Below are 57,671 nucleotides of genomic sequence, written 5' to 3'. Positions count from 1 at the left end.
CTCGAGGAAGCCAAGGACCTGGGCATCGTCCTCCGCGCCGGCGCGCTGCCGGCCCCGGTACGGACCATCGAGGAACGATCGGTGGGTCCTTCGCTCGGCAGCGATTCGATCCAGAAGGGCCTGATGGCGGGCCTCATCGGCAGCATCCTGGTGGTGGTCTTCATGGTGTTCTACTACCGGCTCTCCGGGATGATCGCGATCCTCGCCATGCTGCTCAACATGTTCTACGTCGTCGCCGCGCTCTCCGGTTTCGGCGCCTCGTTGACCCTGCCGGGCATCGCCGGCCTGGTTCTCACCATCGGAATGTCGGTCGACGCCAACGTGCTGATCTTCGAGCGCATCCGTGAGGAGCTGCGCAACCAGAAGAGCGTGCGCCAGTCGGTCAATCTCGGCTACGACCGCGCCTTCCGGACGATCATGGACTCCAACCTCACCACCTTGATCTGCGCGCTGTTCCTCTTCCAGTTCGGCACGGGCCCCATCAAGGGCTTCGCGGTGACGTTGAGCATCGGCCTCATCGCGAACGTGTTCACGGCGGTGCTCTTCACCCGCCTGATCTACGACTACTGGCTCAACCGCGGCAAGCCCGAGCGCTTGAGCATCTGAGGGCCTCTCGATGATCCAGCTGCTGGTCGGCACCAAGTTCCCGTTCATGCGGTACCGCCGGGTGGCTTACGTCATGTCGGCGGTGCTGATCCTGGCGACCGTCGTCTGGCTCGTGAGCCGCGGGGGCCCCCGATACAGCGTCGACTTCACCGGCGGGACGATGCTTCAGATTCGCACCAGCACCGTGCTCGCGGCCGACCAGGTGCGCGCCGCACTCGAAGAGGCGGGCCTCCGGGGCGTCGAGCTCCAGCAGACCGGCGACCAGCACGACGAGTACATGCTGCGGGTCAAGGCGGAGCAGAACAGCGAGGATCTGTTCTCCACGGTGCGCCAGGCCATCACCCGGCGCGCGCCGGGGGTCAACGTGGAGCTGCGGCGCAGCGAGCTGGTCGGGCCCAAGGTCGGCAGCGAGCTCCGCGAGAAGGCGATCTGGGCCATCCTCGGCAGCCTGGCCGGGATCCTGATCTACGTCGGTGTGCGGTACGAGTTCAAGTTCGCCCTGGGCGCCGTCGTCGCGCTCTTCCACGACGTGTTCGCGACCCTGGGCTTCCTGTGCTTCACGAACCGGGAAGTCAGCCTCACGGTGATCGCCGCCCTGCTGACCATTGCCGGGTTCTCGATCAACGACAAGGTCGTGGTCTTCGACCGGATCCGGGAGCGATCCAAGGCGCTTCGCAAGGAGAAGCACTCGATCGCCATGGACATCGCGGTCAACGAGACGCTCTCGCGCACCGTGATCACCAACACCACGGTCTTCCTCAGCGCGGTGGCCCTGCTGGTCTGGGGTGGCGATGTGCTGCAGGATTTCTCCTTCGCCACGCTCATAGGGATCCTGATCGGGACTTACTCCTCGGTCTACCTTGCGAGCGCGCTGGCGTTGGACATCTGGATCTGGCTGGATCGGCGGAAGGGCATTCAGGCCGAATGACGGAGAAGTCCATGAAGGGTCCTCGCCTTTGTCTGCGCTCTCTCTCGGGCTTCGCCCTGTTGGGCCTGCTGACCTCGAGCGCGCTGCTGTTGGCCTCCTGTGAGAAGAAGTCGATGGTGGTTCCGGGCGATGGCGTCGTAGGGATTCCATCGGAATCCCAGCTCATCGTCTGGCGCGACACACCCAACGAGGTTTGGACGTTCTTGGATCAAGAGGCGGGCGGCCCGAGCTGGTCCTCCCCTGGGACTGGCGAGGTCTTCCAGGACACCTACCTCAGTGAAGAGCTCGTCTATGCTGCGGGTCCGGGGGCGACGCGAGGTTTCATCTTCGACTTCACGCCCGCAAGCGAGTTCGAGATCCTCAGGAAGAATGGCGGCAGCTTCCTTCCCATTTTCGATTACCTGTTGCCACCGGCGAGGCGATACCTGGGATTCAACACCGACGTCTTCGAGTTCTCGGACCGCTCACCTGGATCCTCGCCCGAATACATCGGGCGCGGCACGGCTTCGGGAACCGTGGTCAGCGGCGCTCCAAAGACGAACATCGGGACTGGCGGGTCGGATCCGCTCCCGTCCGGCATCACGCTCACCTCGGTGAACGGGCTCGACCCGCGCGTCCCCCCACCGGTCGACTCCATCTTCAGACTGGCATGGAGCGAGGTGCCGAACGCCGCCGGTTACTGGGTGCACGTCTACCAGTTCGCCGGGCAGGACTCTGCGGATCTGGTGGCGACCGGACTCCCCTCGCCGACCTACCTTGGCGTGACCCAGGATCAGCTCATCGTCTTCGTTCCCGCGGATCCGTCGGCCGACCTCACGATCGTCAGGACGAAGTACCCCCTCCTCACGGGCCTGCTCTATCAGGCTCGAATCACGGCCGTGGACGACTCGGGTCGTCTGATCGCGCGTAGTCACAAGAACCTGGCGGATCTCATGGCCGACTTGACGACGCCCGCCGACTGGCTGGCGAACTTCGAGGACTACAGCCTCTTCCGGAAGGAAGGGAGCTACTCGATCTCTCCGCGCGGGGCGCTCGGTTTCCAATTCTGGGGGCGAGTGGGCACCGGCCTGGTCCCACTGCAGATCACTCGAACCGGAGACCGGGAGCTGACCATCCTTTAAGGGGTGCCCATCCCGCCCCGCCGACCCCCAGTGCGCCAGATCGCTCCGGCCGTTTCCCTCGCGACGCTATTCCTCCTGGTCGCGACGCTTGCGTCCCTGGCCCAGGTGGCGCCGCGCGGTCCAGCCCTGGGCCCCGGCCAGCCCTCCCCGCCCGGCGCTCGCGCGTTCAGCATCGCGCGCCTCAAGTACGGCGGAGGCGGCGACTGGTATGAGGATCGGACCTCGATGGTGAACCTCATGCGCGGAGTCGGCGCCCGAACCTCGATCCCGGTCGGCGGGGAGCGCGAGGCGGTCGTGGAGCCGGCAAGCGCCGCCCTGTTCCAGTACCCCTTCCTGTTCGCGTGCGGTCACGGGAACATGAAGTTCACGCCGACCGAAGTGACGAACATGCGCCGATACCTGACGACCGGGGGATTTTGGTGGGTGGACGACGACTTCGGGATCGATCCTTCGTTCCGTCGCGAGATTCGCCGCATCTTTCCCGAGAGTCCGCTCATCGAGATCCCGTATTCGCATCCTATTTTTCACGGCCTTTACGAATTCCCGAGCGGGTTGCCGAAGATTCATGAGCACGCGGGTGGTCCCGCCAAGGCGTACGGCATTGTTCACCAAGGAAGGCTGGTTGTATTCTATTCGCACGACACGGACCTCGGTGACGGTCTCGAGGATGAAGACGTTCATCACGATCCGCCCGAAAAACGCGAGCAGGCGCTGCGCATGGGTCTCAACATCGTCCACTATGCGCTGACGCACTGACCCCGTCCCCCACGGGCCGCCAGCGGCAAAACCTCATGACACGACGCGCGCCCGAATCCGATCTTCGACACCCGCTGGAGCGCCAGCACCAACAGCACCGTCGCGCCTGGATGTGGCGCTGCGCGCTGCGCGGCGCCGAGCGATGCGCCGTGCTCGTGGCGCTTGCTCTCTTCATCGGCGTCGCGATCACTCCGGGCGTCGCCACCGCGTGGCTGAGGCTTTCGCTGCTGGCCACGGCCGCGGTCATGGCGCTGCTCGCCGCGGGCGCGCGGTACGCGCGCAACGTGCTCTCGATGCCGGCGTACCTCGAGCAGGTCGAGTCTCGATTCCCCAACTTGAGGTCCCTGCTCCGCAACGCCGTGGATTTCGAGGGCGCCGAGCTGCGCGACGTCTCTCCCGAGCTGGCGGGAGCGCTGCGGCAGGAGACGCTGCGGCAGCTCGAGGGCACGGACCTCGTCACGCTGCAGCCGAAGATCGCTCCTCGTCGTCCGGCCGTGGTGATGGCGGCCTGTCTTGCCGCGATGGTTCTCGTGGGTTCGCTGTGGCCCGCGCGCACGCAGCGCTCCTGGGCCACGCTCTGGAACCCGGAGGCCGCCGCGCCGCCGGTGCGGCTCGTCGTCGAGCCGGGATCGGTCACCGTCACGCCGGGCGCATCGCTGGCGGTGCGCGCGCGTGTGTGGGGCAGTGAGCGTGCGCCGCGCCTCGAGCGCGCTCCTGGTGACCCGGTCGAGGCGGCGTCCGAAGGGCGGGACGAAGCCGGCGCGCGGATCTGGCGCTTCGACCTGGCCCAGCTGACCAGCGCTTCGGAGTACTGGGTGAAGGTGGCGGCCACGAAGAGCCCTCGCTACCGCATCGGCCTCTCCGGCGCACTGTCTCCGGTGAGCTTCGAGATCGAGTATCGCGCGCCTTCGTACGCGCGGCTTCCGGTGCAGCGCGGGACTTCCTCGCGCGGAGACCTGTCGGCGCTGCGCGGCAGCCGCGCCACGCTGGTCGTGACCTTCGACCGTGACCTCGAGACGCTGGAGGCGAAGGACGGCGCGTCGACGCGCCGCTGGGAATCGCTCTCTCCTCGGCGCTGGCGCGGCGTGGTCCCCATCGATCGCGACGGGGATTACGAGCTCATCGCCGCCGCGCAGTCGGACGAGAGCGACGAGGCCGCGCCCCGCGAGGGACGCTTCCGCTACCGGGTCACCGCGCTGGCCGATGCGCCGCCCGTGCTGATGGTGCGGACTCCCGAGGGCGACGTCGACCTGCCGACCGGTCAGCAGGTGCCGCTGCAGGTGCTGGCGCAGGACGATCTCGGACTCACCGAGCTCAAGCTCCAGTATCGGATGGCTCCCGAGAATCCTTGGACCGATCTCCCTCTCGCCAACTTTCCGGCCCACCCGCGGGATGCGCGCGTGGACACGCGCTGGGACGCTTCGGGACTGGCCCTGCTTCCCGGGCAGAGCGCCGCGTTCCGGCTCGTCCTGTTCGACGACAACGCGGTCACCGGACGCGGACGGGCGGTGAGCCCGGAGTTCCAGCTTCGCTTCCCTTCGGTCGCCGACCTCTACCAGAACGTCGAGCAGCAGCAGAGCGGCGCGCAGAACACTCTGGAGCGGGTCGCCGAACAGGCGCGCGAGCTGCAGAAGTCGCTCGACAAGCTGTCGCGCCAGCAGCAGCCCCAGGAGTCGGCGCCAGGTCAGAACTTCGAGCGCAGTGAAGAGCTGCGCGGCGCCCTCCAGCGCCAGCAGGAGATCGGACGTCAGATCGATCAGGCCGCCCAGCAGCTGCAGCAGAGCATCGATGAGGCCGCCGAGCGGAATGCCTTCGATCAGGAGCTGATGCGCAAGCTGAATCAGGTGCAGCAGCTCATGGAGCAGATCCAGTCGCCCGAGTTCAAGGAAGCGCTGAAGAAGATGCAGCAGGCGATGGAGAACCTCGATCGGCGCGCGCTCGAGCGGCAGATGCCGCAATGGAGAACCGAAAACAAGGAGCTGGTCGAGAACCTCGAGCGCACGCTCGAGCTGCTCAAGAAACTGCGCGAGGAAGAGAAGCTGCAGGAGCTGGCCAAGCGCGCCGAGGATCTCAAGGCCCAGCAGGACGCGCTCAACCAGGAGCACGAGCAGTCGGGCAAGGAGCAGAGCGACGCCAAGGAGCGCAAGGACCTGTCCGATCGGCAGCAGCGCGCGGCGGAGGAGAGCAAGCAGCTCGGCCAGGAGACCCAGGAGCAGGCGGCCAAGTCCGAGGATGCGCAGCAGAAGCAGGAAATGGAGACCGCGGCGCAGGAGCTGTCCCAGGAAGCGGCGAAGGCCCAGGAGCAGGCGTCCCAGTCCTCCGAGAAAGGTCAGTCGTCCAAGGCGCAGCAGTCCGGCAAGCAGGCGAGCGACGCGCTCCAGCGCGCGGCCGAGCGCATGCAGAGCATGGCGCAGCAGTCCCAGTCCGAGCAGGACCAGGTGGATCTGGCTGCCGTGCGTCGCGCGGCGCAGGACCTGGTGTCGCTGCAGCGCGAGAGCGAGGGGAATCTGGGCTCCAACGCCCCGCCCCGCGCCATGGCTGACCGCCAGACCGATCTCTCCGAAGGCACCGCTCGAGTCGCCGACTCGCTGTACCAGCTGTCGCGGCAGACCCCCTTCATCTCACCGCAGCTCTCGGAGGCGCTGGGCCGGGCGATCAACGGCCTCAACGAATCGGGTCGCGAGCTGTCGGCCGGGAACCGCGCGCGTGGCGAGGAGGCCGGCCGCAACGCGGCGCGCTCGCTCAACCAGGCGATCCTCTCCCTGCGCGAGGCCGAAGGGGCGATGTGCGACCAGCCGGGCTCCGGCAAGAGCGGCACGCGGCCGAACCCGCAAAAGATCGGCAACATCTCCGAGATGCAGAGCCAGCTCAATCAGCAGACACGAAGCCTGGCCAAGCAGCTCTCCGAGCAGATGCGACTCTCGGCCGGCGATCGCGAGCAGATGGACCGCCTGGCGCGCGAGCAGGAGCGGATTCGTCACGAGCTCGAGCAGATCCGCGCGGAGGAGGAGTCCAAGCGCGAGCTGCTCGGCCGCCTCCAGCAGACCGAGCGCGAGATGAAGGAAGTCGAGGAAGCGCTGAGGCAGGGAGCGGCCGACGGCTCGCTGGAGGAGAAGCAGCAGAAGATCCTCTCCCGGCTGCTCGACGCCCAGCGCTCGGTGAACCGCCGTGACTTCGATCCGCAGCGCGAGTCGCGACCGGGACAGGACGTCGCCGGCCAGAGCCCTGCCGAGATTCCGGCCGAGCTGCTGCGCCAGTCCGATCGCTTCCGTCAGGACCTGCTCAAGTCCGAGCTGGATCGGTATCCCGCTCAGTACCGCAGCTTCGTCGAGGCCTACTTGCGATCGCTGAACGGAAGCCGCCGTTGAGCCGAAGACTCGGCGCTGCGACCGGCCTCGTGCTGGTCCTCGCCGCGTTCGCGGGACCGGCTCTGGCTCAAGGTAGTCCGCCACAGAGGCGCTTCTTCGAGCATCGCGTCCCGTTGGCTGGGCCGCGACTTCCCGAGCGCGAGATTCCCTCACTGCCGCTCGACGTCCGCGCGCAGGTCGAGCGCGGGCGCGCCCAGGCCGAGGCCGGTCGCCTGGATGCGGCGAAGGACACGCTCAACCGGGCACTCGCCCGGGCGCCGCACCATCCCGAAGTGCTGATCGAGATGGCCAGCGTCCTCCAGGCCCGGGGCGCGTGGCGCCAGCTGGAGCAACTGGCGCGCTCCGAGCGGAGCGCCGCGCGCGACTCGCTGCTGCTGGGCGAGGATCTGACCCTCGCCTGCCAGCGGCTCGGAAAGCCACGGGAAGCGGCGCAGACAGCGCTCGAAGCCTGGGTGGCCTCGCCGATCTACGGCATGTGGGCGAGAACGAAGCTCGACAGCCTGGTGACCGCCGATCCCAAGGGCGTGCGCGAGGTGACGCAGCGGGTGGCCGCGAGCTTCCCGATGCGCACCGACCTCGTGCGCGGGGCGGCCGCGGTCACCTGGAGCAGTGGCGACGCGCCGGGCGCGATGCGTCTGCTGAAGAGCGCCGACGAGACCTACAAGGGCGCCCCGCTTCGCTGGAGCTTCGCCGAGGAGCTGCTGGCGACCGGAGCGGCGCGGGACTCCTCGGGGGCGATCGAGGTGCTGATCGATCTGTCCGGCGATCGCGGTCGCGATCTTCCGTATCGGCTGGTGGCCGCCCGCCGCGCCTGGGAGATCTACGAGCGCCGCGCCGCGGCACGCGAGGGCGCGCCGCGCATCGCTCGGGCGCTGCAGGACATCCCGGTCGGCAAATGGGGGAGCCCGCTGGCCATCGAAGTGATCCGGGGTCTGCGCGAGGCCGGCGCGACCGAGGACGCCCGCCGGCTGCTGCAGGCGCTCGGCGAGCAGAAGGCCGGTCTGCCGGAGATCGCCGTCGAGCACGCGCTCAACGATCTGCGCGACGGCCCGCCCGAACGCGCGCTCGAGCCGCTCAAGGGCCTCGCCGGAAGCTCCTCGACCGCGACGTTTCACTATGCGGAGGCGCTCTTCTTCGCCGGGCAGCCCGATTCCGCGCTGGCGTGGTACGAGCGAGCCAGCAAGGACGCGTCCGGACCGTTCACCGGCGCCGCGCTCGAGCGCATCTACACGATCGAGGAGGCGCGCCCCAAGGAGGCGCTGCCGGCCTTCGGGCGCCTCGCCTACGAGCAGTGGCGGAACGATACGCGGCGGGCGATGGGCATGGCCGATTCGCTCTACCGGACCCTGCCGCGGGCGTCGTTGTGGGCCCAATCGGCCATCACGCTCGCCGCCCTGCGCGAGAAGAGCGGAGATGGCAAGGGCGCCCTCGAGCCTCTGCTGGCCCTGGCCGAGGGGCTGCCCAACGATCGGCTGGCGCCGCTCGCCCGGCAGCGTGCCGGCGATGTGTACCGGAATGCGTATCATGATGACGCCAAGGCGCTCGCCCAGTACGAAGAGTGCCTGGCGAGATACCCCAAGGCATGGAACGCGCCCGAGGTGCGGCGCCGGGTCGAAGCGCTCAAGCGGGATCGGCGCTTCTGAGAGAACGATGATCGTCAAGCTCTGGAGATGGAGGTGGGTTCCGGTCGGGCGAGGCGCCGGACAGGCGTTGCTGGCGCTTCCGATCGCCGTGCTCACGCTCGTGGCCGCGGCGCTGGCGCTCGGCTTCACCCTGCTGCTCATGCGGGGCGCGAGAACGCGCGAGATGCGCGGCGCTTCGCCGCCCACGCCGGTCGAGCCACCGCGGCAGCCGGGAGAGCGTCGCTCCTACGCCGAGCTGATCGAGATGATCCCGGTCGTCTTCCTGCTCGGTCTTGGCCTGGTGGCGGCGAACCCTGCTCCCGTCGCGGCCAAGCTCCTGGTGGCGATGGACGATCGGCAGACCGACCATCTCAAGGCGTACGGTCTCGCCTACTGGGCGCTGACCAAAGGGCAACGAGCGGAGTGGCTCCTCAACTATCGCGGCGGCTCCTTCCTGCTCGACGACGGAGAAGCCACGGAGCGCGAGGCGAACATTCGCGGCGTGTCCTTCGAGCGTGTCAGCGGAAGTCAGGAAGCGTCGATCCGCGCCCAGATCGCCGACGAGAACATGGAGGTCGTGGCGCTCGAGAAGGCGCCGAAGGTCGCCGTCTACATTCCTCTCAACACGCCGCCCTGGGACGACGCGGTGACGCTCGCGCTCGAATACGCGGACATTCCCTACACCAAGCTGTGGGACGAGGAGGTGCTCAAAGGGGACCTGGCGAAGTACGACTGGTTGCACCTCCACCACGAGGACTTCACCGCGCAGCACGGAAAGTTCTACGCCGCCTACCACAACTTCCCCTGGTACCAGGAGGAGGAAGCGGTCCAGATGGGGATGGCGCGCAAGCTCGGCTACGCCAAGGTCACTCAGCTCAAGACCGCGGTGGCGATCACGATCAAGGATTACATCTCGCGCGGCGGCTTCATGTTCGGCATGTGCTCGGCCACCGATACCTACGACATCGCGCTGGCGGCCAACGGCGCCGACATCGCGGACATCGTGTACGACGGCGATCCTCCGGATCCCCTGGCCCAGAAGAAGCTGGACTTCAGCCGCACGCTGGCGTTCAAGGACTTCCGGCTCGAGACCGATCCGATGATCTATCGCTTCTCCGACATCGACATGACCCAGGAAGCGTCCCTGCGCGGACCCAACACCTGGTTCACGCTGTTCGACTTCTCGGCCAAGAACGACCCGGTGCCCACCATGCTGGTCCAGAACCACATGAACGCGGTCGCCGAATTCCTGGGCCAGACGACCGGATTCCGCCGCTCCCGCATGAAGAGTGGCGTGGTCTCCCTGGGTGAGGTCGAGGGGACCGAGGAGATCAAGTACCTGCACGGGCAGTTCGGCCGCGGGACCTTCACCTTCCTGGGCGGCCACGATCCCGAGGACTACCAGCACATGGTCGGCGATCCCGCCACCGACCTCAGCAAGTTCCGGCACTCGCCCGGCTACCGACTCATCCTCAACAACGTCCTGTTCCCCGCCGCCGAGAAGAAGAAGCAGCGCACATAGACGCTGCGAGCGTCGGACCCTCGCGGTTCGCCACATCCCCCCTGCAGCGCGCACGGGCCTTTTTCCCCATCCGTGCGCGGTTTCACGCGTGCTGCACGGCGCGCGGCGCTAACCCCATGGAATCGCGCGGGGCCCGCGGATTGCTCCTTGCTCCCTTGGCCGTATTCCCCGAACGCCCAACGGAGGTGCAGTCCCGTGCTTCGTGGAGCTTCGCTTCTCGTCCTGATCGGGCTGCTCACGGACGTGCACCCTTCCGTCGCCGCGTGGACGCCGCTCACTTCGCTTCCTGAAGCGAGCTTCGGCGCGGGCGCCGCGAGCCAAGGCGGGCGTCTCTATCTGGTCGGTGGTTTCAACGGCCAGATCTCCTCCAGCGTCGTGGCCTGGGACGGCACCACCTGGGGATCGTTGCCTTCGCTCTCCGAGCCGCGCATGACGGCCGGCGTCGCCGCGACCCAGTCCTTCGTCTTCGCCTTTGGCGGTCTCGACGTGAACGGCGTGCCCTCGGCGACGGCCGAGCGCTTCGACGCGGCGGCCGGCTCATGGTCCGGCGTCGCCGCGATGCCGATGGCGCGCGCCTCCGGCGCCGCCTTCGCCGTGGGTGATGAACTCTACGTGGCCGGCGGCCAGGGCGAGGACGGACATCCGCTCGCGCCCTGCTTCCGCTTCGATCCCGGCGCCAACGCGTGGAGCCCGGTGGCCGCGCTTCCCACGCCGCGCACCGGCGTCGCCGGAGCGGTGCTGGGAGGCAGGCTGTGGGTGATCGGTGGGTACGACGGAATGCCCTCGAGCCTGGTCGAGCGCTTCGATCCGGCGAGTGGATCGTGGAGTGCGGGACCTGCACTGCCGGAGCCTCTGTGGTTCCCGGCGGCCGGCGTGCTGGATGGACGCGTGTGGGTCGTGGGCGGCATGGACGGCTCGTTCATGCGCAGCGACCGTGTCTACAGCGCGGGATCGGACGGCGTGTGGCGCTCCGAGGACGTGCTTCCGGCCGCGGTCGCGGTCGCATCGGTGGGCTCGCTCGCCAACTGTCTCGTCGTCGCCGGAGGCATGGACGCGTCGGGCATGCCGAGCTCGTCGGCGTTCTCCCAGTGTGTCGTTGCGCCTCCGCCGCCTCCTCCGCCGTCTGGCGACAGTCTGACCGTGACGATCACGCTCAACCCCGCCGCGCTCAACGCCAGCAGCAACGGGCAGTGGATCTCGGCGCACATCGTGCCGAACGGGTTCCCGGGGACCGACATTCAGCTGGAGTCACTGAGACTCGACGGGATCGCGCCCGACCTCAGTGGGCCGATCTCGATCTCCGAGACCGAGGTCGACGTCAAGTTTCCGCGCGCGGCGTTCGCCAACCGACCGGCCGGCCTCTACGACCTGAGACTGACCGGCGTCCGCGCGGACGGCCAGCCGTTCAGCGGCTCGACGTCATTGAACGTGCAAGGCTCCAGCCTGGCGAACAAGAGCCGCAAGCTCAAGCCCCTGGCGAGCGGCGTGGAAGTCTCGCTCGATCAGAGCGAGCCGGTCCGCATCGACGTGATCGACCTCCAGGGTCGCGTCGTCGCACGGCTGTACCAGGGGATGATGACCGCCGGCGCGTCCCGCCACGAGTGGCCTCGCGCCGGGCAGTCGGTTCCGCGCGGAACCTACTTCGTGCGTCTGGCGAGGCCCGCGGGGATGGAAGTGGTGCGCATCGCGGTGATTCGCTGATCCCACCGGGATGACGGGGCGGGCGGCCCGATGGGCCGCCCGTCGTCGTTTGCGCGATTACCTCGGCGTCTCCGGAGCGCTCTGCTGCTGCTCGCGGCGCTTCTGGGCGTCGCGCCTCAGCTGGTCGCGGTTGGTCACCACGAACTCCACTCGGCGATTCCGCGTCATGTTGGCTTCGCTGGTGTTGGGGACCAGCGGCCGGCTCTCTCCGTATCCCTTGGGCGTGAACCGTGCGCGGCCGACGTCCGGATACTTCTGGACGAGATAGTCCAGCACCGACCGGGCGCGGGCTTCGGAGAGGCGCTGATTTTCCCGGTCCGCCCCGCGGTTGTCGGTGTGGGCGCCAATCTCGATCTTGAGCTCGGGCCAGCGTCTGAGGACCTGGCCCACGACGTCGAGCACGCCGAAGCTCGCGGAGAGCAGCTCCGCTTTGCCGGTGGCGAAGCTCACGTTCTGGAGACGGATCATGCCGGTGTCGAACAGCTCCTTTTCCTTCTCGAGCACTTCGGTCGGGCAACCCTGCGCGTTCACCTTCATCCCCGTCGCCGTCTCGGGGCACTGGTCGAGACCGTCGAACACGCCGTCCGAGTCGGCGTCCCTCGGGCAGCCCTTCTCGTCCACGATCGCGCCCTTGGGCGTGTCGGGACACTGATCGGTCGGCGTCTTGACGCCATCGGCGTCGGTGTCGTTGGGACAGCCCTTCTCGTCGACGGACGTTCCCTGCGGCGTGTCCGGACACGTATCCACGCCGTCGCACACGCCGTCGCCGTCCGCGTCCGTCGGGCAGCCCTTGGCGTCGACCTTGCAGCCCGGGGGCGTGTTCACGCACTGGTCGAGGCCATCCGCGACACTGTCGCGGTCGGCGTCGATCGAACAGCCCTGCGCGTTCACCTTGGCCCCGATCGGCGTTCCCGGACAGGCGTCGAGCCACTCGCGCACAGAGTCGAGGTCGGTGTCCTTCTCCTTGCCGCCGAACAACCAGTGAAGACCCGCGGTCACCACGAAGTCGTTGTCGGACTCCTTGGCGTCACGCTGGCGGAAGAACGAGTCGCGGATCTGAATCCGAAGGTAGCTGCGCTGGTTGCGGAGGTTGATGAGCGCGCCCGCCCCGAGACTCGGAGTGCCGCGCGTGAGATCGTCCGGAGGCGTGCCGGTGGTCGAGCTCTTCAAGGCCGCGAGCCCGTAGATGAGGTACGGGACGACGCGGCTGTCACCGGGCCGGACGTTGATCCGCACGTCGAGCCCGAGGGAGGTGAAATCATGGCTCGGCTCGGGAAAGGTGTCGGCCTCGGACGGCGCCATGTAGGCCTGACCTTCGAGCACCAGCCATGGCAGCATTCGCATGCCCACCGAGCCGCCGAACGCCAGGCCGCTCTTCACGTGGGCCCGGGCGTCGGGGGCCGACCAGCCGAGCTGCCCCGACACTTCGATGGGCCGGCCGGTGATTTGGGCGAATGCCGGTGACGCGAACAGGACGGCGGCGACAACGACCAGGCGCACGCTGAAGCGCGACATGCGGCAGGAACCCTCCAAAGATCACGTGAGGCCCGGTCGCCGCGCGTGGAGTGGAGCGAGAGGCGGTCTCGCGCGGGAAAAAAGGCCGGTAAGTGCTACCATCGCTGCCCGCTGAGGTCAACGGAACAAAGCCCGCGGGATTCGCGGAGGAAACGGCATGTCGCCTGAGGAACGCCGGCAGCTCATTGCTCGCTACGCAGACGGCTACCCGGAGGTGGCGAGCGCTCTCGAGGGGTTCCCGGACGACGGTCTGTCGGCTCGGCCGCTCCCGGGGAAGTGGAGCGCGCGCGAGATCGTCCATCACCTGGCCGACAGCGAATCGATCTCGGCCCAGCGCCTGCGCAAGCTTCTGACCGAGGACAAGCCGATCATCCACGGCTACGATCAGGAGCGCTACGCCACCTTGCTGCGCTACAACGAGCGGGACATGGCGCCGGCGCTCGAGGCGTTCCGCGCCGCGCGGACCACCACGGCCCAGATCCTCTCCTCCATGTCGAGCGCGGACTGGGAGCGGGAAGGGTGGCACACCGAGTCGGGGCGCTATACCGCCGAGACCTGGCTCAGGATCTACGCCGCCCACGCTCACGACCACGCCGCCCAGATCCGGCGCCTGCGCGACCAATTGACTCGCTGAGGCTCCGTTTGGAGTGGCGTTGCCGGGACCGGGTCTTCGATGTCGCGGACCGCGCCCTGGTGATGGGCGTGCTCAACGTCACGCCCGATTCGTTCTCCGACGGTGGCCGGTTCCTCGACGCCTCCGCCGCGATCGCGCACGGCCGCTCGCTGCTCGAGCAGGGCGCCGACCTGCTCGATGTCGGCGCGGAGAGCACTCGTCCCGGGGCTTCGCCCGTGCCCGCCGACGAGCAGTGGCGCCGTCTGGAGCCGGTGCTGACCGCACTCGTCCGCGAGCCTGCGGCCGTGCTCTCCGTGGACACCGGCGCGGCCTCCGTGGCTCGCCGGGCGCTCGAAAGCGGGGTCCAGGTGGTCAACGACGTGAGCGCACTCGGAGACCCGGACATGGCCGCGGTCGTGGCGGGAGCCGGGGCCGGCCTGGTGCTCATGCACATGCGCGGCACTCCCGCCGACATGCAGCGCGAGCCGCGCTACGAGGACGTCTCGCGCGAAGTGGCGTGGTGGCTCTCGGAGCGCCTGGCCCGGGCCCGCAGCGCCGGCATTCGAGAAAGCTCCGTGGCGCTCGATCCCGGCATCGGCTTCGGCAAGACGCTCGAGCACAACCTCGAGCTGCTCGCCCGGCTCGACGAGCTGGCGGCGCTCGGCCGGCCGATCGTGATCGGCGTCTCACGCAAGAGCTTCCTGATGAAGCTGACCGATCGACCCGTCGATCGGAGGCTCGAAGGCGGATTGGCGGCGTCGGCGATCGCGGTCTTCCAGGGCGCCGCGATCCTGAGAAGCCACGACGTCGAATCCACCCGCGATGCGGCTCGTGTCGCGGCCGCGCTGCGAGGCGCGCGCCGCGCCGCTCGGCGTTCGTGATCGCCGACCATGGGTGTTCCACTCGGCTTCGCGCGACGAAAACGGCGACGATCGTAGGAGCCGCGTGAGTCCTCTGCTAGACTCGCTTCGACTCTTGCTCGGCGGCCCAGGACCATGACGCCTGTCCACGACCTCTGGCTTCTCGACGTCCTCGACATCCTGCTCGTGGCGGTGCTGTTCTATCGCCTCCTCATCCTGGTCAAGGGCACGCGCTCGGCCCAGATGTACGTCGGGCTCCTGGTGATCGTCCTGATCGGGGTCGCGGCGCGTGAGTTCGACCTGATCGCGGTCAAATGGATCGCGGACAGCCTCAAGACCGTCTGGCTCATCGCCTTCGTGATCATCTTCCAGCCCGAGCTGCGTCACGCCCTGGCGCAGTTCGGCCGCACCCGGTACTTCCGCTCGTTTCTGCGCGGCGAGAGCTATGGAGTCCTGGGAGAAGTCGTGCGCGGAGTCGAGACCCTGGCCCAGCGGAGGCATGGCGGACTGATCGCCCTGGAGCGCAACGTCGGCCTTCGCAACTTCGTGGACACCGGCACGCGGCTCGATGCCAAGGTGAGCGGCGAGCTGCTGGTGACCCTGTTCAGTCCTGGATCGCCGCTCCACGACGGAGCGGTGATTGTGCGCGAGGAGACGGTGATCGCGGCTTCGTGCATCCTGCCACTCTCTTCGAACCCGCGAGTCGTGGGCACGCTCGGCACCCGGCACCGGGCGGCGCTCGGACTCTCGGAGGAGACCGACGCGGCAGTGATCGTGGTCAGCGAGGAAACCGGCGCGATCTCGATCGCCTTCCGTGGCCAGCTGCAGAGCGACCTGGACGAAGGCGAGCTTCGCAGTGAACTGGTTCGTATCTTTCGGGTGCGAGTCCCTGACGACGCTCCGGCCGACCGCGGCGACCGGGTGCGTGACGATGGCGATGCCGCGCAGCGCGTGGGGTGAGAACGATGCGCATGCTATGGACGGTGGCGCTTCCGATGCTGCTCGCAGGCTGCTCGAACCAGACCGAGACGACGGCGACGACCGCGGACCACCAGGACATCGTGGCCATGGCCCGCGATGCGGGGTATCCGATGGAGCATCTCGGCGCGGGGACCATCCAGCTCACGGCGGGCACCTATCACGACTCGGCCGCCGGGCTCGACGTGCGTCTGATCGCCTCCGCCACCGGAGACCTGGATGGAGACGAGCGTGAGGATGCCGCCGTCGTCCTGGCCAGCACTACGGGCGGCACCGGAACCTTCATCGATCTCTACGCGCTGCTCGACAAGGAGGATCATGCGCTGACCCGTGGACCCGCCTCGCTCGGCGACCGGGTCAAGGTGGATTCGCTCCGGGTCTCCAACCGGGCGGTCCATCTGCACCTGCTGACCCACGCGCCCGACGATCCTCTGTGTTGTCCCACGCAACACGAAGTAGAGACTTTCGTGCTGCACGCCGACACGCTGATGCGCCGTCCGGCGGAGCAGCCCTAGGGTTCCTTGACAGAGTTCCAGCCCCTCCCTACTTTCCTTCGCCCATCTCGATTCGGGGTTCGGCGGCGTAGCTCAGCTGGTAGAGCAGGAGAATCATAATCTCTGTGTCCGGGGTTCGAGTCCCTGCGCCGCCACCACCCACCCAGCACCGGCGGTCGAGACGCATCGAGCCGGTTCTGCGCCGCGCCTTTCGCGGCGCGCGCGCCTCGGGACAAGGGCTTCGAGTCCTGGTCGCGGTGAGCGGCGGAGCCGACTCGGTAGCACTCCTCCTGGGTCTCCACCGCCTGGCCTCCGAGCTCCAGGTCGAGCTGTGCGCCGCGCACCTTCATCACGGGCTGCGCGGCCTCGACGCGGACGCCGACGAGGCCTTCGTCCGCGCCCTTTGCCTCCGGCTCGGCGTGCCGCTCGAGAGCGCGCGCTGGAATACCCGGGAGCGCATGCGTCGCCTTGGCTGGTCCGGCCAGGACGGTCTGCGGCGGTTGCGGCGTCGCTTCCTCCTTCAGGCGGCGCGGCGCGCCGGAGCGGATCTCATCGCCACCGCGCACACGGCCGACGATCAAATGGAAACGCTGCTGATGCGTCTCGTGCGCGGCACCGGCCTTTCGGGGCTCGGAGCCATGAGCACGAGGCGCGGACGCTGGCTGCGGCCGCTGCTCGAGGCGCCTCGCGCCGACATCGAAGCGGACCTTCGGGCCGCCGGCGAGTCGTGGCGAGAGGACGCGAGCAACCAGGACTCGGCCTACGAGCGAAACCGCATCCGGCATCGCGTCGTGCCCGCATGGATCCGCCAGCGCTCGCAGCGCGGTCCATCGGCCCGTCGGATCGCGACCACGCTCCGCGAGGTGCGCGCCGTCACCCGATGGCTCGAGGAGCACGCGAAGCGAGCGCTGGCGGACTCTGCAATCGATTCGGCCGGTCCCGGGATGGTCTTCGATCGCACCCGGCTGGCTGCGCTCCCCGACTTTCTCTTGAGGCTCGCGCTGAGGCGTGCCTGGGCTTCCACGCGACCGAGGCAGGGACTGACTCGGCCTCTCCTGAACGAATGCTTGACGTTGGTGCGCTCTTCCGCCCCAGGGAGGGTGAATCTCCCGGGGGGTTGGTCGGCCTGGGGGCGTCGGGAGAGGATCGGCATCCTGCCCTCCACAAGGGGCATCGAAGAGACTGCCCACCCGATCAGGACTCCCGTCGAACTTCGTGTCCCGGGGCGGAACCGGCTTGCCGGGTTCGAGTTACATGCCTCCTGGGTAGCGGGTCGCGAGGCTCGGCGGCGACTCGCCGGTCGGTCCGGCGGCGAGGCCTTCGCGGCGACTCACATCAAAGGAACACTGGAGCTTAGACTTGGCCGGACCGATGAACTGTTCATCCCCTTTGGCCGCCATCGTGCTCGCCGTCTCGGCGATTTCCTCAAGCATTCGGGAATTCCTCTCCCCCACCGCGGGGATCGGATGGTCCTGGCGGACCGGCAGGGTATTCTCTGGGTGGTAGGGCTGCGGCGCTCAGCGAGAGCGCCGATCGAGTCCAGTACGAGAAAGGCGCTTTGGGTCAGGGCGAAGACATGATCGAAAGCTTGGCCAGATCCTCCGCGGGCACCCGCGTCCTCTACTCTGCCGCCCAGATCAGGGACAGGGTCCGGGACCTCGGCCTGGCGCTCGCGCGCGACTACGAGGGCAAGAACCCGGTCCTGGTGGGCGTGCTCAAGGGCGCCTGGATGTTCCACGCCGATCTGGTGCGGGCCACGCCGATCGAGCTCGAAGTCGACTTTCTTTCCGTGTCGTCCTACGGTGGCGATCGCACCTCGAGCGGCCAGGTGCAGCTTCTGGCCGATCTCAAGGGAGACATCCGGGGACGCCACGTCGTTTTGTGCGAAGCGGTGGTGGATTCGGGGCGCAGCGTCTCCATGCTGCTGGGACAGCTCGGCGCCCGGAAGCCTTCGAGCCTGCGGGTGGCCACGCTGCTGGACAAGCGGCCGTGCCGCGAGATCGAAGTGCCGCTCGATTACATTGGATGGAAAGCGGGAGCCGCGTTCCTGGTCGGTTACGGCCTGGACGCCGCCGAACGCTACCGAAATCTCCCCTACGTGGGCGTGCTGGAGGAGGCACCAGACTCGTGAAGCTATTCCGTCAGGAACCCGGCCAGGATCCCGGCCGCCGCACCGGTCCTCGTGTCCCGCTGCCGCGCCGATCCAATCCCACGCCGCCCGTCCGGCCGTTCCGGCAGCTGGCGTTTTGGGTGTTCGTGGGACTGCTGGCGCTGGTGGCGTATCGCATGTATCAGGGCAGCTTCATGTCCACGCCGCGCATCGAGATCTCTTACACCCGCTTCATCAGCGAAGTGGAGCGCGGCAACATCGGCACTCTGCAGATCGTCGAGAACGTCGTGACGGGCGATCTCAAGAGCGAGATGCCGGTACGAAATAGCCAGCCCGAGCCGCGTTTCAAGTCCTTCCGCACCAACATCCTGGGCGACGGCTCCGACCTGCCCGACCGGGTGTGGCGGACCAACCCGGGCATCGAGATCGAAGTGCGTTCGGCTGGATTCAATTGGCTGTCCTTCATCTTCACGTCCCTGCCGTTCCTGCTGCTCCTGCCTTTCTGGCTGGTCATCATGCGCCAGATGCAGAGCGGCGGCAGCGCCGCGCTCAAGTTCGGCAAGACCAAGGCAAAGGTGCTGGTCGAGAGCACGCCGAAGGTCACCTTCAAGGATGTCGCCGGCTGCGACGAGGCCAAGCAGGAGCTGCAGGAGATCATCGAGTTCCTCAAGGAGCCGCAGAAGTTCCAGCGTCTCGGCGGGCGAATCCCGAAGGGCGCCCTCCTGCTCGGACCTCCGGGATCCGGAAAGACCCTGCTCGCCAAGGCCGTCGCGGGTGAAGCGGGCGTGCCGTTCTTCTCGATGAGCGGCTCGGACTTCGTGGAGTTGTTCGTGGGCGTGGGCGCGAGCCGCGTGCGCGATCTGTTCGAGCAGGGCAAGCGCAACGCGCCCTGCATCGTGTTCATCGACGAGATCGACGCGGTCGGTCGCCATCGCGGCGCCGGCCTGGGCGGTGGACACGACGAGCGAGAGCAGACGCTGAATCAGCTGCTGGTGGAGATGGACGGCTTCGACTCCAACGAGGGCGTCATCATCGTGGCCGCGACCAACCGGCCCGACGTGCTCGATCCCGCGCTGCTGCGTCCCGGCCGCTTCGACCGGCAGATCGTGGTGGACTGGCCCGACGTGCGAGGCCGCGAAGGCATCCTGCGGGTCCACGCACGGAACATCCCGGTGGCCGAGAACGTCGACCTGGCGCTGATCGCCCGCGCGACCCCGGGCATGGCGGGCGCAGACCTGGCCAACATGGTGAACGAGGCGGCGCTGCTGGCCGCGCGACGCAACCGCAAGAAGGTCACCATGCAGGACTTCCAGGAAGCCAAGGACAAGGTGATGCTGGGCATGGAGCGCAAGAGCCTGGTGATGACCGAGGACGAGCGGCGCAACACCGCCTATCACGAAGCGGGGCACGCGCTCGTGGCGTGGCTCATGCCGGGGACCGATCCGGTGGACAAGGTGACGATCATCCCGCGCGGCCGCGCGCTCGGCATCACGTCCTACCTGCCTTCGGAGGAGCGGCACTCACGCACCCGGGATGATCTGATCCGAGCCATCACGATGATGATGGGCGGGCGGGCGGCCGAGCAGCTGGTCTTCAGCCATCTCACGACCGGCGCGGCGAACGATCTCGAGCGTGCCACGGGACTCGCGCGGCGCATGGTGTGCGAGCTTGGCATGAGCGACAAGCTGGGTCCGCTCACCTTCGGCAAGAAGGAAGAGATGGTCTTCCTCGGCAAGGAGATCGCCACCCACAAGGACTACAGCGAGCAGACCGCCATCGCCATCGATGAGGAAGTCCGCTCCATCGCCGAGCGTTGCTACGAGCAAGCGCACCAGTTGCTCAAGGACAACCTCGACAAGCTCCACCTGCTGGCGCGGACGCTGCTCGAGCGCGAGGTGGTGGACGGCGATGAGATGAACCGTCTGCTGCGCGGTGAAACCCTCCCGCCGCTCAAGCCCGCAGACCTGGCGGGCGAGCCGGCGGCCGCGGTGGCTTCGGAAGCCGAACCCGACAAGAAAGGCCACCCGATCGACGCGTTCACGCCCCCGCCGCAACCGCGGCCCGCGGGCGCCTAAGTCAGCGCAGGATCACCAGCTTCAGGGGGTTGGTGGTCCTGCCGCTCGCATCCTTCACGGCAGCGAAGTAGATGCCGTTGGGTAGTGTGCTGCCGCGCGCACCGAAGTCGAGTCGAATGGTATCGCGACCGGAGCCGCCCGCCTTGGCTTCGTGCGAAGCCACCACCCGGCCTTGGATGTCGAACACGCGAATCTCGAGCACGCCGGCTTCGGCCCCGGCAAGCTCCAACTCATCCGCCTGGGGCGAAGTCCCCGTCGGACGTGCGAGGGTCAACGCACGACCAGCTTTCGGCGGCCAGAACGCATCTTCGCTCTCCCAGCGATAACGCGCGTCCACGCTCTCCCTTCGGATTCTGTAGCGAAGCACCCCCGCAGGCGGCGAGGCATCGTTCCAACTCATCGCCAAAGTCAGCCCAGCCTGTACGCGAGCCACCTGTTCAAAGGGGCCATCGTTGCGCGCGCGCAGCACCGCCCACCAGGTTTCCGGCGCCGGCTCGGATAGCGTCCATGTCACCGTGCGGGCCGGGCCCACCCCGGCAACTGTCGGCGGACTGGTCGTAGCTTTCACATATGTGTGCGTCCAGCGGTTCATCACGGTTCCCCGAACTCGCCATGATGCCCACACATCGCCGTTGAGATCCTTGCTGATGTATGGGTTCAGAAAGATTCCGTCCGAACCGGGGATCTCTTCGCCCGGGCTCCAGCCCGTCTCGGTCGGAAAAGCTATGCACCCCACATCGCGGAAGGTGGTGCCGAAGCCGAGGTCGATCCACGCGAGGACAGGTCGCTCGCTGCCATCGTGAGTGAGATCGTTCCACGCCGGGATGAAGGTCTGACCAGGGGGATGAATGGCCTGAATGCTGTCTCCACGCGACCATTGCCCATTCCTGTACTCGGACATGTGCACCCAGCGACGGTCCGACCACATCAGCCACAATCCTCCGGAGCGCCGGAAGGCGAAGCGCGGATGCCCAGGACCGAACGGCTTGGAGTCCAGAACCCCCTGCTTCACCCAATCACTCCCTTCCGTGACTGCCCATGCGAGCCCGGATTGACCCGCGTAGGCCACGATGGCCGATTCGTCGGATAGGGGGGCCATCGTGCAATGGTCCTCGTCCTCTCCGATTCCCGGCAGCTCGTGCCACACCCCGAAGGTGTCGGAATAGACGGTGCGGATAACGAACCTCGTATCGGGCGGGAAGCTGATCGAACGCTGCTGGCTTCTCACCACCCATCTCCTGCGGCTCGATGCCGCTCCCGAACGCTGGGTGTCCTGGCTAAGAGTGAGCATCGCCGTATCCGGAAGGCTAAATCCATGGTCGCTGTATGCGGCCATCATCATGTACCGGAGCCCCGAGGGGCCGCGAGGCGAAAGCCAGACCATGTGGCGCTGAGATGTGATGGAAAGTGCTTCCTCGGGCACGAAGAAGCTCGGGATATCGCTGTTGAACTTGTGCACCCACTGGCTGTCTTGCCAGGCGAAGATGTTCCACGTGGACGCCGGGGTGCCGACGTACTGCGTCTGGATGATGAAGAACGGCAAGCCCTGCGCGTTCGTCTTCATCCGAGCTGAGCCAAAAAACGAGACAGACGGATAGGGGTCCAGCAACCCTGTCGTCAGCGCCCATGCCCTGCCAGGTGGGAGAGCCGCTGCTCGGCCGCCGAGGAGCGAACACAGCGCTGCGGCGACGAACGACCCGAGCCAGATCTTTCTAAGGGGTGGGGAGGCGGCGAGCATGCGGGAGCCTCAGAGTCAGTCTTAATGAATTTGCTTGCGATTCCCCCCCCCTCGGCAAGCGAAACTTTCCGCGGGCATCCAGGCGCCCGTGAAACGCCAAACGCTGGCGCATGCCGGGGCCGCTCAAGCCTCTCGCTCGTCATCCTTCCGCATCGCCGCGCCGTCGTCACCCCCATGACCGGCGTGCCTTGGGGCCGCGCCCCACCGAACGTCCGGAGCTCGAGGTGCGCCCATGCGCGTCGCTCGTCTCCTCGTCGCTCTTCCTCTCCTTTGCGGTTTTCTTCTGGCTCCCTTGTGTGCGTACTCCGGGGGTATCGGCGTTTCAAGGCGTGCGGCTCGAAGTCTTCGATCTGGGCGGGCGCCGTATCGCCAAACTCGCGGATCGCGAATACCCGGCGGGGTACCACACCGTCGAGTGGGACCGGACGACGATCGGGGGCCGACCGCCGGCCCCCGGGGTCTATGTCTATCGAATCATTGCCGGGTCGTTCCGCGACCAGAAGAAGATGATCCTTCTCCCCTAGCTGTCAGGATGCCGCAAACCCAATAGCTCACAAAAACTTGTCTCGGCGCCTCGGAACTTTTCCGGGGCGCCGAGCGTCTAATGGAGTGCCACGTAGAGAGGCGTGGCGAGCAACCTCCAACCAGTCATCCACTGGTGATTCCGAGACGCGTCTGCGGGGGGGCAGCCCCGCAAACGGCAAGCATCGCCCGGTCCCAAAGCCGGGCGATCTTGTTTTGAGTCGCGATCGGGTTCCATGAGCACGATGGCCGGCCACGGTCTCCGGCACGTTCATCGGCTGGTGGCGATCACCGTCGTCGGCGTCGCGCTGAGGTTGACCACTCGCCATGCGCCACCCGGCGGGAACCTGCCCATTCCATCTTGTCAGCGGACAATGTGTCAGGTCGGAGTCGGCTTCGACCTTGGCAGCCAGGATCTCGACGCCGCCTAAGTCGTTGCGGATGGCCGCGCCAATCCAGACCCCGCTCCTGGCCGAAGCTTTGCGAGTCCCGAAGTGGACTAGCAATTCCGGAGACAGGATGAATCGTCCACGGGTCTTACTCGCCAATCTCGCGACCCTGCTCGCGCTGGCCGTGCCGCTGGAGCAGACGCGTTGTGTGTGGATGGGGCTCGAGCCGCGGGCAGCGCGATCCATTCCGGCAAGCCACGCGTGCTGCGTTCCAGGGACACCCGAGCAGCATGTGCCGGCCGGATGCTATCCCGATTGCAGTTGCCTGCGGTTGCCTTCGGCTCCCGTGCCGGCCAAGGTCAGTTTGCTTCACACCCCGTCGCACTGTCCGGCCACGGTCGTTGCATCCATGACCGTCATCCCACTCTCAAGCCGCCAAACGCTGCCCAGGGCCCTCGACCTCGGGAGTCCTCCACTCCCGATCGATCTCGGCGCGCACGGTCTCCGCGCGCCGCCTCTCTCCGCGTAGCCCAACCTCGAATGTGGCTGAACCGGCGCGGTTCAGCCGCCCGTCTTGGGCTTTGTCCAAACCCGAAGAGCACCTTGCCGGCAGGTATTCGTCGTTGCGGTGCGTCGCTCGATCCGGGAGCGCGCATGGGAGGGGACCATGAAACTCGACACCGGACGTTTCGCGATCGCGGTCGGCACGATATGGGCCGCCGCGGGCTTGATCTGCGGTTTGGTCTACAAGATTGCTCCGGAATCGTACGCGAGGACAGCCAACTTCCTGCTCCACTCGGACATGTACCGTGCGACGCGGGTGTTCGGCTGGGGCGAACTCGCACTGGCAACGGCGGCGTGGTGGTTCCTGGCTGCCGGCTTGGCGGGTGCATCCGCCGCCATGTACAACCGGTCCATACGGACATGACCGCAGCGGTCAGCATGGCTCCTCGACGCCATCGTCTGTGGGCCGCGGGACTGTTGGTATCCGTGTCGTTGCTGTCGGCCGAAGGCGCCCGGCCACAGGTTCCGGCTGCACTGCCTTCGCCGCTCGAGCTGGACGATGCCGTGCGGATCGCGCGCGTGCATCGTCCCGAGGTCGCCGCCGCTCGTTCGCGCGCACGCGCGGCGGGGCACAGGCCGGTGCTCGTCGCAAGTCTCGAGGATCCCATGCTGTCGCCCGCGATCGACCACTGGCCGTACGGGATGGGAGAGCCCGACGTCAGCATCGCGGTCGAGCAGCGCTTCCCCCTGGCGGGCGTGCGTGGACAGCGGCGCCGCTCGGCTGAAGCCGAAGCACGACGCGCCCAGACTGGGGTCGAGCAGACCGCGCTGGATGTCGAGCTGGAAGCGGCGACCGCGTTCTTGATGCTGTACGAGCGCCGCCAGATGCAGAGAGTGATCGGAGAGCAGCACGAGCTGGCGGCGCAGTACGTCGCGGCGACGAATGCTCGCTATGGGGCGGGTATGGGCGCCCAGGCGGAGGTGCTCCAGGCCGAGGCCGAGCGGGCCCGACTGGGCGGGTTGCTCCAGGCGTTGCGCGGGGAGATCGCCTCCGCGGAAGTCATGCTCAACGTGAGTCTGGCTCGACCGGCGAACGATACGGTCCCGGAACTCGAGAGTCCCGGGCCGGGCGAACCGCCGCCGTCGGCCGCCACGGTAGCGACGCAGGCCCTGGCGCAGCGCCCGGAACTGCAAGGCGGCGATGCGGAGCTACGCCAGGCCCTGGCCGAGATCCAGGTGATGCGATCGATGTATGCGCCGATGGCGATTCTCCGCGCGGGAACCGCCAGAACCATGGAGAGCGGTCCTGGAGCGATGCTGATGGTCGGCATCAGTCTGCCGATCTGGCGTTCGAAGCTTCGCGCGGGAGTGGAAGAGGCCAAGGCCATGGCCGAGATGGCCAGCTACGACCTCGAAGCGATGCGCCGGATGATCGAAGGCGAGGCCGTCGCGGCGCGCCACGAACTGGCCGCGGCCATCGCTCGGATGGATGCGCTGCGCCTGGACGTCGTGCCGCGCGCACGACAGGCCGTGGGCCCTGCCCTGGCCGGCTACAGCTCGGGCCAACTCCCACTCGCGAGCGTGATCCAGGCCTCGCAGGGCCTGTGGAGCGCGCAGGCGGAGCTGGTCGAAGCCGAGGTCCGGGCCGCTCAAACGCGCGCGCGCCTTCGTCGTGCCACCGGCACGGGAGGAGAGTCACGATGAGATGGCGCATCACGATTCGGGCCGGGCGCTGGGCGTCACGCGCAGTGGCTTTGGTGCTGGGGCTCCTGCTGCTCGGAGGGGCGCTCTATGTCCAGCACCGCCGTCACGGCTGGCCCTTCTCGCTCCATCACGACTCGGCGACCCCGAGGGCCGGCGAGCGACATCCGGCTCAGCCGCGGCGGGATTCGGTCGCCGCGGTCGCCTCTCGAGTGACGGTCGAGATGGACCCGGAGCGCCTCGGCGAATTCGGCATCCGCGTGGAGGCCGTGCGGGTCGAGACGATCACACGGCCGGTGCGCGTCGTTGCCAATGTGCTACCGGACGAGACGCGCATCGCGCACGTGCACGCACGCGTCTCTGGGTGGATCGAACGACTCTACGTGAACGTGACCGGGCAACAGGTGCGGCGTGGGCAGCCGCTGGCATCGGTCTTCTCGCAGGAGCTGCTGTCCTCGCAAGGCGAGTACCTCTCGGCCCTGCGGGCCAACGACGAGGGCCCCCGGAGCGTGGTCGCCGAAGGAGCGCGTTCGCGCCTCAAGGTGCTCGGCATGACGGACTCCGAGATCGAAACGATCGAGCGGAGCGGTGAGCCGCACCGTGTTGTCACCCTCACCGCACCCCGTGGGGGTGTCGTGCTCCATCGCGGGGTGTCGGCCGGGACCGCGGTGGACCCATCGACCGAGATCGTCACGATCGCGGACCTGTCCCACGTATGGGTCATCGCCGAAGTCCCCGAGGCCGAGATTCCCGAGGTCCGTCCGGGGCTACCCGCAACGCTCGAGTTCCCCGCCTCAGGCCGTGATCCGCTTCCGTCGCGCGTCGAATGGGTGGCCCCGACGATCTCCGAGCGGACTCGGACGCTGCGAGTTCGTTTCGGAGTCGACAACCGGAGCGGGAGCCTGCGTCCCGGCTTGTACGGCACCGCCGAGTTCAGCACCGAGCCGCGGCAGGCGTTGGTCATCCCGCGCGATGCTCTGGTGGACACCGGTCGCGAGCAGTTCGTCTTCGTGCAGGCGGGAGAAGGACGGTTCGTGCCCCGACGCGTTCAGGTGGGCACGCGGCTGGCGGATCGGATCGAGGTCCGCACCGGCCTCGCCGTCGGCGATGAAGTCGTCTCCGCAGGCGTCTTTCTGATCGACTCCGAAAGCCGGCTCCGCGCGTCCGGAGGGGCAGGCACGGCACACGGAGAGCACGGGAGCCGCTCCGAAACGAAGTCCTCCGATCAGAGGGAGGGCTACCAGCGGAGGAACGACCCATGATCGAGCGCATCATCGAAGGAAGCGCGCGACACCGCTGGGTCGTGTTCGGGGCCGTTCTCGTGGCGGCGCTCTGGGCGTTCGACTCGATGCGCAAGACGCCGCTCGATGCCATCCCCGACCTCTCCGATCCGCAGGTGATCGTATTCACGGAGTGGATGGGCCGCAGTCCGGACCTGGTCGAGGACCAGATCACGTACCCGATGGTCCGCGCGCTCCAGAGCACGCCTGGCGTTCGCACGGTCCGTGGCTACTCGATGTTCGGGATGAGCTTCGTCTACGCCATCTTCGACGAAGGCACCGAGATCTACTGGGCCCGTACCCGCGTGTTGGAACAGCTCGGCAGGGTCCAACAGTTCCTGCCGCCGAACGTGACGCCAGTCCTCGGCCCCGACGCCTCAGGCGTGGGTTGGATCTACCAATACGTGCTCGTGGACACGACGCGCCGGCTCGACCTGGCGCGCTTGCGGGAGCTTCAGGATTTCACGGTCAGGCCTGCCCTTCAGGCGGTCGGCGGCGTTGCCGAGGTTGCTTCGCTGGGCGGGTTCGAACGCCAGTACCAGATCGTGCTCGACCCCGACAGGCTGGTGTCCTACGGCCTGACTCTCGCCGACATCACGCGGGCGGCGAGCGAGGCCAACTCGGAGGTGGGCGCTCGGGTTCTCGAGCTCGCCGGCCGGGAATACGTCCTGCGGGGACGTGGCTACGTCGACAGCCTCGCGGATCTCGAGGAGAGCGTGGTCGCGGTGGGCCCGGGTGGGACGCCCATCCGCCTCCGCGACGTTGCCCGGGTGCAGTTCGGTCCCGAGATCAGGCGGGGCGCCGCCGACTTGAACGGCCGCGGCGAGGCTGTGGGCGGCATCGTCGTGATGCGCATCGGCTCCAACGCCCTGAGGGTCATCCAGGCGCTCGAGAAACAGATCGCGGAGTTGAGCCTGCCCGCCGGAGTCCGGCTCGTGCCGACGTACGACCGCTCGGAGCTCATCCTCGGGTCGATCGAAACGCTCAGGAACACGCTGATCGAAGAGGGGATCATCATCGCGCTCGTCTGCCTCGTGTTCCTGTTCCACGCGCGATCCGCCCTCGTGGCGATGATCATCCTGCCGCTGTCGGTGCTGCTCTCGTTCATCCCGATGTACTACCTGGGCCTCACGTCCAACATCATGTCCCTGGGTGGGATCGCCATCGCGGTCGGCGAGCTCGCCGATGCGGCGATCGTGCTGATCGAGAACGCCCACGTCCGGCTTGCCAGGGCCGCTCCGGGCGAGGATCGACAGCGCATCATCGTCGATGCGTGCAAGGAGGTCGGCAGGCCCATCTTCTTTTCGCTGCTGCTCATCACCGTCAGCTTCCTCCCCATCTTCACACTCGCCGGGCAAGCCGGCCGCCTGTTCCAGCCCCTGGCGTTCACCAAGACGTTCGCGATGTTCGCGGCGTCGATCCTCTCGATCACCCTTGCGCCGCCTCTGATGGTGGTGCTCCTGCGCGGGCGCTTCCGGACGGCCGCCGAGAACCCGGTCGCCCGGTTCCTGCAGCGCGCCTACCGGCCGCTGGTGGCATGGGCGGTTCGCCGCCGCAGGCTGGTCGTCGCGGCAGCGGCCGCGGCCATCGTGGCAACGGTGCCGCTCTACTTGAGACTGGGATCGGAGTTCATGCCGCCGCTCGACGAGGGATCCCTGTTGGTGATGCCGACGACCTTCCCGGGCATCTCGATCGAGGCCGCCCGCCAAGCGCTCACTGCACAGCATCGGGTGATCAAGCGTTTCGGCGAGGTGTCCTCGGTGCATGGCAAGGCCGGGCGCGCGGAGACCGCCACCGATCCCGCGCAGCTCGACATGATCGAATCGGTGGTCGCCTTGCGGCCTCGGAAGGACTGGCCGCTCGTGACGACGCGACGATGGTACAGCACCTGGGCCCCGCAATTTCTCGCGGCGCCCCTCCGGGCGGTCTGGCCCGAGCGCCGGCGCCGCACGCTCCCCGAGCTGGCCCGCGACCTCGACCTCGCGCTCCGCATGCCGGGCTACCAAATGGCGATCTCGCCGCCGATCCGCACGCGCATCGACATGCTGACCACCGGAGTGCGGACCCCGGCTGGCATCAAGGTGCTCGGAAGCGACCTGGCGGAGATCGAGAGAGTTTCGATCGCGCTCGAAGGTCTCCTGCGCGAGGTGCAAGGGACGCGCAGCACGTTCGCCGAACGCCAGTCGGGACGCGAGTACATCGACGTCGTCGCCGACCGAAAGGCCATCGCCCGCTACGGCCTGACCATGCGCCAGGTCCACGACGTCGTGGAAGGGGCAATCGGAGGAATGGGCGTGTCCACGGTCATCTCGGGCAGGTCACGCTTCCCGGTCAACCTTCGTTACGCAGCCGACTACCGCGCCGATCCCGAGGCGATCCGGAGCATCCTGGTTCCGGTCCCCTCGAGCGAATCGATTGCGGAGCCCGAGCCGGGCAGCACCGGTCGCGGGACTTCGAATTCGGGTGCAATGGCCGGTCAATCGGGAGTGGGGTCAGGCCGGATGGGCGGCTCGGGCATGGGAGGAAACAGCCCGTCTTCGAAGATGTCCGCAGGAACAGGGATGTCCCAAGCAGCCTCCATGCGAGGCGCAGGCTCGGAAGCGGACGATGCCGATCGCTGGCGGCAGCCGAATGCCGCCGTGCCGCTTGGCGCTCTGGCGGACGTTCGGGTGGTCAACGGTCCGCCCATGATCAAGGACGAGAATGGGGTGCTGGTGGGTTACGTCTTCGCGGACATCGATCTCTCTCGCCGCGATCTCGGCGGATGGGTCCACGACGCAAAGCGATTGGTCGCGGAACGCCTGGCGCTGCCGGCCGGCTACCGACTCCAATGGACCGGCCAGTACGAGTTCATGGCCGAGATGGAGTCGCGGCTGCGGATCGTGCTCCCACTGACGCTGGTCCTCATCGTGGCATTGCTCTACCTCTCCGTGCGCGGATGGCCGCAGACGTTTCTCGTCCTCCTCAGTCTGCCGTTCGCCCTCGCGGGCAGCGTGTGGCTCCTGTCGTTCATGGGCTACAACCTGTCGACGGCCGTGTGGGTCGGTCTGATTGCCGTGGCCGGCCTCGCTGCCCAGACCGGCATCGTGATCGTCGTCTATCTCGACGAGGCATTCCTCCGCGCCCGGCAGGAAGGACGCGTCCGGACGGCGGAGGACGTCACGTCCGTGGTCGTCGAAGGGGCGGCCAGGAATGCGCGGCCGCTGGTGATGACGGTTGCGACGACCGTGCTCGGACTCATGCCGCTGCTGTGGGAGGGAGGAGTCGGAGCCGACATCACGGCGCGGACGGCGGGACCGGTCGTCGGCGGGTTGTGGGCATGCATGTTCCTCACGATGCTGGCGATTCCTGCCGCTTACGCGTTGTGGCGGAGCCGTGAGGTCGTGCGAAGCGCGGCCATCTCACTCCCCGGCGCGGGACGCGAAGCGTGACGACATTCGTGCCGGACGAGCTCAACCCCGACGCTCGATCCCCGCCGGTCCTGGTGCTCGAGGTCTAGCTCGTGACGGTCGGCGCAGTGAAGGTACCGCCCTGGGCCACGAGCCTGGACAGCAGCGCCGCCGGCTCGAAGCGGTCGCCCTTCTCGGCGCGGAGCGCGATCAGCCTGTGTTCGGCGCGCGCCAGACCGAAGGCGTCGGCGTGACGCAGGAGGCCGCCGCGGAACGGCGGGAAACCGGCGCCGAAGATCATCGCCAGGTCGACCTTGCCCGCATCGGGGACCACGGCCTCTTCGAGACACCGGGCCGCCTCGTTCACCATCACGAGCACGAGCCGCTCCGAGATGGTCTCGAGCGTCTGGGGCCGGCGCTGGCGAGTGAGCCCCAGCGTGGCGCGCAGATCAGGGTCGGGGAGGCGCCTGGCGCCGCTGTAGCGGTAGAAGCCGAGTCCGTTCTTCCGGCCCAAGCGACCGGCGGCCACCATCTTCTCGAGCTCCGGTGAGGTGGACATGCGCGACGGGAATGCCCGGCTCAGCACGCCCGCCACCTTCTGCGCGACGTCGAGCCCCACTTCGTCGACCACCTCGAACGGTCCCATCGGCATGCCGAAGCGGCGCATCGCCGCGTCGATGTCGACGACCGAGTAACCCTCCTCGAGAAGCCAGGTGGCCTCGCGCAGATAAGGCATCAGGATCCGGTTCACCACGAAGCCCGGAGCGTCCTTCACCACGACCGGTGTCTTTCCCAGACGCCGGGCCAGCGACACGGCGGTGACCAGCGCCTGATCCGCCGTCTGCTCGCCGCGCACGACCTCGATCAGCGGCATTCGGTGGACGGGGTTGAAGAAGTGGAAGCCGCAAAGGCGCTCCGGACGGGCGAGCCCTCGCGCCAGCTCGGTCACGGAAAGCGAGGACGTGTTGGTGGCGAGCACGCAGTCTTCGCGAACCCTCACCTCCAGCTCGGCCAGCACCCGGCGCTTGATCTCCAGATCCTCGACCACCGCTTCGAGCGCGAAGTCCGCGGCGCCGAATCCACTCAGTTCCGTCGTCGGCAGGATGCGCGCGATCTGGGCGTCGCGCTCCCGCGCGGCCAGCCGCCTCTTGCGCCCGCGTTCGTCGATCAGCGAGCGCACCGTGCGCAGCGCGCGCGCCAGAGCCTCGATGCTGAGGTCGCGCATTCGCACCTGGATGCCGTGCCGGCTGGCGAGCTCGGCGACTCCGCCGCCCATGATGCCCGCTCCGATCAGCGCCAGGCGATCGACCGGGCGCGGCTGGGCCTTGGGATCGCTTCCGACGGCGTCCTTCTTCGCCGCCTCGGACAGCTCGAAGATGCGCACCAGGTTCTTGCACACCGGTCCGATGACGAGGTCGCTCACCCGCGATGCCTCGATCTCGAGACCGGCCTGGATCGGGAGATGGAGCGTGCGCTCGATGACCTCGATCGCCGCCACCGGCGCGGGATAGTTGCCGCCGGTGCGCGCTCGCGTCATCCCCCGTGCGCGCGACAGCACGAGCGTGCGGCCGAACGGCGTCGAGCCGAGGAACCAGGCCCCGAACCCGCGCGGCCGGTAGGCATCTCTGCGGCGGCCCTTCGGCCGGCGAGCGAGCGCCTCGAGACGTCGGTGAGCGTGCTCGATCAGCCAGGCCGCGGGCACCGCGCGCGCCACCAGCCCCATCTTCTCGGCGCGGCGGGCGTCGACCGCCCGCCCGGTGAGGATCAGGTCGAGCGCCGCGGGAAGGCCGATGAGCCGCGGGAGGCGCTGGCTGCCGCCGAAGCCGGGAAAGATGCCGAGCAGCACCTCCGGCAGGCCGATCTGCGTGCGTGGCTCCTCGCTCGCGATCCTCGAGTCGCATGCCAGCGCGAGCTCGGTTCCTCCACCCAGGCACACGCCGTCGATCGCGGCCACCGTCGGACACGGCAAGCTCGCGAGCTTTCCGAAGGCCGCGTGCGCACGGCGCACGAGTTGCAGCACCTCGTCACGGTCGGTGATGGAGCCAATCGCCTGGACGTCGGCGCCGGCGATGAAGCTGCCGGGTTTGCCGGATCGCAGGACCACGCCCTGGAGATCGGCCATGGAGGACAGATCTTCGAGCGTCCTTCCAAGATCGTCGAGCGCTTCCACGTCGAGCACGTTGACGCGGCGCGCGGGGTGATCCATGACGAGATGAACGATCCCTCGGTCCTTGCGGTCGAGGTGGAAGACCGGCATCAGTCGCGTTCCAGGACGAACGCGGCGCCCTGGCCTCCACCCACGCACAAGCTCGCGAGACCGCGCTTCTGGCCGCGGCGCCGGAGCTCGAGCGCGAGCGTGAGCAGGAGCCGTGCGCCGCTCGCGCCCACCGGATGGCCCAGCGCGATCGCGCCGCCGTTCACATTCAGGCGGTCCAGCGGGAACTCGCCGAGCGGGCGGTCGCGCGACAGCTCGTCGCGCGCGAACGACGCGGACTGGCCGGCCTCGACGCAAGCCAGCACCTGGGCGGCGAACGCTTCGTTGATCTCGAACAGCTCGCAATCCGAGAGCTCGAGCCCTGCCCGGGCCAGCGCCTTCGCCGACGCGAACACGGGGCCCAGCCCCATGCGCGCCGGCGAGAGGCCTGCGAACGCATGCGCCCGAATCCGCGCCAGCGGCGGCGTGGGCCAGCGCGACGCCATGGCGTCGTCACCCACCAGCAGGGCGACCGCGCCATCCGTGACCTGACATGCGTTGCCCACCGTCACGGTGCCGTTCTTGCGGTCGAAGTACGGCTTCAGCTTCGCCAGCGCCTCGAGCGTCTGGTTCTCGCGCGGTCCGATGTCGTCGACGATGGGGTCGGAACGCTTTCCCGCAAACGCCGGAACGATCTCCTCGCGCAGCCGCTCGCGAGCCGCGATCGCGCGATGGTGACTCTGCAAGGCGTACGCGTCCTGGCGGTCGCGACCGATCTTGAATTCCTGCGCCACGCGCTCGGCCGTCTGCCCCATGTTGAGGCCGCACACCAGGTCGGTGAGTCCTTCGGCCAGCGCGATGCGCGGCCGCAGCATGTGCGGGCGAAAGCGGGTGAAGGCGCGAAGGCGCTGGAGCGGCGACTTGGAGCGCATCATGCCTTCCAGCCACGCGCCGTACTCGAACGAGTAGAGCAGCGGAATCTGGCTCATCGACTCGGTGCCACCGGCGAGGATGAGCCGGGCGTCGCCAGCCTTGATGCGCTGGATCGCGGTGGCCACGGACTCCATGCCGGAGGCGCAATTGCGATGCACCGTCACCGCGGGCACGGGATCCGGAACGCCGGCGCGGAGCGCGACGATGCGCGCCACGTTGGCGGCTTCGGCGGGCTGCGCGCAGTTGCCGAGGATGACTTCATCGAGGCTTCCGGGATCGAGCTCGGCCCGCGCGATCGCCTCGCCGACCGCGACGCGGCCCAGCTCGTAGGCCGGCGTGTCGCGAAAGGCAGCGCCCGCCTTGACGAACGGAGTTCTCACGCCTGACAGAAGCCACACGGCGCCCATGCTCGGCCGGCTGCTAATCTCGTCCCAGCTTGGCCAGCAGCTCCCTGGCCTCCGCCTGGTACCGGGGATCCCGCGCGCTGGCGCCGGGCGTCAGGGCCACGGCCTTCTCCAGCTCGCGGCGCGCCTTGTCGTGATCCTTGAGCATCATGTAGGTGCGGCCGAGCTCGAGCCGGTGGTTGATGTAGTCGGGCTCGAGCTCCACGGCCTTCCGCAGATCTCGCACCGCATTCTCCATGGAAGCGCCTTTGGGAACCCCGCCGAGGACGGTATTGGCGACGCTCCGCTCGACGAAGTTCAGCGTCGTGAGCTTGCGGTTCCACATCGCGCGCACGTGATAGGCACGGGCGATGCCTGGGTCGAGAGCGATCGCTCGATCGACTTCCGACTTGATCTCACGCGAGAGTGCGAGACGCGTCTTCGGTCCCTCCTTGAGCGCCTGCCGGCCAAGCGCCACCGCCAGCCAGACGTGTCCCTGGGCGCTCTCCGGCGCCGCTTTCACAGCCGCGCGCGCGTGCTCCACGGCCGCCGCGTTCATCTGCCGCTGCGCTTCGCCGCGACTGTCCTCGCCGAGCTCCGACTCGACTCGAGCCAGCCGCCAGAGCGCCTCGAACCCATTGGGGTCGGCGGCGAGTGCGGTCTGGTACGCCTGACGCGCCTCCGCCAGCTGACTCCGGGCATAGAGCTGATCCCCGCGCTCGAGATCATCGTTGGCCCCCGCAGGAGCCACGAAGGCCACGAGAAGCCCGAGCGTCGCCGTCAGGCGCCGCTGGCTCACCGCTCTCCGAACTCGGGACTTTGGCATTTGCGTCCGTGCATGCCCGCGCACGATCAGCGGACTTTGGCCCAGGCTGCTGAGCAAGTCAACGAAGCCGGGCGTCAGATTCGTCTTGCCCGGTGGTTCCACCGGTGCTACGCCTGACGTCCATCCCGCCTCGCTCGACACAGCTTCCGCGCAGCGCCTGTCGGAGGGAACCATGGCTGCCGAGACCTTGATCGGCCTGTTTCTCGATTGTGTCTCCACGTACCGGAAACCCGACCAGTTCATGCGCCGCGGGTCACAGGGATGGGAATCGATCTCTGCCGACCGGGCGCTCGCCGACGTCGAAGCGCTGGCGCTCGGTCTGCGCGATCTCGGTGTTTCGAAGGGCGATCGCGTGGCCCTCCTGTCCGAGAATCGCTACGAGTGGCCTTTGACCGATCTGGCCACGCTCGGTCTCGGCGGCGTCACGGTGCCGATCTACCCCACGCTCACTGCCCCGCAGATCCGCTTCTTGATCGAGAACTCTGGCGCCAAGGTCCTGGTCGTGTCCACGCCCGAGCTGCTCGGCAAGATGCTGGAGGCGACGTCGGGTATGGCGGTCGATGCGCTGGTGACGATGGACTCCGCCAAGGCGCAGGACCGGGTGCGGTCGTTCGCCAGCGTGATGGAGCGGGGAAACGGTCTGCGTGCGCAGGCGCCCGATGCCTTCCGAGCGGCGGCCGCCGCCGTGCGCCCCGACGATCTCGCCACCATCATCTACACCTCGGGCACCACCGGCGAGCCCAAGGGGGCGATGCTGATCCACTCGAACATCGTGTCCAACGTGGCCGCGTGCCTGCAGGTCGTGAACCTCCAGCCGACCGACCGCTGCCTCTCGTTCCTCCCGCTGTGTCACATCTTCGAGCGGATGGCCGGCCTCTACGCGATGCTCGCGCGCGGCGTCAGCATCGCCTACGCCCAGAGCATGGACACCGTGGCGGCCAATGCCATGGAGGTCCAGCCGACCACCTTGTGTGGCGTGCCGCGCTTCTTCGAAAAGGTCTACGCACGCGTCATGGACAACGCGCGCACCCAGCCTCCGCTCCGCCAGGCGATCTTCCACTGGGGACTCGAAAAGGGCGTGCTGAGCGCGCGGGCCCATTTCGAGCGGCGCTCCCTCTCCGGCCTCACCGCCGTGCAAGCCCGTGTCGCCGACCGCCTGGTCGGCGCCAAGATCCGCGCGCGCGTCGGCGGCAAGCTCGTGCGCTGCATCTCGGGCGGCGCGCCGCTGGCCCCCAAGGTGCTCGAGTTCTTCTTCGCTGTGGGCATTCCGGTGCAGGAAGGCTATGGCCTCACCGAGACGTCGCCGGTGATCTGTCTCAATCCGCCGGGCCGTGAGAAGCCGGGCGCGGTCGGTCCGCCGGTTCCAGGCGTCGAAGTCAGGATTGGAGACGAAGGCGAGATCCTGACCCGGGGCCCGCACGTGATGAAGGGATACTTCAGAAACGAGGAAGCCACGCGCCACGCCATTCGCGACGGCTGGTTCCACACCGGCGACATCGGCCACCTCGACGACGAGGGGTATCTGGTGATCACCGACCGGCTCAAGGACTTGCTGGTCACGGCGGGGGGCAAGAAGATCGCGCCTCAGCCGCTGGAGGCGAAGCTCAAAGCAACCAAGTGGGTCAGCGAGGCGGTGATGCTCGGAGACCGGCGCCCGTTCGTGGTCTGCCTGCTCGTGCCCAACTTCGGCAATCTCGAAGCCGAGGCGAAGTTGCACGGCTGGACCGCGGGTTCGGTGGCCGAGCTGCTCGAGCGTCCGGAAGTCCGGTCACTCTATCAATCCGTGATCGACGGAGTGAACGAAGGACTCGCCCGTTTCGAGCAGATCAAGCAATTCGCTCTGCTCGATCGCGAGCTGACCCAGGAGGCTGGTGAGCTCACGCCCACGCTCAAGGTTCGGCGGCGAATCATCATGGAGCGATTCGCCCCCGTGATCGAGCGCCTCTACCGTAGTCCTCAGGCCAGTGCAGCTTCCTGAGCGGCGGCGGAGGAGAAGGAGCAGCCATGCGGGTGCGACGTTGGTGGAGATGGACCGCTCTGGCACTCGGACTCGGAATCCCGGTCACGGCTCGGGCGGCCGGTTATGGCCTCTACGAAGCCGGCGCCGCCGTGATGGGCATGGCGGGAGCGGGCACGGCCTCGGTCGATGACCCTTCCGCGCTGTACTACAACGCCGCGGCTTTGACCCGGATCGTCCGCGAGGACGAAGCCGACGAGCGCGGCTCCTGGTACCTCGGCGGATCCGTGCTCACGCCGTTCACGAGCTTCGCGGGGGTGAATCCCTATCCGGGCTTCGGGGTCACCGAGGAGATGGACGCGAACATGTTCGTGATCCCCGCGCTCTTCTACGCGCGGCCGATCGGCGAGCAGTGGGCAGCCGGTGCCGGGCTCTACAGCCCCTACGGGCTGGGCGTCGACTGGAAAGATCCCGATACCTTCACGGGCCGCTACATCGTCACCGAGGCCCAGCTCCAGACTGCGAACCTCGGCTTCACGGCGGCGTACCAGGTGACGCCGACGGTGAGCCTCGCCGCGGTCGGAAACATCCTGTTCTCCAAGGTCGAGCTCCAGAACCGGCTCCTCCAGCCGATTCCGGGCGGTGGCGGGGCGCAGACCGACGTGGCGTCCGCGGAGCTCGAGTCCGACTGGGAGCCGGGATACGGCTGGGGCGCCGCGATCTCGGTGAAGCCCAGCGACCAGTGGCGCGCGGGGGCGACGTACCGGGGCAAGATCATCACCAAGCCTTCGGGCGACGCGGACTTCGAGCAGATCCTGACCGGCAATCCGACCTTCGACGCCGCGGTGGCCGCCAGCCTGCCGCCCGATCAGGGCGTGAGCACCGTGCTGCGCTTCCCGGCGATCTGGGCGGCGGGCGTGGCGTGGACGCCGGCCAACTGGACGCTCGAGACCAGCGTGGTGTTCACCGAATGGTCCCTGTTCAGCGACCTGCCGCTCGAGTTCGAGCAGACGCCGTCGGCCAACCGCACGATCATCGAAGACTACGATGACGCGCTCGCGATCCGGCTCGGGGCCGAGCACCGGCTCGCGTCATGGAGCTACCGCTTCGGCTACTACTACGAGCAGGAGGCCGCCCCCGCCGAATCGGTGAGTCCGCTTCTGCCCGACACGCGCCGGCACGGGATCGCGCTCGGCGCCGGGTTCGAGCCCTGGAACGGCGTGACCGTCGATCTCTACAACCTGGGGATCATCACCGAGCAGCGCTCGACCGAGGGCGTCAATCGCGACGGCTATGACGGCGAATACAAGACCTACGTGAACGCCTTCGGGCTCAACGTAGGCTTCCGCTGGTAGCGGACGGAGAAGCCATGAAGACACGCACGTATCTTTGGCTCGCGGCCGGACTGCTTTGCGGCGCGGCGCTCGCGGCTTGCGGAAAGCTCGACCCCATCACCCAGCCCCAGGCGCAGAGCGGGCGCGCCAACTTCAGCACCTACGTGGCGATGGGCACCAGCATCACCGCGGGATGGCAGTCGGGCGGATTGGTCCAGCATCACCAGACCAAGAGCTATGCCTATCTCTTCGCGCGCCAGGCCGACGCCTCGGCGTTCACGATTCCGAGCGTCAGTGCCGATGGGGTGCCGCCGCTGCTTCGCATCGTGTCGCTGAACCCGCTGATCATCAGCCGAGCGGGGCGCACCCAGGGCACGTTCACCAACGTCGGCCAGCCGACGTCTTACCACAACATGGCCGTGTCTTCTGCCATCGTCGCCGACGCGACGGACAGCACGAACTACTACGTCGGGCTCAATCTGGAGCGAATCGAGCAGTTCGAGAACATCGTCCGCCATCGAGGCACGATCGTGCAGCAGGTGCTGGGCCATGATCCGACTTTCATCAGCATCGAATACGGATCGGGTGAAGTGCTGGGCGCCGCGACCAGTGGCATCGGCACTCCGATCCTCAGCCCGCAGGCGTTCGGCTTCTACTACCGAGCCATGCTCGATTCGATCCGCGTCGTGACACCCCAAGCCAAGCTTGCGCTCTTCACCGTGCCCGATGTTACGACCATCCCCTTCTTCACCACCTTTCCTCCGCTCACCGTCAGTCTGACCACTGGTCAGCCCGTTCCCTTGATCGGCCCGGACGGTCCGCTGGCTCCTGCGGATCTGGTGTTGCTACGCGCCGCGGATTCGCTCGCGGTCGGCGCGGGCATCCCGGTCGGGGCCTACAACTACATCAATCCTACCGCCCCTGGAAACGGCCGCCCGTTGCTCAACAGCCAAGTCCTGAACGCTCTGGAGGGAGCCTCCATTCAGGCTGCGGTCGCTGCCTTCAACGACACGATTCGCTTCCACGCGAACCAACGAGGCGCAGCCGTGGTCGACCTGAACGGGTTGCTGCATGACGCCGCGACCGAGGGGCTTTCCTTCGCCGGGCACGACTACACGACCGATTTCGTCACTGGAGGGCTGTTCAGCCTCGACGGCGTTCATCCTACCGATCTGGCGCACGGCTTTCTCGCCAACTTGATGATCGATGCCGTCAACGCCAAATTCGCCGCGAGCATCCCGCGCGTGAACCTGAGCGAGTCGGCGACCGCGACGTCATCGCGGCTCAAGCCGGTGGGAGGCCGGAAGACCTATCCCTGGATCCAGGGCGCGGATCGGTTGTGCCCGATCCCGGTCATGCCCGGGGACGTGATCGCGGCGCGCTGACTAGGTGAGCTTGGTGAACAGCTCTTCGCGCACCAGGCCCAGCGGCAGCGTGCCGATGGCGAGCAGCTGCTCGTGGAAGCGCGCGAGGTCGAAGCGGGATCCCTGCTTCTTCTGCGCCTCGCTCCGCAGCGCGAGGATCTGCACCTTGCCGACCAGGTAGCTGCTGGGCTGCGTGGGCGTCATGGTGTAGCGCTTGACCTCGATGACGGCATTGAAGCGCTCGACCATCGCCTGCTCGACCAGGTAGTCCACCGCCTGCATGAAGGTCATCTTGCCGGTGTGGAGGCCGACGTCGATGACCACGCGGCAGGCGCGCCACAAGAGGTCCTTGAGCTGATAGAGCCGCGTCACGGCGTCGAGGTAGTAGCCGTGCTCGTGCATCAGCTCCTCGCAATAGAGCGCCCATCCCTCGGCGAACACGTTGCTGTCGGCCAGCTGACGCAGCCGTGAGCTGGAGCGGTTGGCGTGCACGAGCTGGAGGTGGTGGCCCGGGTAGGCCTCGTGGACCGTGGTGAGCGGAAGCCCCGCGTAGCAGTGTCCTTCGAGCTGCTGGGCCTGCTCTTCCTTGCGGCGCGTGTTGTCGATGGGCGTGACGAAGAAATAGCCGGTCTGGTCCTCGTCGAACGGCGCCGGCGACAGGTAGGCGGCGTAAGGCGTGGTCGCGCGCAGGAAGAGCGGCGTGTCGATGACCTCGAGCTTCTCCCCTTCGGGAATCGGAATCATGCCCTGCTCGGCGACGAACTGCCGGGCGCGGGACACTTCGGCCTCGTAAGCTTCACGAAGTCGTAGCGGTTCAGGGTGCCGCTTCTTGGCCTCGGCGATCTGATCTCGCCACGAGCGCACGGGATCGAGCTTGGCGGCCTCGGCTTCGAGCAGCTTGCGGGTGCTCTCGACGTGCTCGCGGCCCATCGCCTCGAGCGCCGTGCAGTCCATGCCGAGCAGGTGCTCGCGCTCGAGCTTGAAGTTCATCCAACGCTCGCCGATCGCGAACGTGCCGCCGACCTTGGCCTCCAGGTCGCGATCGATGAACTCCTGATATTGGAGGAAGCCCACGCGCGCGCGGGAGCCCGCGTGCTCGATGCGCTCCGCCTCGCTCGGAAACGACTTCACCAGCGTCCGCGTGACGTCGTCGACGAACGCCGGCGCGCTGAGCGTGATCTCCGACGCCGTGCCGAGAAAGGTGTCCGGAACCTGCTCGAAGTTGGCGCGCACCACCTTGAGGTAGTCCGGAACCGCGAGCAGGCGGGCCAGGATCGCTTCCTTGCGCTCCTCCAGCGGAGCGTGGCGCCGGGCCATCAGCAGGAAGATGCCGGTCAGGGCCGTCTCGGGATAGATCGCGGGATTGCGGGCGTGCAGCTTGATCTCCTCGAGATCCGCGCGCATGGCGCCGAGCCGCGAGCGCAGGAGCCCGAAGTCGACACGCTGCTCGACGGGGAGCTCCTGCCAGGGGACCGAGGCGACCAGCCGCTGCTCGAGATCGCGAAGCCAGGCGATGCGCTCGCGAATACCGGCGGGCGAATCGTCGGGGAGCTTCTCGTCGTAGTCGTGGATGCCCGCCAGCGTTGCCTGCACCGGGTGGTGCCGCATGTACAGCTCGACGAACTCCTCGCTGAGTGCGGTGAACGTCTTGACGGTTTCCAGCATTCCGACGTGGCCCCCCAGTCGAAAGCCCCCGCACGATCACGTGCAGAGGCTTCCTGACTTGTCGGCGGAAGCTTGCTTCAGACCTTGATGACGTTGGCGGCCTGGCGCCCCTTGTTGCTCTCGACCACATCGAACTCGACGCGGTCGCCGTCTGTCAAGCTCCGGTAGCCATCCGACTGGATGGCGGAGAAGTGGACGAACAGATCCTCTCCCTGCTCCGTCTGGATGAAGCCGAATCCCTTGCTGGAGTTGAACCACTTGACCGCCCCTTGGCGACGGCCATCGCCGCCGCCGCCGCCGCCGGCGTGGACGGGGCGCGGGGTCATCGTCGTGTTGCGCGAGGCAGCGCCGGCGCGAGCCATGGCCGGACGATGACTCTGGAAACAGTTGCGACAGTAGACCGGCCTTCCCGAGGTCGGTGAGAACGGCACCATCGTCTCGGAGCCGCACTCCGCACAGACCGCCTTGAACATCTCACGCACGGCGCCCGAGGGGCGCGCGCCGCCCGTGCCATGACTGGTTCGCTTGGCCTTGCGGGTTTCACGGCAGTTGCGGCAGCGGGTCGGGGCGTGAGTCAGTCCGTGGTCCCGGTAGAACTCCTGTTCCCCGATCGTGAACAGAAACTCTTCACCGCAATCCACACACTTGATGGTCTTGTCTTCGATCGTAGCCATGACGCGATATCCACCTCCAGGTACGCCAGTCAGCGGTGCAGGGAAAACGAAAAACTCCGGCAAGGGCAGCGCCGGAGCGAACTCAGATCACGAGGTGGGGGGCGGTGAGGACCTCACGGTTGCCAGTAAGGGAGAGGTGCACGAAGACACTCGAGGATGAATCGAACCACGCTTGCGAGGCCGGAATTATAGGTATGGCCCCTCGGTGTGTCAACGAACTGTCAATGCATCCCAGGTCGAAATTCAGGCCTGGCTCCCCAGGGTCCACCCTGGGGGAGGCACGGCCTCGAGGGGCCGGCACAGGGCCCGCAGAATTCCGTGCATGGTGATGACATCCAAGAGGTTGTGGTGGAAGACCGGGAGCAGGCGATAAGGATCTCCTCGGCGGACGAAGTCGTGGTAGAGGGAGGGGACCTCGTCGCTCGGGACATCGCCCGACCGCCGGCGCCGGCATACGAAGAGCTCGAGGGTCTGGAGCCTGCAGTCCATCCAGCGCCCTCGCCAGCGCCGCCTTGCCGGATGGAGTAGATCCAGGTGGAACTCCGGAAGCGTGAGAGCCACCGCATGGACGCGGGCGCGGTCACGGAGGAACGGCACGTCGTACGACTTGCCATTGAAGCTCACGAGGGCGTCGAAATCTCGCGCCATCTGCGCGAGAGCGCGGAGCAACGAAGCTTCCTCTCCGTAATGGCGGGCGAAGTACTGCCGCAGCACGAAGTCGGATCCGTTCCATCGCATCGTTCCCGCCAGGAACACCGGGCTTCCCGAGAAGCCGCCGGTCTCGAGATCGAGGAAAAGGACTCGCCTGAAGTCGAGATCGCGCACGACACGCAGCGCTTCCTCTTCTTCCGGAGGCGCGTCGAGAAGACTCCAGTCGGCGCGGGGACGCTCGATCTCGGAGCGCATTCGCTCGTGGACGAACACCGCTCCGCGCTCGTCGCGCCACTCGCCTCCCGGGAGATAACCCTCTACGCCGATCGCGTGAATGCTGAGCACCGGGGGCGGCGTGGGGCTGGCAGGGATTTCGACTCGTCCTCCTGAGCGTCGCTCGCGCGCCAGCTGAGCCAGGCGCACGCGCAGGAGGCTGCCCCCGATCAAGGAGCCTGGTCTCCCTGGCGGGCGCACCAGATCTCGAGCAGCGCGCGCGCGGCATCCTTGCTGGGCACGGCGCGGGCGCGTGAGAGGTCGGGATCCTGCTGCTGCGCCGGCCGCAGCACCGGAAGGCCGACGCAGGAGGGACATCCGGTATCGCAGGGACAGGAGCGCACGTGCTCGAGCGCCGCCTTCGCCAGCTCCTCGGCGCGGGCAAAGCCCTGCTCGGAAAAGCCGAGCCCGCCTGGATAGCGGTCGAAGAGGAACAAAGTCGGCCGGCCCAGGTTCGACGAGTCGAGCACGCCCTGGAGGTCGGACGGGTCGCACATCGTCATCATCGAGAGCAAGGTGATCGACAGGTTCCTCACGCCGGCCAGTGCTTCCCAGGGGCCCGCCCCACGGCGGCCGATCTGCGCCCAGGTCTCGGCCCCCGGAGCGAGCCAGAACCCGACCGTGTCGAGCGTGAGCCGCGGCAGCGCGAGCGGGTGATAGCCGATCGATTCGCGAGTCCCGAACTTCACCTTCTTCATCGCCACGGTCTGCCATGCGTAAGTGACCTCGCCGAGCTCGAGGGTCTCGTCACAGAAGCTCCGGCGATCGAGCGGGTTCCGCACGCGGATCTGCATCTCCAGCACCGGCTGGGTGTAGTAGCCGACTTCGCGTGGCTCCACGTAGGCGACCTTCTGCTCGAGATCCAGCTCGCGCACGAGATAGGTCGCCCCGTCGTGGAGATAGATGGCTTCGGGATAGACCAGCTCGAGCCCGCTGATGGCGTCGACCGTTCCGATCACGGCGTTGTTCTCGCGCATGTTCATGATCGTGTACGTGTCGTCGGAGATCGTCCTCAGGTTCACCTTGGCGGCAGGAAACTCGGCCGAGGCCCAGTAGGCGCGGCCGTCGAACGAGCGGGTCTCCCCCGAGCTCTCGAGCGCGTCGAGAACGGATGCCGTCTGACCCCCGAAACGCGCCGCGTCCTCGGACGAGAGCGGAAGCTCGTAGGCGGCGCACCCGAGCTGCTGAGCGAGGATGTACGGATTCTCGGCGTCGATGACCGCGGCCTCCGGCGACCGGCCGAAGAAGTAGTCCGGATGCCGCATCAGGTACTGGTCCACCGTCTCGTTGTAGGCCACCAGCACCGCGACCGACGGCGCCCCCTGGCGGCCGGCGCGGCCCGCCTGCTGCCACGCGCTCGCCAGCGTCGGGGGCGCGCCGATCAGGATCGCCGCGTCGAGTCCGCCGACGTCGATGCCGAGCTCGAGCGCGTTGGTGGAGATCACGGCCTTGAGCTCTCCGGAGAACAGCGCGCGCTCGATCGAGCGGCGCTCCTCCGGCAGATAGCCCCCGCGATAGGGGCGAATGCGCCCGGCCTCGCTCGGCGCCCAGCGCTCGAGGTTCTCGCGTGCGTAGCGATAGACCAGCTCCGCCGCCACCCGCGACTTCGTGAAGGCGATCACCGCAGCACCACTGGCCACCAGCTCCGCGACCAGCCGGCTCCCGTCGCCGTTGCTGGAGCGGCGCTCGACCTTCGAATCGTCGACGAAGGGAGGATTCCAGAACACGAAGTGCTTGGGTCCCCGAGGCGAGCCGTCCTCGTCGATCACCGCGGTCACCCTGCCGGTGAGCCCATGGGCCAGCTCCGCGGGATTGCGGATGGTGGCGCTGCACGACGCGTACGAAAAGGCGGCGCCATAGTGCGTGGCGATGCGCTCGAGCCTCCGCAGCACGTTCGCCACGTGCGAGCCGAAGATGCCGCGATACGCGTGCATCTCGTCCACGACCACGAAGCGGAGGCGCGACAGGAAGCGCGCCCACTTGGGGTGGGACGGCAGGATCCCCTGATGAAGCATGTCGGGATTCGAGAGGATGACGTTGGCGGAATCCCGCAGCTTGCGCCTGGTGCTGACCTGGGTATCGCCGTCGTAGACACCGGCCTGCACCCGTTGCCCCAGATCCAGATGGCTCGCCGCGAGCCGGGTGATGCTCTTCAGCTGGTCCTGGGCGAGCGCCTTGGTGGGAAACAGATAGAGCGCCGTGGCTTCGGGATCGGCGGTCAGCCGCTCGAGCACGGGCACGTGGTAGCAAAGACTCTTGCCGCTCGCCGTCCCGGTCACGACCACGACATCGCGCTGGGCGCGCAGCAGCTCGATGGCCTGCGCCTGGTGGAGGTAGAGCTGGTGGATGCCGAGCGAGGCCAGCGCGCCGGCGACCGGATCGGAGAGCGGCGGTTCGAGTGCTTTGAAGCGCGCGGCTCGGGGTTCCAGGGTCCGCCAGTGGACCACGGCACCACGGTGATCGGGCCGGTCCGAGAGCCTCCGGAGAACCGAAGCCAGATCGGCGGGCTTCTCGACGACCGAAAGAACCGGTGGGAAGCGCAGGGGCTCGGCGTGCACTCGTGCTCCTCACGAGACGCCGGCACGGCCGGCGTTCCCTCGGGTGGCTCGCTCAGCGCCCCGAGGCGCTGCCCGCCATCCCTGGGCGGGTCCGCAGTATAGCCCCTGCAGGGCTCAAATGTGCAGTGGCAATTCGACTGCGCCGGAAGCGGGAGGGCTCCCTACTCGATGCTCCGGTTGGTCGGCTCGAAGCCGCTCATCACCCAGGATTCGTCCCGGGGGGAGAAGTGGACCCGATAGGCTTCCTGGTTGCCGCGGAAGAGCAGCAAGTCACGGGCGTTGGGCGAGCTTCCGGGAGCCAGGCGCCACTTGCCTCGGGATACTCCCCAGCCGCTGGCCAGAGCGGCATCGATCAATGAAGGATCGGCGACCCAGCGCCTTGCCTCGTCGTGGTTCGACGCCGTGAGCGCCTGGATCAGCTGCACGAAGGCGTAGTAGGGCGAGCGCTCGATCTCCTCGCTGGCGACGACGAGGCCTTGGGGACCCCAGCGGAATTGCCGGAGCCGGTAGATGTGCGGACACGTCGCGCATTCGTCGAACCCCCGGGCCGGAAGCGTGGCCCGGCTCACCATCACCACGCCGTCTCCCGAAGACTCCACGAATTTGGCGGAGCCCACGGCGCCGAGCGAGTCGGGTCCGAGGCTCTGCTGGAGGCGCCAGCTCGTGGCCTCGGCCGGCCGCTGCCAGACGAAGGCGAAAGGCTGAGGCCCCGTGGGCCCGAGGCGATTGAACAGCACCGCGACGCGTGCCCCGTAAGCGCTGGGATCGCCGGGATCCTGGAGCGCTCCGAGGAGCCTCATGCCGGCGGCGTCGAGGTCCTGGTACCTCGTCGCCCCGCCGGCGCGCCAGAAGATGTAGGGATACGAGCCGGCGGCGGGATTCGAGCGAGCGAAGAAGTTCGCCACCACCAGGTCCCGGTTCCCGGCGGTCTCGGCGCCGAAAGCGAGCGAGTCGATCAGCTCCCGCGTGCGCTCGGCCATGGGCTGGTCGGGCTGGTTGCGCAGCGTCTGGAGCACCACGCGCGCCGCCAGATCGGCCGCCATGGCGCCGCCGTCGGGATCGCTCCACTGCTCCTGAGCCATCTGCACGTAGATGGCGCCGGAGTCGGCGGGAACGGCCGCGGTCGAGTCCGCCTCCGCGCCCTTGAAGCGAGGCGTGCGGTCGCATCCCCAGGCCGCCAGCAGGACGAACACGATTCCCCAGCTCCGTTTCATCATCGGCCTCCTGGCTTCGGCGTCGTCTGCTTCGGTGCCGGCGGCCTGATCTGGCGCTCGCTCCAGTCGCGGATCACCCACCGGCCGCGGCTTAGCTCGAAGTCCACCCGGTAGCGATGGTCGCCGTTCGGGCCCTTGAAGCGGACCAGCAGCCAGGAGGGCCACGGGGACGCCGGCTCGGCTTCCTCGACCACCCATGTGCGCCAGCCGCGGCGTGAAGCCCAGCCGGCGGAGATCGCGCGCGACACCAGAGCGGCATTCTTGACCAGCCGTGCCGCCTGGGTGCGGTTGTTCTCGAGCAGCAGGTGGATGAACGCGGTGAACGTGGAGTAAGGCGTCGGCAGCAACCGGGTATCGAGAATCCGGAACCCCTCGGGACGCTCGACGAACGTCAGCTCGTCGATGCGCTTCGGGCAATTCGGACATTCGTCGAACAGCGAGTCGACCGCCGACGGAACCCACAGAACGAACTCCATCCGCTGGTCGCCGTTGACGTCGGTGAAGGTCGCCGATCCCTGATCGGTGAGTCGAATGCCGGTGTCGTCGAACTGCACCAGGTTCCAGAACTGTCCCATCGGATGAAGGCGGAACAGCGTGAGTCGCAGCGAGGCATCGGAGGTGCGGCTCCGGTCGAGCACACACCACGAGTAAGGCGCATCCTGGCCCCCTGTCCACCAGACCCGCATCTGTGGTTTCCAGCCACCGATGAATTGCGCTCCCTGCATGCGCAGGTCGTTCTCGCGATACCAGTAGAGGAAGCCGACGGCCTTTGCGCTCTTGCGATAGGGATTTCGCACCATGAGCAGAGCGAAGTAGGGAAGGTCGGGATCCACGGCGACGTCGGTGTCGAGTCCCAGCGAATCGAGCACCGGCTTGATCGCGCTCGCCTGGCGCATGTTCTCGCGCCCCAGAGAGCGCAGCAGCCTGCGCCCCATGCGCCCGACCAGGTCGTAGGCGTGGAAGTTCTCACCCCCGATCGAGTCGCCTCGGTTGGTCTGGAAGCGGGTCTTGGCCTCGGCCGACCAGCGCAGGAGCGAGTCCGACGCCGGGGGCACCCAGGGCTTGATCGTCTGAGCGAGGCTCGTGGCCGGCAGGAATGCGAGGCTCAGGAAGACCGCGGCAATGGGAACGCTGCGTCTCGGGCTGCCCGACGCGGAGTCTCGGCCTGGGCCGGTCCGCGGGCGTTTGGGATTCATCGGTAACGCGGCAATTCCTCGAGGCGTCGGCCGTGCGCGTGAACTGAGCCGTGCGAGACTACACGCCGCCTGGACGCCCGGCAAGACGCCGCCTAGAGTGAACGAGGTGTGCACTCTGATCCTCGCGCGCGACGTTCTCGGGCCGCGAACGATGCTGCTGGCAGCCAATCGCGACGAGCGACCGGACCGCCCCTCGGTCGCGCCGGACATCCTGATGTCGCGGCCGCGCGTCGCCGGTGGCCGCGACCTCTCCGCGGGCGGCACCTGGCTGGCGCTGCGTGAGGATCGCGCGGCGGTCGCGCTGCTCAATCGCCGGGATCCCCTGGTCCACGCTCCGCCTCCGGCACGCCGCTCACGCGGACTCCTGACGCTCGATGTGGCGGCCGCGACCGCGGAACCCGTGGGGACATCGCTCCCGGACGTCGCGGAGGACGAGCTGTCGAGATCGGCCCTCGAGACCGCGCTGAGGTCGATCTCGCGCGAGAGCTACGCCCCGTTCACCCTGGTCTACGCGTCGCCGACGTCGTGCTGGATGGTGGCGCTGGAATCCTCGGCGCCTCGCGTCGCGCGAATCGAGCCGGGCTGGCACGTCCTCACGCACCGCGAGCTGGACGATCCCGAAGAGCCTCGCGCCGCTCATCTGCTCGCCGATCTGCGAGATCGGCGTCCGGCGTCGCGCGAAGAGGCGGAGACCTTGCTGAGGGAGCGCCTGCGCTCGCATGGCGACGACGGGCCTCCGGTATGTCTCCATGAAGGCCTGATGGCCACGGTTTCTTCCTCGCTGGTGTGGATGGACGAGTCGGGAGCGCGCTACTCGCACGCCGAAGGCCGCCCGTGCGAGCACGCCTACCAGGATCGCTCCGGGCTGCTGGCCGCGGCGGAGCGCGCGCGATGAAGCTCGAAGGCGGAGGCAGGAGTCCTCGCCTGGAGGGCCGGGCCGCGCTGATCACGGGCGCGAGCCGGGGGCTCGGGCTCGCCATCGCGCGTGCTCTTGCGCGCGAGGGAGCGGCCGTGGCATGCATGGCTCGCCCCTCGGCGGAGCTCACCGCGGCGGTCGACGGTCTCGTCGGATCGGGCGCACGCGCCATCCCCGCCCCCGCCGACATCACGGAAGAGAGCCAGGTGGCGGCTGCGATCGAGACGGCGGTGAGAGCGCTCCCGGGCCTGGACATCCTGGTGCTGAACGCGGGCACCTGGCAGGGCGCCTCGATCGAGGAGACGTCGGAATCGCTCTGGGACTCCTTGATGCGACTGAACCTGAAGGGCGCCTTCTTCGCGCTCAAGCATTCCATCCCGGCGCTCAAGGCTCAGGGCCGTGGCACGGTGGTAGGGATCGCCTCGCTGGGAGCGCTGGTGGGCCAACCCGGATCGGCGGCCTACGCGGCGAGCAAGTGGGGCCTCCGCGGGCTGCTGGAGTCCGCCGCGCTGGAGCTCAAGCCACACCGGATCCGGGTGACGCTGGTCTACCCTCATCAGATCAACTCGGCCGGCCAGGAGATCGCACCCGGCGCGGACCACGATCGCAAGCTGGAACCCGAGGACATCGCCGAGCTGGTCACGCTGGCCTGCGCGGCCCCTTCGCACGTCTCGATCGGAAACGTCACGATCTGGCCGCTGGGCACGGGAATCCGGGACTCGATGCGCTGATGGCCTGCTGGTCCAGCTCGAGGACGAAGGTCGCGGTTGACACTGCTCGCCGTCACTCCCCTAGAATGCATTGAGCGATCGGCCGCGGATTCTTGGACGCTGGAGGGGAGGGGAGCCGGGATGGACAACCATTTCCCGGAGTGCCGCAAGTGTCGCGACGGCGTGCTGCTTCCGCTGTCCGATTATGGTCGCGACGGCGCTCCCATCACGTATAAGGCCTGGGTCTGTAGCAATCCGAACTGCGGATTCAACATCCGCATCGACAACGGCGAGATCAGCCTGGGGCGCGGACTCAGCGTCTCCGCCAAGTAGACCCACGAGCGAGGCGCGGTGATCCGAGCCATCATCTTCGACCTCGACAACACGCTGACCGACTTCATGAAGATGAAGGAGGAGGCGATCCGCGCGGCCATTGATGGCATGATCGACGCTGGACTCCAGCTGTCCCGCGAAGCCGTACGCGCGCGCATCGATGCCATCTACAAGGAGCAGGGCCTCGAGTTCCAGCAGGTGTTCGACGAGCTCCTCGAGAGCGAGCTGGGACAAATCGATCCCAAGATCCTGGCGTCCGGCATCGTCGCCTATCGCAAGGCGCGCGGGTCGTCGCTGAAGACCTATCCGCACGTCCAGCTCGCGCTTCTGGAGCTCACCAAGCGTGGCATCCGTCTAGGCGTCGTCTCCGACGCCCCCCGCGCGCAGGCCTGGCTTCGGCTCTGCGATCTCTCCCTGCAGCATGTCTTCGACGTGGTGGTGACGTTCGACGACACGGGCGAGCGCAAGCCGGGACCCGCGCCCTTCCGCGAGGCGCTGCGCAGGCTGGGCCTCACTGCCGAGGAGACGCTGATGGTCGGCGACTGGCCCGAGCGCGATGTGGTGGGCGCCAAGAGCCTGGGGATGAAGACGGTGTTCGCTCGCTACGGCGACACGTTCGGCACGAAGGATTCCGGAGCGGATTTCGAGATCGACGATGTCCTGGAGCTGCTGGCGGTGGTCGATGGCCTGAACGGCGTCACGCCCAAGCCTCCAGGTCGCACCCAGACCCAGGAGGTTTCATGAGCTCAGGCAAAGTGAAGGCGTCCAAGGTCAAGGTTCATCAGCCGCCGGACGGCATCGCACCTGACGCCCACTTTCATGTCTACGTCTTCGACGTCTTCAACAAAGCCTTTTCTCCCGCCAAGTCGTTCGACACCGTCGAGCGGGCCGCCTCGTTCCAGCGTCACGAGCAGGAGCGCATCTACGCGGAGCAGGAAGCCGACCCCGAACTGTTCGACCTGCCATTCATCTCCTTCGACCCGGACCTGATGCAGCGCATCGAGCGCGACGAGGAGTACAAACGGCGCCTCGTGCGCGACCTCTCCTCAGAAGCTCGCGGCCGCGCCAAGGGTCATTGATTCCGATCCCATGACGGATCTGCTCCTGGTGACCGCGGCAGAGATGCGCCGGCTGGATCGCGCCACGATCGAGCAAGGCCACGCCAGCTCCGAAACGCTCATGGAGCGCGCGGGGCTGGGCGTGGTCGCGGCCATGGAGCGCACCTACGGCTCGCTGCTGGGAATGCGCGTGCTGGTGCTGTGCGGCACCGGCAACAACGGCGGAGACGGCTTCGTGGCGGCCCGCCACCTCGCGGCTCACGGCGCGGAGATCCACGTCGGCATACTCGGCGATCCTTCACGCATCGGAGGCGATGCGCGCCTCCACCTCGAGCGCCTCGATACGTCCCGCGTCGTTCTCCGGGCGCTGCAGGACGCGGATTCGCTGGAGCGGCTCGTGAGCTCGCGCGATCAATGGGACTTCGCGATCGATGCCTTGCTCGGCACCGGGGCGCGGGGCGTCCCGGAAGCGCTCGCCGCCGAGGGTGTCAACGCGCTGCGCGAGCTGGACGACCGAGGCACCATCGTGGTCGCGGTGGATCTCCCGACCGGAGTCCATGCGGACACCGGGGCGATCGCCCGCCGGGCGGTGCGCGCGGACCTGACGGTCACTTTCGGTTTTCCGAAGCGCGGTCACTTCCTCTATCCCGGCCGCGCATTCGTCGGCCGGCTGGAAGTGGTCGACATCGGGCTGGCCCCGGACGCCGTCGCGGCATCGGCGATCACGGTCTCGGTCTCGACCCCCCTGGAAGTGGCGGCGCTGCTCCCCGCACGGGACCCGCGCGCTCACAAGGGATTGGTGGGGCGCGTGCTCGTGGTCGGCGGCTCGGTAGGCCTCACCGGCGCCGTCGCGCTGGCGGCGCGCGCCGCGCTGCGGTGCGGCGCCGGGTACGTCCAGGCGGCGGTGCCCAAGAGTCTCAACGACATCCTCGAGGTGAAGCTCACCGAGGAGATGACCTTGCCGATGCCCGAGACGGCCGAGCGCACACTCGCGATGGCGGCGCTCGAGCCCGTTCTCGCTCGCGTGTCGGGCGCCGATGTGATGGCGATCGGGTGCGGCTTGTCGCGGCACGGCGAGGCCGCCGAGCTGGCGCGCCGCATCGCGTCGGAATGCGAGCGACCGATGGTGATCGACGCCGACGGGCTCAACGCGTTCGAAGGACATGCCGAGGCCATCGGGCGCGGTCCCGCCCCGCGCGTCCTCACCCCGCACCTGGGTGAAATGGAGCGACTCACCGGCGTGATGGCCGCCGATCTCGAAGCACGACGCATCGATGCGACGCGGGAATGGGCGCAGCGCTGGCGGGTGACCCTGGTGCTCAAAGGAGCGCCCACCGTCATCGCCGCTCCGGACGGGCGTGTGGCGGTGAATCCTACCGGCAATCCGGGCCTCGCGACCGCGGGAACCGGCGACGTGCTCACCGGAACCATCGCCGCCCTGCTCGCGCAGAGACTCTGGCCGTTCGATGCCGCTCGCCTCGGCGCGTATGTGCACGGCATGGCCGGAGACCTGGCGGCGGGTGAAAGAGGCCAGGCGGGTCTGGTGGCCAGCGACATCATCGAGCGGCTGCCCGCGGCGCTCCTCGGCCTGGCGAGGATTCGGGCCGGCACGCCGGCGCCTGCTCAGCAAACATCCCGGGCCAAGGATCGCGCGAGCGTCCCATGAGCGCCTCGCCGCGCCGGGGCGCGCTCACGTGGCTCGCGCTGGCGTCGGCGCTCACCGCGGGCGGATGCGCTTCCGGCGGCGGCACCCATGGCGTCGACTGGAGCGAAGTGCCGCGGGGGGCGCGCGAGGCCGCCGATTCGATCTACGCGATGCTGGCCCGCGAGACGAAGCTGGCTCCCCAGCGATCTCGCGGCGAGGTCAACACCATCTACCGGTATTGCTCGCGGCCGGCGGCGCGGGTCGAGCTGTCATGGCGGCAGAACACCCACGAGCCTCCCAATCCGCTCGCGATCCTCGATCGCGAGCTTCCACGCATGGGATGGACGCTCGACCAGAAGAACCGTGCAGACGGACCGGACGGCACGGTCTACGCGTTCGTGCGCGGAGAGCTCCTGTGCGTCGTCGAGGGCCGCTGGGACGGCGGGCTGGACGACGATTCCACGGCCGTCATCGACCCGGGCCGCTCGCTGCTCGTCGACGTCGCGAGCGCAGATCCTTGCCGAGACGAAGGCCCGGGACACTGAGCCTTCAACGCGTGAAGCCCGCGCGAGGGCGCGGGCTTCAGAACGCGAGCGAAGCGTATCTTACGACAGATGGGGCTGAATCTTGGCCAGCAGCGCGGGTTTGGGTAGCGCCCCGATCATCTTCTCGACCGCATGCCCATCCTTGAACAGGATCAAGGTGGGGATGTTCAGCACGCTATAGCGGCTCGAGATCTCCATGTTGGCATCGACATCCAGCTTCACGACCTTCATCTTGCCGGCGTACTCCGCCGCCAACTGATCCACCGTCGGCGCGATCACCTTGCACGGCCCACACCAGGCTGCCCAGAAGTCGACCAGCACCGGAACCGAGGACTTCAGCACTTCCTGCTCGAAGTTCGCGTCGGTGACGGCTTCCGCGTTTGCCATGGCAACTCCCCCTCAAAGCCCCTTACGATCCAGAAGCGCACCATGTTGATGTCCTGGGGGACACTTTCGATGCACATCGTCTCGAGCCTGGACGCCAAACATAGAGGGACGGTCAAGGAGACGTCAAACTTTGGCCCGAGCGATGCCACGCCGGATCGATCGTACGAGAGGCGCGGTCCGCCCAGGTGATTCCGCTTCGCGACGAGAACCCGGCGAGCCGCGCGCCGGTGATCACGCGAGCACTGATCGTGATCAACGCCGTCCTGTTCGTCTACGAGCTGATGATCGGCCCGGGGCTGCGGGAGTTCATGTTCGAGTGGGGCCTGGTTCCCCTTCGGGTCACCTGGGCGCTCGAGCGCGGAACCGAGCCGCTGGTGCAGGCGGGCACGCCGTTCCTGACCTCCATGTTCCTGCACGGCGGATGGATGCATCTGATCGGGAACATGTGGTACCTGGCGCTGTTCGGAGACAACGTCGAGGACCGTCTCGGCCGCCTTCGCTACTTGGGGTTCTATCTGCTGGCGGGCATGGCCGGCAGCCTTCTCCACTACCTCTTCAACCTCCAGTCTCGCGTGCCGACCGTTGGCGCGAGCGGCGCGATCGCCGGCGTGCTCGGCGCCTATGCGGTGGCGTTTCCGCGCGCGCGCGTGATCACGCTCGTTCCCTTGTTCCCGTTCTTCCAGCTCATGGCCCTGCCCGCGATGGTGGTGCTTGGCCTCTGGTTCGTCTTTCAATTCTTCACCGGCGCGATGTCGCTGGCCTGGAGCTCGAGCGGCGGGGGCGTGGCGTGGTGGGGACACATCGGTGGATTCGTGTTCGGGGCATTCATCATGGCGCTGCTCGGCGGCGGGCGCCGTCCCGCGCGATCCGAGGCGTGGGTGGAGCCCTGAGCGTCGCGCGGCCCGCGCTTCCGCCGACCAGAGCGATGAATTAACATCCGGTCGCTCGTGACTGGCCGGCCCCGTGCCGGAGCCCGCGACTCGTCGGAGAACCATGCGAAACGATCTCGATCGATTGATGCAGGAGCGCGGTCTGGGCGGCCTCGTGGTGATCGCCTACGACCGCTACAACCCGGCGATGTACTACGTCACCGGGCAGAAGCTTCACTACGCGATCTACTTCCGCGCCGCCGACGGCCGTGCGCATCTGGTGCACGATCCCATGGAGCGCGATCAGGCGGCGCAAGTGGGATGCGAGCACGCTCCATTCGCTCAGCACGGCCTGCTCGCGCGGATGCAGCGCGAAGGCCACCCGGCGCGCGCATTCGGCTCGCTGATCGCGGACGTGCTGGCCACGCTCGGGATCCGCGGCTCGGTCGCCTTCTTCGGCGATCTTCCAGCCGGCTTCGGCTACGAGCTGCTCGAGCACATGCGGCGATCGGCTCCCGACGTCGAGGTGGATCGCAGTTACCCGGACGTCATCACGCAAGCGCGCATGACCAAGAGCGCGGACGAGCTGCGCGCGATCCGGCACGCGGCCGAGGGCGCGACAGCGGGCATGAACAAGCTGCGCCAGCATCTCGCCATGCTGAAACGTGAAGGCGACCACTTCCGCGCCAATGGCGGCTCGCCGGTGACGCTCGGCGACCTGCGGCGGCTGCTGAACCAGGAGTTCCTCGCCTACGGTCTCGAATGCGGCGAGAGCATCGTGTCGCAGGGGCGCGACGCCGGCGTCCCCCACAATCGCGGCAACGACGAGGAGCGGCTGCGCGCCGGGGCCCCGCTGCTGGTGGACATCTTTCCTGGTGAAGCCGGGGGCGGCTACTACAGCGACCTCACGCGAACCTTTTGCCTTGGCGGCGTTCCTGATCCGCTGCGCAAGCTGTACGACGATGTGCGCCAGGCGTTCGAGGTCGGCATGCAGGCGGTGCGCGTGGGCGAGCCCTGCCGAGCCTCGCAGGAAAGGGTGTGCGACGAGTTCGAGCGGCGAGGCCACGCCACGCTCCGCACCGACGAAGCCACGCAGGAAGGTTACGTGCACGGGCTGGGCCACGGGGTGGGGCTCTCCGTGCACGAGGCGCCACGTCTCGGTGGGCCACCCTCGAATACTCAGCTCTTCGAGTCCGGCATGGTGGTCACCGTCGAGCCGGGGCTCTATTACCCGTCGCGCGACATGGGCGTGCGGATCGAGGACCTGGTGGTGATCGGCGCGGATGGCAAGGTCGAGAACCTGACCCCGGTCCCCTACGAGCTGGAGATCGGAACGAGCGCTTGAAGCGATCGCACGAGGTCGTGAACCCTCCGCGTCCCGAGCGCGCGCTGCTCGTCGGACATGCGGGAGGCAATGGGAGGACGATCGAGCGCTCGCTGCAGGAGCTGGCGCTCCTCGCCGACACCGCCGGGGCGGTGGTGCTGGATCAGGTGATCCAGCGCCGCGGTACTCTTCACCCCGCCACGTTCGTGGGACGCGGCAAGCTCGACGAGATCAAGGAGCAGGTGGGGCGGCGCGGCGCGGATGTCGCGATCTTCGACGACGATCTCTCTCCCGCGCAGGTTCGCAACCTCGAAAAGGCCCTCGCCATCAAGGTGGTGGACCGGTCCGAGCTGATCCTCGACATCTTCGCGCGCCGCGCGCGCACGCGAGAGTCTCGTCTGCAGGTCGAGCTGGCCCAGCTCGAGTACACGCTTCCGCGACTCACCGGCATGTGGAAGCACCTGGAGCGTCAGGCTGGCGGCATCGGCACGCGAGGTCCGGGCGAGACCCAGCTCGAAGTCGACCGCCGCCGGGTGCGCGAGCGCATCGCCACGCTAAGGCGCGAGCTGGAAGCGGTGGCGCGCGAGCGCGAGGTCCAGAGCCGCCGCCGGCGCGGCGAGTTCCGCACCGCTCTGGTGGGCTACACCAACGCCGGCAAGAGCACGCTGTTCAACCGGCTGACGCGCTCCCACGTGCTGGTCGAAGACCGGTTGTTCGCCACGCTCGACTCCACGACCCGCCAGATGGTGAGCCCTTCTCGCGAGCGGGTGCTGGTCACCGACACCGTTGGCTTCATCCGCAAGCTCCCGCACCATCTCGTGGCTTCGTTCCGCAGCACGCTGATGGAGGCGATCCAGGCCGACCTGCTGTTGCATGTGGTGGATGCCTCGGATTCCCAGCTCCGCCAGCAGATGGCGGCCGTCGACCAGGTCCTGGAAGAGATCAGCGACCGGCCCCGGCCCGCCACGCTCGTGTTCAACAAGGCCGACCGCCTCGACGACGACGTCGCCGCCGGGCTGCGCGTGGAGTTCCCTGGCTCATTCGTGGTGTCGGCGCGTGACGGTGAAGGCGTCGATGCGCTGCGAGCGCACCTTTGGGAGCAGGCGGCATCCGTCCGCCCGAGACGCGCCTCGTGAGCGCGCCGGCTTCCGCGGTCGAGACGCTCCGCTTCGGTCATAGCCCGGACGCGGACGATGCCTTCATGTTCTACGGCTTCCACACCGGAGCCGCGTCCATCAAAGGATGCCGCGTGGAGCACGTGCTCGAGGACATCCAGAGCCTCAATCGCCGCGCGCTGGAGTCGGCCGACCTCGAGATCACCGCGGTCTCGGCGCACGCCTTCGCGCGCCTCGGCGATCGCTACGCGGTGCTTCGCTGCGGCGCGTCGATGGGTCAGGGCTACGGTCCCATCGTGGTGGCCCGAGAGCGCTGCTCCCTCGACTCCCTGGCAGGACGCACGGTGGCGGTTCCCGGACCACTCACGACCGCGGCCTTGTTGCTGCGCATCGAATGTCCGCAGGCGGTCCCGGTGCAGGTGACGTTCGACCGTATTCCCGAAGCCGTTCGCAGCGGTGTGACGGAGGCCGGCGTCCTGATCCACGAGAGCCAGCTCACCTACGGCGAGGAGGGGTTGGTGAAGGTGCTCGACTTCGGCGAGCTGTGGCGCGACCGCGAGTCCCTTCCGGTCCCGCTGGGCCTCGACGTGGTGCGGCGCGACCTCGGCAGCGAGCGCATGCGTCAGGTGAGCGACGGCTTCCTCGCCAGCATCCGCTACGCGCTGGACCATGAGGACGAGGCGCTGCGCTATGCGCTGGCTTTCGGACGCGGGCTCGACCTCGAGCGCGGCCGGCGCTTCGTGCGCATGTACGTGAACGATCTGACGCTCGATCTGGGAGATCTCGGCCGCCGCGCGCTCGACCGCCTCTATGCGCTGGCGGTGAAGTCGGGCGCCATCGCCGCTCCGCCGGCTCTCGACGTGGTGTAGCACGGGCGCTCGCGCGTCACTCCTCCCGGCGTGCCTGGTCGCCGCGCTGGTGCTGGCGGTCGGCGGCTGGCTCTGGAACCTCCATGCCCGCGCCTGGGATCTGGGCGGCCGCTCCCCCGTGCTCGGCTACGACGCCGCGCAATACGCCGTGGCGGCTCGCGAGCTGTCCGAGCATGGCCGGCTCGCGACGCTCTTCGCGCTGCCGGTCGAGCTGTCGCAGCATCCGCGCCCTCCCTGGCCGCTGGCCACGGTGCAGCCTGGACTGGTGCTGGCGGAAGCGGCGGTGGATCGTGTCGTGCCGCGCTCCCTGCCGTGGGGATCACGCCGGATCTCGCTCGCGCGGCCGAGCGAGCGCGAGTGGCTGTCGCTCGCGTGGCCGATGGCGTCCTTCTTCGGTCTCGCGTTTCTGCTCGCGGCCGTCACGGCCCGCCTCCTCGGAGCGGGGACATCGAGGCGTCGTGACGGGGTTGCATGGGGCGCCGGCTTTCTGATCGCGCTCGCCTTCATGCTCGACCCGGAGGCTCAGCACTTCGCCGCCGGCGGCTTCACGGAGCTGCCCTTCACGCTCGGTCTCGTGCTGGCATTGGCCTTCGTGGCGAACGGGGCCGCGGCGCGTCGCCCGCTGCTCTTCGGCCTTCTGCTCGGGGTGACCGGAGCGTTTCGCGCCAACATGCTGTGGCTCGCGCCGGCATTCGCCATCGGCGTTGCCGCGCTCGTTCCACGGCAGCAGCGCGTGCGTACCGGCCTGACCGTGATGCTCGGCTTCGCGATCCCGCTCGCGCCCTGGTGGCTCTACAAGTGGCAGCGATTTGGAACACCGTCCGCGGATCTCTCGCGCTGGATGCTGTGGGAAGGCGTCGAAGGGCGGACCTGGTTCACGATGATG

At 67.9% G+C, this 57,671-nt stretch carries 47 protein-coding genes, 1 tRNA gene and 1 pseudogene (1 of these 49 running past the window's edge); 36 read left to right on the top strand and 13 right to left on the bottom strand.

Going from position 1 to position 57,671, the window contains the following annotated elements; genetic code table 11:
- The 8 genes from secD to VFQ05_11220 form a co-directional block, all read left to right on the top strand.
- Nucleotides 1-606 carry the end of a protein translocase subunit SecD gene (secD, locus tag VFQ05_11255; GenBank protein ID HET9327343.1) on the top strand. It extends 957 nt beyond the left edge of the window, so only the last 606 of its 1,563 coding nucleotides appear in the window; its start codon lies beyond the left edge, outside the window; the stop codon is at nt 604-606.
- A 10-nt stretch (nt 607-616) separates the two neighbouring features.
- Nucleotides 617-1,534: a protein translocase subunit SecF gene (secF, locus tag VFQ05_11250; protein ID HET9327342.1), complete on the top strand. Its 918-nt coding sequence runs from the start codon at nt 617-619 to the stop codon at nt 1,532-1,534.
- A gap of 11 nt (nt 1,535-1,545) precedes the next feature.
- Nucleotides 1,546-2,655, top strand: a complete 1,110-nt coding sequence (locus tag VFQ05_11245) for a hypothetical protein (GenBank protein ID HET9327341.1) — start codon at nt 1,546-1,548, stop codon at nt 2,653-2,655.
- A 30-nt stretch (nt 2,656-2,685) separates the two neighbouring features.
- Nucleotides 2,686-3,411, top strand: coding sequence for a DUF4159 domain-containing protein (locus tag VFQ05_11240; protein HET9327340.1), 726 nt, complete (start codon nt 2,686-2,688; stop codon nt 3,409-3,411).
- 35 nt (nt 3,412-3,446) lie between these two features.
- Complete coding sequence (locus VFQ05_11235) at nt 3,447-6,779, top strand: hypothetical protein (protein ID HET9327339.1); 3,333 nt, start codon at nt 3,447-3,449, stop codon at nt 6,777-6,779.
- The gene (locus VFQ05_11230) at nt 6,776-8,422 is read left to right on the top strand and encodes a tetratricopeptide repeat protein (GenBank protein ID HET9327338.1); all 1,647 of its coding nucleotides are present in this window, start codon (nt 6,776-6,778) and stop codon (nt 8,420-8,422) included. The genes VFQ05_11235 and VFQ05_11230 overlap by 4 nt, the downstream gene beginning before the upstream one ends.
- A gap of 7 nt (nt 8,423-8,429) precedes the next feature.
- Nucleotides 8,430-9,923 carry an asparagine synthetase B gene (locus VFQ05_11225; protein HET9327337.1) on the top strand — a complete coding sequence of 498 codons (1,494 nt, stop codon included), beginning with the start codon at nt 8,430-8,432 and terminating at the stop codon, nt 9,921-9,923.
- A 195-nt stretch (nt 9,924-10,118) separates the two neighbouring features.
- Nucleotides 10,119-11,624: a kelch repeat-containing protein gene (locus VFQ05_11220; GenBank protein HET9327336.1), complete on the top strand. Its 1,506-nt coding sequence runs from the start codon at nt 10,119-10,121 to the stop codon at nt 11,622-11,624.
- Between the two features lie 57 nt (nt 11,625-11,681).
- Here the strand turns inward: VFQ05_11220 and VFQ05_11215 are convergent, their stop codons facing one another.
- Nucleotides 11,682-13,139 (bottom strand): OmpA family protein, encoded by a 1,458-nt coding sequence (locus VFQ05_11215; protein ID HET9327335.1) that lies wholly within the window; start codon nt 13,137-13,139, stop codon nt 11,682-11,684.
- 157 nt (nt 13,140-13,296) lie between these two features.
- Here VFQ05_11215 and VFQ05_11210 point away from each other — a divergent pair, with 157 nt between their 5' ends.
- The 8 genes from VFQ05_11210 to ftsH all read left to right on the top strand — a co-directional run bounded on the left by VFQ05_11210 (nt 13,297) and on the right by ftsH (nt 20,269).
- Nucleotides 13,297-13,773, top strand: coding sequence for a DinB family protein (locus tag VFQ05_11210; protein ID HET9327334.1), 477 nt, complete (start codon nt 13,297-13,299; stop codon nt 13,771-13,773).
- Between the two features lie 8 nt (nt 13,774-13,781).
- A complete protein-coding gene (gene folP, locus VFQ05_11205) occupies nt 13,782-14,633 on the top strand; it encodes a dihydropteroate synthase (GenBank protein HET9327333.1) in 852 nt (283 codons plus the stop codon).
- A gap of 114 nt (nt 14,634-14,747) precedes the next feature.
- Nucleotides 14,748-15,572 carry a diadenylate cyclase CdaA gene (cdaA, locus tag VFQ05_11200; protein ID HET9327332.1) on the top strand — a complete coding sequence of 275 codons (825 nt, stop codon included), beginning with the start codon at nt 14,748-14,750 and terminating at the stop codon, nt 15,570-15,572.
- 5 nt (nt 15,573-15,577) lie between these two features.
- Nucleotides 15,578-16,105, top strand: coding sequence for a hypothetical protein (locus tag VFQ05_11195; protein HET9327331.1), 528 nt, complete (start codon nt 15,578-15,580; stop codon nt 16,103-16,105).
- A gap of 61 nt (nt 16,106-16,166) precedes the next feature.
- A tRNA-Met gene (locus VFQ05_11190) sits at nt 16,167-16,242 on the top strand.
- The gene (gene tilS / locus VFQ05_11185; protein HET9327330.1) at nt 16,210-17,664 is read left to right on the top strand and encodes a tRNA lysidine(34) synthetase TilS; all 1,455 of its coding nucleotides are present in this window, start codon (nt 16,210-16,212) and stop codon (nt 17,662-17,664) included. The genes VFQ05_11190 and tilS overlap by 33 nt, the downstream gene beginning before the upstream one ends.
- Nucleotides 17,661-18,215 (top strand): hypoxanthine phosphoribosyltransferase, encoded by a 555-nt coding sequence (hpt, locus tag VFQ05_11180; GenBank protein HET9327329.1) that lies wholly within the window; start codon nt 17,661-17,663, stop codon nt 18,213-18,215. Before tilS ends, hpt begins: the two co-directional genes overlap by 4 nt.
- The gene (gene ftsH / locus VFQ05_11175; protein HET9327328.1) at nt 18,212-20,269 is read left to right on the top strand and encodes an ATP-dependent zinc metalloprotease FtsH; all 2,058 of its coding nucleotides are present in this window, start codon (nt 18,212-18,214) and stop codon (nt 20,267-20,269) included. The genes hpt and ftsH overlap by 4 nt, the downstream gene beginning before the upstream one ends.
- 1 nt (nt 20,270) lies before the next feature.
- On the opposite strand, the gene VFQ05_11170 is transcribed toward ftsH, so the two are convergent.
- Nucleotides 20,271-21,833 (bottom strand): hypothetical protein, encoded by a 1,563-nt coding sequence (locus VFQ05_11170; GenBank protein ID HET9327327.1) that lies wholly within the window; start codon nt 21,831-21,833, stop codon nt 20,271-20,273.
- Nucleotides 21,834-22,336: 503 nt separating this feature from the next.
- On the opposite strand from VFQ05_11170, the gene VFQ05_11165 reads away from it, so the two are divergent.
- The 5 genes from VFQ05_11165 (at nt 22,337) to VFQ05_11145 (ending at nt 29,834) form a co-directional block, all read left to right on the top strand.
- Nucleotides 22,337-22,531 carry a hypothetical protein gene (locus VFQ05_11165; GenBank protein ID HET9327326.1) on the top strand — a complete coding sequence of 65 codons (195 nt, stop codon included), beginning with the start codon at nt 22,337-22,339 and terminating at the stop codon, nt 22,529-22,531.
- 1,054 nt (nt 22,532-23,585) lie between these two features.
- Complete coding sequence (locus VFQ05_11160) at nt 23,586-23,846, top strand: DUF5676 family membrane protein (GenBank protein HET9327325.1); 261 nt, start codon at nt 23,586-23,588, stop codon at nt 23,844-23,846.
- A gap of 14 nt (nt 23,847-23,860) precedes the next feature.
- Nucleotides 23,861-25,126, top strand: a complete 1,266-nt coding sequence (locus VFQ05_11155; protein ID HET9327324.1) for a TolC family protein — start codon at nt 23,861-23,863, stop codon at nt 25,124-25,126.
- The gene (locus VFQ05_11150; GenBank protein ID HET9327323.1) at nt 25,123-26,385 is read left to right on the top strand and encodes an efflux RND transporter periplasmic adaptor subunit; all 1,263 of its coding nucleotides are present in this window, start codon (nt 25,123-25,125) and stop codon (nt 26,383-26,385) included. Before VFQ05_11155 ends, VFQ05_11150 begins: the two co-directional genes overlap by 4 nt.
- Nucleotides 26,382-29,834 carry an efflux RND transporter permease subunit gene (locus VFQ05_11145; GenBank protein ID HET9327322.1) on the top strand — a complete coding sequence of 1,151 codons (3,453 nt, stop codon included), beginning with the start codon at nt 26,382-26,384 and terminating at the stop codon, nt 29,832-29,834. The genes VFQ05_11150 and VFQ05_11145 overlap by 4 nt, the downstream gene beginning before the upstream one ends.
- 64 nt (nt 29,835-29,898) lie before the next feature.
- On the opposite strand, the gene VFQ05_11140 is transcribed toward VFQ05_11145, so the two are convergent.
- From VFQ05_11140 to VFQ05_11130, 3 genes are read right to left on the bottom strand one after another with little or no spacing between them, the layout of a single operon-like run.
- Entirely contained in the window at nt 29,899-32,049 is a 2,151-nt protein-coding gene (locus tag VFQ05_11140) for a 3-hydroxyacyl-CoA dehydrogenase NAD-binding domain-containing protein (GenBank protein ID HET9327321.1), read from the bottom strand.
- A complete protein-coding gene (locus tag VFQ05_11135) occupies nt 32,049-33,299 on the bottom strand; it encodes a thiolase family protein (GenBank protein ID HET9327320.1) in 1,251 nt (416 codons plus the stop codon). Before VFQ05_11135 ends, VFQ05_11140 begins: the two co-directional genes overlap by 1 nt.
- A 40-nt stretch (nt 33,300-33,339) precedes the next feature.
- Complete coding sequence (locus tag VFQ05_11130; GenBank protein ID HET9327319.1) at nt 33,340-34,101, bottom strand: tetratricopeptide repeat protein; 762 nt, start codon at nt 34,099-34,101, stop codon at nt 33,340-33,342.
- Between the two features lie 199 nt (nt 34,102-34,300).
- On the opposite strand from VFQ05_11130, the gene VFQ05_11125 reads away from it, so the two are divergent.
- The 3 genes from VFQ05_11125 to VFQ05_11115 are packed head-to-tail and all read left to right on the top strand — an operon-like array spanning nt 34,301 to nt 38,804.
- Complete coding sequence (locus VFQ05_11125) at nt 34,301-36,106, top strand: AMP-dependent synthetase/ligase (protein HET9327318.1); 1,806 nt, start codon at nt 34,301-34,303, stop codon at nt 36,104-36,106.
- 26 nt (nt 36,107-36,132) lie between these two features.
- On the top strand, nt 36,133-37,440 hold the full coding sequence (locus VFQ05_11120) for an outer membrane protein transport protein (GenBank protein ID HET9327317.1): 1,308 nt from the start codon (nt 36,133-36,135) through the stop codon (nt 37,438-37,440).
- A 14-nt stretch (nt 37,441-37,454) separates the two neighbouring features.
- Nucleotides 37,455-38,804, top strand: a complete 1,350-nt coding sequence (locus VFQ05_11115; protein ID HET9327316.1) for an SGNH/GDSL hydrolase family protein — start codon at nt 37,455-37,457, stop codon at nt 38,802-38,804.
- Here VFQ05_11115 and VFQ05_11110 read toward each other — a convergent pair whose 3' ends face one another.
- From VFQ05_11110 to VFQ05_11080, 7 genes and pseudogenes are all read right to left on the bottom strand, one after another.
- Complete coding sequence (locus VFQ05_11110; GenBank protein ID HET9327315.1) at nt 38,805-40,448, bottom strand: DUF885 domain-containing protein; 1,644 nt, start codon at nt 40,446-40,448, stop codon at nt 38,805-38,807.
- Between the two features lie 77 nt (nt 40,449-40,525).
- Nucleotides 40,526-40,774, bottom strand: coding sequence for a cold shock domain-containing protein (locus tag VFQ05_11105; GenBank protein HET9327314.1), 249 nt, complete (start codon nt 40,772-40,774; stop codon nt 40,526-40,528).
- A gap of 42 nt (nt 40,775-40,816) precedes the next feature.
- Nucleotides 40,817-41,122 (bottom strand): annotated as a pseudogene (locus VFQ05_11100) (CxxC-x17-CxxC domain-containing protein).
- Nucleotides 41,123-41,365: 243 nt separating this feature from the next.
- Nucleotides 41,366-42,220, bottom strand: coding sequence for a ribonuclease H-like domain-containing protein (locus tag VFQ05_11095; GenBank protein HET9327313.1), 855 nt, complete (start codon nt 42,218-42,220; stop codon nt 41,366-41,368).
- A complete protein-coding gene (locus VFQ05_11090; protein HET9327312.1) occupies nt 42,217-44,604 on the bottom strand; it encodes a DEAD/DEAH box helicase in 2,388 nt (795 codons plus the stop codon). Before VFQ05_11090 ends, VFQ05_11095 begins: the two co-directional genes overlap by 4 nt.
- A 161-nt stretch (nt 44,605-44,765) precedes the next feature.
- Nucleotides 44,766-45,818: a hypothetical protein gene (locus VFQ05_11085; GenBank protein HET9327311.1), complete on the bottom strand. Its 1,053-nt coding sequence runs from the start codon at nt 45,816-45,818 to the stop codon at nt 44,766-44,768.
- Nucleotides 45,818-47,014: a hypothetical protein gene (locus VFQ05_11080; GenBank protein HET9327310.1), complete on the bottom strand. Its 1,197-nt coding sequence runs from the start codon at nt 47,012-47,014 to the stop codon at nt 45,818-45,820. Before VFQ05_11080 ends, VFQ05_11085 begins: the two co-directional genes overlap by 1 nt.
- Nucleotides 47,015-47,120: 106 nt before the next feature.
- Between VFQ05_11080 and VFQ05_11075 the strand changes: the two genes are divergently transcribed.
- The 7 genes from VFQ05_11075 to VFQ05_11045 all read left to right on the top strand — a co-directional run bounded on the left by VFQ05_11075 (nt 47,121) and on the right by VFQ05_11045 (nt 52,221).
- Complete coding sequence (locus VFQ05_11075; protein HET9327309.1) at nt 47,121-47,909, top strand: NRDE family protein; 789 nt, start codon at nt 47,121-47,123, stop codon at nt 47,907-47,909.
- Nucleotides 47,906-48,661 carry an SDR family NAD(P)-dependent oxidoreductase gene (locus VFQ05_11070; GenBank protein HET9327308.1) on the top strand — a complete coding sequence of 252 codons (756 nt, stop codon included), beginning with the start codon at nt 47,906-47,908 and terminating at the stop codon, nt 48,659-48,661. The genes VFQ05_11075 and VFQ05_11070 overlap by 4 nt, the downstream gene beginning before the upstream one ends.
- Before the next feature lie 120 nt (nt 48,662-48,781).
- Complete coding sequence (locus tag VFQ05_11065; protein ID HET9327307.1) at nt 48,782-48,973, top strand: hypothetical protein; 192 nt, start codon at nt 48,782-48,784, stop codon at nt 48,971-48,973.
- Nucleotides 48,974-48,991: 18 nt separating this feature from the next.
- Nucleotides 48,992-49,717 (top strand): TIGR02253 family HAD-type hydrolase, encoded by a 726-nt coding sequence (locus VFQ05_11060; protein ID HET9327306.1) that lies wholly within the window; start codon nt 48,992-48,994, stop codon nt 49,715-49,717.
- Entirely contained in the window at nt 49,714-50,052 is a 339-nt protein-coding gene (locus VFQ05_11055) for a hypothetical protein (protein HET9327305.1), read from the top strand. Before VFQ05_11060 ends, VFQ05_11055 begins: the two co-directional genes overlap by 4 nt.
- Nucleotides 50,053-50,062: 10 nt before the next feature.
- Nucleotides 50,063-51,697 (top strand): NAD(P)H-hydrate dehydratase, encoded by a 1,635-nt coding sequence (locus tag VFQ05_11050; protein ID HET9327304.1) that lies wholly within the window; start codon nt 50,063-50,065, stop codon nt 51,695-51,697.
- A complete protein-coding gene (locus VFQ05_11045; GenBank protein ID HET9327303.1) occupies nt 51,694-52,221 on the top strand; it encodes a hypothetical protein in 528 nt (175 codons plus the stop codon). The genes VFQ05_11050 and VFQ05_11045 overlap by 4 nt, the downstream gene beginning before the upstream one ends.
- Nucleotides 52,222-52,281: 60 nt before the next feature.
- On the opposite strand, the gene trxA is transcribed toward VFQ05_11045, so the two are convergent.
- The gene (gene trxA, locus VFQ05_11040; GenBank protein ID HET9327302.1) at nt 52,282-52,608 is read right to left on the bottom strand and encodes a thioredoxin; all 327 of its coding nucleotides are present in this window, start codon (nt 52,606-52,608) and stop codon (nt 52,282-52,284) included.
- Nucleotides 52,609-52,793: 185 nt separating this feature from the next.
- Here trxA and VFQ05_11035 point away from each other — a divergent pair, with 185 nt between their 5' ends.
- From VFQ05_11035 to VFQ05_11015, 5 genes are all read left to right on the top strand, one after another.
- Nucleotides 52,794-53,498, top strand: coding sequence for a rhomboid family intramembrane serine protease (locus VFQ05_11035; GenBank protein ID HET9327301.1), 705 nt, complete (start codon nt 52,794-52,796; stop codon nt 53,496-53,498).
- A gap of 103 nt (nt 53,499-53,601) precedes the next feature.
- The gene (locus VFQ05_11030; protein ID HET9327300.1) at nt 53,602-54,822 is read left to right on the top strand and encodes a Xaa-Pro peptidase family protein; all 1,221 of its coding nucleotides are present in this window, start codon (nt 53,602-53,604) and stop codon (nt 54,820-54,822) included.
- Complete coding sequence (gene hflX / locus VFQ05_11025) at nt 54,819-55,937, top strand: GTPase HflX (protein HET9327299.1); 1,119 nt, start codon at nt 54,819-54,821, stop codon at nt 55,935-55,937. The genes VFQ05_11030 and hflX overlap by 4 nt, the downstream gene beginning before the upstream one ends.
- On the top strand, nt 55,934-56,785 hold the full coding sequence (locus tag VFQ05_11020; protein HET9327298.1) for an MqnA/MqnD/SBP family protein: 852 nt from the start codon (nt 55,934-55,936) through the stop codon (nt 56,783-56,785). Before hflX ends, VFQ05_11020 begins: the two co-directional genes overlap by 4 nt.
- Nucleotides 56,786-56,834: 49 nt before the next feature.
- Nucleotides 56,835-57,671, top strand: an 837-nt coding sequence (locus tag VFQ05_11015; protein HET9327297.1) for a hypothetical protein, incomplete at its 3' end; no start/stop codon positions are given.

The sequence above is a fragment of the Candidatus Eisenbacteria bacterium genome (genome assembly GCA_035712145.1).
Taxonomy (GTDB): Bacteria; Eisenbacteria; RBG-16-71-46; order RBG-16-71-46; family RBG-16-71-46; genus DASTBI01.
This window is presented reverse-complemented; position numbering and strand designations above follow the sequence as displayed.

What these genes read in the sequence shown, in the direction of transcription:
- VFQ05_11235 (HET9327339.1), top strand. Translation starts at nt 3,447, where the DNA reads ATGACACGACGCGCGCCCGAATCCGATCTTCGACACCCGCTGGAGCGC.
- VFQ05_11120 (HET9327317.1), top strand. Translation starts at nt 36,133, where the DNA reads ATGCGGGTGCGACGTTGGTGGAGATGGACCGCTCTGGCACTCGGACTC.
- VFQ05_11195 (HET9327331.1), top strand. Translation starts at nt 15,578, where the DNA reads ATGCGCATGCTATGGACGGTGGCGCTTCCGATGCTGCTCGCAGGCTGC.
- VFQ05_11245 (HET9327341.1), top strand. Translation starts at nt 1,546, where the DNA reads ATGAAGGGTCCTCGCCTTTGTCTGCGCTCTCTCTCGGGCTTCGCCCTG.
- VFQ05_11125 (HET9327318.1), top strand. Translation starts at nt 34,301, where the DNA reads ATGGCTGCCGAGACCTTGATCGGCCTGTTTCTCGATTGTGTCTCCACG.
- cdaA (HET9327332.1), top strand. Translation starts at nt 14,748, where the DNA reads ATGACGCCTGTCCACGACCTCTGGCTTCTCGACGTCCTCGACATCCTG.
- VFQ05_11225 (HET9327337.1), top strand. Translation starts at nt 8,430, where the DNA reads ATGATCGTCAAGCTCTGGAGATGGAGGTGGGTTCCGGTCGGGCGAGGC.
- VFQ05_11085 (HET9327311.1), bottom strand. Translation starts at nt 45,818, where the DNA reads ATGAAACGGAGCTGGGGAATCGTGTTCGTCCTGCTGGCGGCCTGGGGA.
- VFQ05_11155 (HET9327324.1), top strand. Translation starts at nt 23,861, where the DNA reads ATGGCTCCTCGACGCCATCGTCTGTGGGCCGCGGGACTGTTGGTATCC.
- VFQ05_11070 (HET9327308.1), top strand. Translation starts at nt 47,906, where the DNA reads ATGAAGCTCGAAGGCGGAGGCAGGAGTCCTCGCCTGGAGGGCCGGGCC.
- VFQ05_11105 (HET9327314.1), bottom strand. Translation starts at nt 40,774, where the DNA reads ATGACCCCGCGCCCCGTCCACGCCGGCGGCGGCGGCGGCGGCGATGGC.
- VFQ05_11145 (HET9327322.1), top strand. Translation starts at nt 26,382, where the DNA reads ATGATCGAGCGCATCATCGAAGGAAGCGCGCGACACCGCTGGGTCGTG.
- VFQ05_11160 (HET9327325.1), top strand. Translation starts at nt 23,586, where the DNA reads ATGAAACTCGACACCGGACGTTTCGCGATCGCGGTCGGCACGATATGG.
- VFQ05_11150 (HET9327323.1), top strand. Translation starts at nt 25,123, where the DNA reads ATGAGATGGCGCATCACGATTCGGGCCGGGCGCTGGGCGTCACGCGCA.
- secF (HET9327342.1), top strand. Translation starts at nt 617, where the DNA reads ATGATCCAGCTGCTGGTCGGCACCAAGTTCCCGTTCATGCGGTACCGC.
- VFQ05_11055 (HET9327305.1), top strand. Translation starts at nt 49,714, where the DNA reads ATGAGCTCAGGCAAAGTGAAGGCGTCCAAGGTCAAGGTTCATCAGCCG.
- hpt (HET9327329.1), top strand. Translation starts at nt 17,661, where the DNA reads ATGATCGAAAGCTTGGCCAGATCCTCCGCGGGCACCCGCGTCCTCTAC.
- VFQ05_11045 (HET9327303.1), top strand. Translation starts at nt 51,694, where the DNA reads ATGAGCGCCTCGCCGCGCCGGGGCGCGCTCACGTGGCTCGCGCTGGCG.
- VFQ05_11210 (HET9327334.1), top strand. Translation starts at nt 13,297, where the DNA reads ATGTCGCCTGAGGAACGCCGGCAGCTCATTGCTCGCTACGCAGACGGC.
- VFQ05_11110 (HET9327315.1), bottom strand. Translation starts at nt 40,448, where the DNA reads ATGCTGGAAACCGTCAAGACGTTCACCGCACTCAGCGAGGAGTTCGTC.
- VFQ05_11115 (HET9327316.1), top strand. Translation starts at nt 37,455, where the DNA reads ATGAAGACACGCACGTATCTTTGGCTCGCGGCCGGACTGCTTTGCGGC.
- VFQ05_11170 (HET9327327.1), bottom strand. Translation starts at nt 21,833, where the DNA reads ATGAAGACGAACGCGCAGGGCTTGCCGTTCTTCATCATCCAGACGCAG.
- VFQ05_11080 (HET9327310.1), bottom strand. Translation starts at nt 47,014, where the DNA reads ATGAATCCCAAACGCCCGCGGACCGGCCCAGGCCGAGACTCCGCGTCG.
- VFQ05_11140 (HET9327321.1), bottom strand. Translation starts at nt 32,049, where the DNA reads ATGCCGGTCTTCCACCTCGACCGCAAGGACCGAGGGATCGTTCATCTC.
- VFQ05_11050 (HET9327304.1), top strand. Translation starts at nt 50,063, where the DNA reads ATGACGGATCTGCTCCTGGTGACCGCGGCAGAGATGCGCCGGCTGGAT.
- trxA (HET9327302.1), bottom strand. Translation starts at nt 52,608, where the DNA reads ATGGCAAACGCGGAAGCCGTCACCGACGCGAACTTCGAGCAGGAAGTG.
- VFQ05_11030 (HET9327300.1), top strand. Translation starts at nt 53,602, where the DNA reads ATGCGAAACGATCTCGATCGATTGATGCAGGAGCGCGGTCTGGGCGGC.
- VFQ05_11215 (HET9327335.1), bottom strand. Translation starts at nt 13,139, where the DNA reads ATGTCGCGCTTCAGCGTGCGCCTGGTCGTTGTCGCCGCCGTCCTGTTC.
- VFQ05_11065 (HET9327307.1), top strand. Translation starts at nt 48,782, where the DNA reads ATGGACAACCATTTCCCGGAGTGCCGCAAGTGTCGCGACGGCGTGCTG.